Source organism: Enterococcus alishanensis (genome assembly GCF_019218635.1).
In the GTDB taxonomy this organism is placed as follows: Bacteria; Bacillota; Bacilli; order Lactobacillales; family Enterococcaceae; genus Enterococcus_A; species Enterococcus_A alishanensis.
The window spans coordinates 1-57,671 of sequence record NZ_JAHUZB010000004.1 but is presented as its reverse complement, the minus strand read 5'-3'; the positions used below and the strand labels follow the sequence as shown (position 1 = coordinate 57,671).

Genomic DNA, 57,671 nt, shown 5'->3' with positions numbered 1-57,671 from the left:
GAGAAGATTTCTCCTTGATTGGAACAAAAGAAGGCTGTGGTGTAGGTGAATGTGGTGCTTGCACGGTAGTTGTCGATAATGTTACGCTAGATTCATGTTTAGCAATGGCTGTTTGGGCGGATGGTAAAAATATTAAAACAATTGAAGGCGAAGCACAGATTGATGGGACATTATCTGATGTACAAGAAGATTTTGTCGAAGCTGGAGCAGTCCAATGTGGATTTTGTATTCCAGGGATGGTAATGTCGGCTTCAAATTATTTGGGGGAAGTAGATGAACCAACAAGACAAGAAATTAAACGAGCACTTTCTGGAAACATGTGTCGTTGTACTGGTTATTCTAAAATTGTTGATGCAGTTGAAAATACTGCTGCCAAAAGAGCTGCCGCAAAACTTGCCAATTAGTTAAGCCAAGTAGGAGGAAATCTCAAATGGAAAATGATAATATTTCGAAAGTAGATGAGAATGTAAAGTCAGATGTTGCAGCAGAGAAGCCTGAACATGAGTTAAAGCAAGAAGAAATTCCTGAAATTCAAGCCAGCGTAATTTCTGATGTCGATGAAAAACTTCCGTTAAGTAAAAGCATACCATTGGGGTTCCAACATACCGTAATCGCTGTGTTAGCAGCGATTCCGGTTCCATTAATTATTGGATCAAATGTTGGGTTGAGCCCAGAGCAATCACGTTATTTTGTTAGTGCAATTATTTTTACCGCCGGAATTTCTTCAATTCTAGCGGCTGTTGGTGTTATTCCTCGGACAAGTCCTAAAATTCCGATGATTATGGGTGCCAACTTCGCAGTTATTACCGTAGTAAGTAGTGCTTTGTCAAATGCGCCAACGATTAGCCAAGGTTTCCAAGTTGTCGCTGGATCTACGATGGTTGCCGGATTATTCTGTTTCTTGATTTCTGGTTTCTGGGCAAAACTACAACGCTTTTTCCCACCGATTGTTGTTGGGACTAACCTGATGGTATTAGGGACAGCTTTATTACCAAATACTTTCCACTGGATGATGGCAGATAATGCCTATAATCCCGGTGCAGCAATGGAACCAAGAGTTTTAGGCTTAGCCTTCGGTGTGTTCTTATTCCACGTAATTATCTCAAAATATTTAAAAGGTATCTTAGGAAATTTAACTTTGCTCATTGCTTTATTGGTGGGAACAATTGCCGCAGGATTTATGGGAATGGTGGATTTTTCAAGTGTTAGTTCAGCACCATGGTTTGGTTTGATTTTACCTTTCCATTACGGTGTGCCAAGAGTGGAATTGCAAACAACTCTAGCCTTCCTAATCGTTATGATTCTTGGGATGGTAGAGGTATCTGGAACATCGATGGGGATTCACGATATTGCCAATAAAGAAATGACTCATAAACAGTTCGGTCGTACATTAAAAACTTTAGGGATTAATACTTTTGCTTCTGGTTTGTTTAATGGTGTACAACCAACGGCCTTTGTTCAAAATGTTGGGGTATTGGATTTATCTAAAGTAACAAGTCGTTTTACTACCGCAATTGCTGGGGGAATGTTACTGCTAATTGGTTTAGTACCAAAATTCTCAGCGTTGATTTCGGCGATTCCAAAACCAGTTTTAGGTGGATTAGGATTTGCTATTTTCGGTATTATTATTGGTAGCGCAGTAAACTTATTAAAACAAGTTGATTTTAATGGCAATCAAAATATGTTAATTATCGGGATTGCTGTTGGAATTGGTATGTTACCAGAAGTTTATCCAAGTTTTTACGCAAACTTCCCCGAAATGGTCCAAATGATTTTAGGTAGTGGTATCTTATCTGGTGCCTTAGCGGCAATTTTATTGAATATGTTCTTTAACTTTAAGGATATTATTAAGCCGGAAAAAGTAGATAACTGATGAAATAAAAAAATAATTTTCAGGATTCGAGAAACTAATTTTTAGTTTCTCGAATCTTTTTTTGCTTAATGCAGCAATTTTACCAGCGTTAATTATAAATAAAAAAATAATTTTAATAGAAAGAACAGAAGGCAAGTTAATTTAAAATAATGTTATTTTTAGAAAAAGTGAAAACTGTAGTTCTGGCTAGTTCATTATTACTTTTTTTCTTTCAAATCAAAAATTAGTAATAGAAATGGTTTGTTGATAACGATATTATATCGTTAGCAGAGTTATGTTTATATGTATTCTTATTTAAGGAGGGGGAAATTACGAGAAAAAAGCGGTGTATTTTTTCGATAATTTTGTTATTTACAGGTTTGTTGTTAACGAGTGGAAAACCAAACTATGCTCAAGAAACGAGGAGTAGTGATGAAACACATGGAGTGGCTACTTTTTATGGTGAGTACAGTTATCCCAGTTCTTCAACAGATCAAAGTACTAATCAAAATCAAATAAATAAATCACTTGATGACCATCAATTGGCTTATGTCTCGAACAACGGACAAACACCCAGTTACTCTGCAAATGGCGCTGCCATTATTCCAAAAACTGGAGACAATAATTTTTTTATGTTGCAGTTAATTGGTATGGTGTTTTTATTATTTAGTTTAAGTTTATTCATTTATAAAAGGGAAAAGGGAGAAAACATATGAAAAAGACAACATTATTTTTATCAACAGCAATTTTATTAGGGATTGGAATAAATACAAGTCAAGCTTTTGCAGCGGATTATACGACCGATGGGACAATCAATTATAAGGCGGGGAGCGCTGTTATCCCTCCTGTTGATCCAACTAATCCTGACCCAACTAATCCAGTTGATCCTGTAGATCCTCCACAACCTGGTACTGGTGGTGCCTTATCAATTGATTATGCATCAAAAATCAATTTTGATACGCAAGAAATTACCAGTATTGATAAAACTTACAATGCCAAACTGGACCAAATGAAAGATGGTTCCGAAAAACCTTTGTATGTTCAAGTTACAGATCAAACTGGAACTTTAGCTGGTTGGAATTTAACTGCAAAACAAAATGCTCAATTTAAAACAACTGATGGAGATGAACTAACTGGAGCAGTTCTAAAATTATCAAAAGCTTCCGTAGCTTCAAATGTTGATAAAAAGTACACACCTGGAACCGTAGCTACGGATGTGACGTTAAAACCAGATGGTTCTCAATTACCTGGTATTACCGCAGCTAAAGGTCAAGGGGCAGGTACTTGGGTTTATCGTTTTGGAGATACTAATACGAATGCAGCCGATGCGGTCACTTTAGCAGTACCAGGTTCAACTGTTAAATTAGCCAAAGAATACAAAACTACGATTACTTGGACACTTCAAAGTACCCCAACTAACCCATAAAAGGTGATTAAGATGAGAAAAAGTAGCTGGCTTTTCACTTTTGTAATAGGAGTCATGAGTTTTTTTAGTTTAACATCGACTACTTATGGTGCAGAAAGCACAGCAAACACTGCTAAAGGTGTGGTTGAATTTGTACCTAATTCTGATCCAACGAATCCAGTCGATCCAGAAAATCCTGATCCGAATAAGCCGGTTCAACCAATTGATCCGACGAATCCTGGTGGAAAACCCAATGAAGGAACAGCTGGACCACTATCGATTGATTATGCTTCTTCGTTTGATTTTGGAAAAAATAAAATTTCCAATCAAGATCAAATTTATTATGCCAATGCGCAGCGTTATAGTGACGGACATTCAGATACGGCTAATTATGTTCAAGTAACTGACAACCGCGGAAATAATGCGGGATGGCAATTAACGGTTAAGCAGACCAATCAATTAACGGCTACTTCACCAACTCTAAATAAAATATTGACCGGTGCGCAAATCACTATTGAAGAGTCACATGTTGCATCAGTTGCAAAAAGTAAAGCACCGGTTGCAGCAGCTAAAATTACTTTGAATCCTAGTGGTTCCGAATCAATGGTAATGTCAGCGAAAGTTGAGAGTGGTAGTGGAACCTGGGTAGATTATTGGGGGAAAGTTGAAAAAACAACTGTATCAAATGAAAATAATCAAAAAGAGGCAGTAAACATTACAAAAGCTGTTTCTCTCAGTGTACCAGGTATAACGCCTAAAGATGCCGTCAAGTACCAGACCAATCTTATTTGGACTTTATCTGATACACCGGCAAACTAACAGAAAAGAGGTGAATGATGTTGTGGCGTAAAATATTGGTAATTATTTTTGTAATGAATTTCTTTCTTTCAAGTGCGCCCGTTTTGGCTGCTACAACTCAAGATTCAACTACTTCAACCTCTAGTGAAGTGTTTCCTTCTGAGAGTTCAGAAACAGTCAACCAAGCGGACTCTTTGCCAACTCAAAGCACTGATCCGATTGAACAAGCTAGCCAATCTGATGATTATTCAACAATGGCCGATCCACAGATATATACGGTCATATTTGAAACTGATACAGCCCATTTGTTTTCTAATCAGTCTTTTCAAGCAAGTATAAAATTGAATCAGGGAGATTTGTTAACGGATTCTCAAATTCCGATTTTTGAAGAAAGTGTGCAAGATGATTTTGAAGGTTGGAAAATCGGGGACAAGTTATATAGTAATGAACAGTTAAAACAAATGGAAATTGACCAAAATATTCAAGTAGTGGCACAATTTAAAGAAAAAGCGCAAATGACTAGACAAAGCTTGGCAGTCAATCAATCAATTAAAGATATTATTGCCTCTGCTAACCAAAGCAAAGTGATTGTGGTGCCTAGTCCAACAGGTGATGGTAATCCTTATCATGAGTATGATGCTAATGAGAATGGTGTAAAGCAAGGATTGTTTGATTTGTATACCAATGGTCATAATAACGACTTTGTCATGTATTTTGGTAGCAATGTGACATTAGGAGCAGCTACGATGGCAAAAGCTGTACCCACAGCTGTCAGTGCAGCAAATGTTACTTTTACAGCATTAACTGGTAAGGTGAACCAACTAACAATTACAGGAGTCAGCAATGATCCTATCTCAAATGATACAACTTCACCTACTGGCGCAAAAACTTTGTCACTACCAGCTGATAGTTTTTTTGGAAATAATATTATTTTGCGAAACATTCGCTATAGCGGTAGTAGATACTATATGAATGGTTACAATTTGAATTTAAATGGTGGCTCTTACGGAACAAGTACAAGCAGCATCTTCGGTGGAACTGATAACGGTGATGTAACAGGAAATCCAATTATAACGGTGAATAGTACTGGTAGTGGTTATTGGGATTTTTATGGTGGTAATGATTCTGGTGGTACATTAAATGGAAGCACAACTTTAAATTTTAATAATTCTAGTGGTAATCTACGAAATCTAGCCGGTGGTGCAAAAGTCGGCACAATTAACGGAAATACGGCTGTGACAATTAATAATTTAGGTGGAGAAATTACTGACAGCTATTATGGTGGTGGAGTCGGAAATACTGCTTCAGCAACAGCCAATGTAACAGGAAATGTTGTGACTAACATGGATGTCCAAGATCAAAATACTAAATTTAAGCTAAACAGTAATGTTATCTACGGCGGCGTTCAGTATGGAAATATTAACGGAACAATCACAACGACGATTGCTGGTTATGGTGCTATTGATGGTAGTAATACTGGGGGGCTAACTACCTATCCAGGTTTTATCGGTGGTTCTCGTGAAGGAAATATTGGATCTGATCGACAAAAAGTTGCGATAACCAATAATATTGATTTCAGTAAATATTCAGCAGGTGTCACACCGTTTTCTGGTGGAAATAATGTAAAAGGAACGATTACTGGGTCAATTAAAAATACAGTTCGCGCTGGCCAAAGAGATAAAGGTGCTCTGGCAGGCGTTTACGGTGGCGGTAGTCGAAATATTACTACATTAAGTGCAGCTAAGCTTGGAACTTCAAATGCAGTTATTAATAGTGCAAATGATAATTTTGATAGTTTAACTAAGGAACAACGTAAAGCAAAGGCAGAATCTGCTGCTGACTTCAAAGTATACGGGAATATTGACTTGAATATTCTAGGCGGTTGCGTCAGTTTAGACACTGATCCTAGTTATACTAGAGCAGCCGGTTATGGTGGATATATTGAAGGAGATACTTCTGTTACTTTAGGGACACTCACTGCTGATAAAAGTGTTGGGGGAGATGGTTTGGTTTATTCAAACTATACTGCAGCCTATAACTTAAATAATTTGTCATATGATAAAACAAAAAATACAAGAAGCTATTTTACTGGGTATGATGTAGTCGGTGGTGGTGGAACTCCTGGAGATAGCTGGTCTATCTACATCTACGGTCATACAAAAGTAACAATGAATAATGTAGTTGCTCGTTGGACATACGGTGGAAACTTTTCTGGTGTAGTCGATGCACCAACAAATAGTAGTAACTATGCTTCAGAATATGTGATGAATGCCGGAATTGCCGATACTACCGAAGGAACTGGCTATATCGCACAAAGAACTTACGGTTCTTCCCATACGCAAATTAATTATGGACAAGTCGACTGGTTTACCTCTGGTGGTGGTTGGGGTGACTGGAAGCAGTATGGTGATGCTTCTGTTGAATTTGTCAGTGGTATCCATAATGGGACAGTTGGGGGTACTTATGGCTATTCTGGCGTTGCCAACCATGTGATTGATGGAAATGTTTCAGTATCGATTTTAGGTGGCGATTTTTCGGGAAGCCCAAGTCATACCAGCGATAAAGCTTTCTCAGCAGGTCCATCTAATCAGGGGACAATTACTGGTGATGCCACGCTGACTTTAGATTTGCGAACAGTCAATGGAAAAACTTTTGTTCCACCACCTAAAGTCGAAATTACTGCTGGTCGTCACGCCAGTGCTATTAATAATTATATTAAGTTAGGAAAAACTGGCAGTAAGGTTAACTTAAATATCTATGCTAATAAAGATTCAGGCGATGTATTGAAAGGTGCAACAATTTTTGGTGATGGTGGAAATACAGCCAGCGATAGCCAAATGTCTGATGTGAATATCAATATTGATGCCCCTGATTCAACAATTGGAACTTTATACGCAACACAATATAGTAATGTTGCTAGCGATGCGTTATTACGCAACGTGAATGTCAAAATCCAAAGAATAAAATCAATCAGTGGTATTTCAGGTGGGAATCAAACTGATAACATCACCAACTTAGTCGCTAGCAACAGCGCAGCCAAAAATATTCATTCAAATTTTCAAATTGGTCAACAAGTTTCTGATACGAGTGAATTTCAAACAACGCCTATTTTGATAAGCGGTGTAGGTTTAATTAATTTTACTAGTTTGGATATTGATAATAAAACCACTTTAACTGCGACTACTGGAAATATAAAAAATGGTGCCAATGCAACTGTGGCAAGCCATAGTACTACGTATAACAACTTTGGTGATATTACTTTACATGATGGGTCTGGTTTAGGAATTTTGACAAATACAGCCTTCATTTCAGCGGGGAAATTATCCATTAACGGAGAAAATTCTTTGGAGTCACCGGAAGGTAAAGGGAAAGTTAATATTAGCGATATTAACTTTAGTGATCCTACTGATGCACGACTTACATGGATTAAGAATTCAACCACCAACACGATGACTACTCAAACAGGTAGTTGGTTTGGTAAACAAAGTTCCTATCAAGTATTAACAATTAATCCGACGGGAAAAAATGCTGAAAAAATTTCTCCATTGAATTTCAAAGGTATTGAAAAAACAACTGGTAAAACTTTTATTGGTGATAATGACATTACAAATTCTCAAGAAGGTTATGGATTGATGCTTCCTGGAGCAGTGTATGACTATCAAGTGAATACGCCAATTGCTGAGGGAAAAGGATTTATTGAGCACAATGTTGCACAAGTAACAGCTGATAATAAACCTATTTTACAAGTTTGGGGTTCTGAGGTGGCAAACACACCTGTAACTAAAGGAAGATTGGTAGTTCCAGCAGTAAATAAAATATTGCCGACGTTAACTTTTTCACCAGATAAGAGTTCGTTTTCTTGGCTGTATAGTGGCGAAGTTGTTTCCACAAAAGTTGGTAGCAGTAGTCAAATTTTTACTGAACAAAAAAATAGTGACCCTGTTACTTGGACATCAGCCGATGGTGAATATAGTTACTCAATTAATATAAAGTACTCAAATAAGGCTGAAGTGACTGCTAAAAATGCAATTATCACAGAAAAACAAGCAGCTGCAATTCAAACAAAAGAGGATGTTGTTAAATTAATGACAGCTAGTGGACGCCCTAATTTACAAAGTAATTTGGATGATCAACTTCTGGCATTGATCAAGCAGCCTCTTGCACAAGATCAATTGAGTCGTGTGCATGATATTCGTTTTTCAACTGGTACTTCAACAGTCAACCAAGCTACACAGGATGTGCAATTGACTGTGGTAAAAGATGATAGTTCGATTGCTCCAGATGGCTCTTTTGCAATTGTTGCTCAAGACATTCAGTTAAAACTAGTGGATGCGAATAATCTGGCTAATCTTGAGGCACTGAACCAATTAACTAAAGCAAGTGTAATTTTTGCTGATGGACGTAGCAGTCAGGTGCCTAGCCTTCCTCAAGCAACTTTTGACGAAGTGAAAGGCGCCAGTGATGCAAAAACCGTCATTGCTAATTATACTTTTAGTAATTCAGGTCAAAGTGCAACCAAAGATGTAAATATCAGCATTTTAGGTACATTATCTTTAAACGAGGTACCTTCTAAAGTTGATTTTGGTGCCCAAAAAGTAAGTAATACGGTTAAAACTTATACACCAACTGTTACAGGTGCATTAAAAGTTAAAGATACTCGCGGTGTGGACAAACAACCGTGGCGATTAACTTTAAGAGAGTCAGATAAATTAGCCGATGGTAGCAATGATTTAAGTGGATTATTTAACTACACGAACAGTCAAGGGACCGTTCAAATAACCGATCAAAATATACCGGTCGAAGAAAGATCAGCTCAATCAAATGATGTAATTGATATTACCCAACAGTGGGATGCTTCTTATGGTTTGCATTTGACTGTACCGGTAGAAAAACAATTAATAGGTGATTATCAAGGAACATTAACATGGAGTTTAGAAAATGTTCCTGGAAATAATCCATAATAAAGGAGATTTTAAAAATGAAAAGAACAGCAAAATTATTATTAGCATCTATGGCTTTAGGTGCAGTTGTAGTGGCACCGATTAGCACTTTCGCAGCAGATGGTGGAAATTATGATTCTAAAGGAACAATCACATTTCAACCTGGGACGGATCCAACAAATCCAGTAGATCCAACGAACCCAACAAATCCTGTGCAACCGACAGATCCAACTGATCCAACTGGTCCTAAACCAGGTACAAATGGACCTTTGTCTATTGATTTTGCTTCAAGTTTTGATTTTGGTACACAAAAAATTACTTCTCAAGACAAAACTTATAACGCTCAAGCCCAAAAATATTATGAAATAGACAGTGATGGGAAAACTTCTACTACAGTTAAAGAAGGTCCGAACTATGTTCAAGTTTCTGATAATCGTGGAACTGAAACTGGTTGGAGCTTGAACGTTACTCAAGACGCTCAATTTACTTCAAGTAACAGTCATGTTTTAGAAGGTGCAGTAATTACACTTAATAACGGAAATGTTGTGAGTGCTTCAAAATCAGCTAAACCAACTGGGACTACAAAAGTGAGTTTGACACCTGGAGCTGCTTCAACAATGATGTCAGCTAAATTAAACGAAGGTGCTGGAACTTATTTATTAGATTGGGGAACGGATGCGACTACTGGAGCAGAAAGTGTTCAATTGAAAGTTCCAGGATCAACAACCAAATATGCAGAAAAGTATAATACAACATTAAAATGGGCACTTTTAGACACACCAGGAAATTAAAAGTGTCAATGAACTAATTATTTTGAATATAGGTGGACGTAGGAATTAAATTTTTAATTTATTTCCCACGTCCCTTTGCTGTAAGGAAGGACAAATTCATGAAAAAGAAAAATATATTGTTGACTCTATTTTTATTTGTTTCGGTATTGATGTTAAATACTGTGAAATCGTATGCGAATGAATTCGGTTTTGCAGTTGAACCACAAATTCCTGAAAATCAAATAGATAAATCAAAAACATATTATGATTTGCAACTAGATCCAGGACAAACGCAACAATTAAGTGTACACCTAGTAAATGATACGGACAATCCAGTCAAAGTGGAGGCCACTATCAAAAGTGCGACAACTAACTCAAACGTAGTGGTTGAATATGGCCCAAACAAACTTAAAGCTGATAAAAGTTTAAAATATAATCTGGCTGACTATGCAAAAATGCCCAATACCATAGATATTCCAGCCAAAAGTACTTTAGACGTACCGATTGATGTGACAATGCCGAGTGAAAATTTTGATGGGGTCATGGCGGGTGGTATCACCTTTAAAGAAATTAAAAAGGATAATAAAACAGCCGATAGCAGTAATGATAAAGGGCTGGCTATTCAAAACGAATATTCTTATGTAGTAGCTTTATTGTTAAGAGAAAATACGAATGAAGTAGCTCCTAACTTAAAATTACATACAGTAAAAGCAAGTCAAGTCAATGCCAGAAATGTTATCTTGGCTAATGTTCAAAATGATCAGGCAACCTATATTAATCAAGTAGCGATTGATGCCCAAATAACTGAAAAAGGTAAATCAAAAGTTTTATATAAAAAAAGCGCAGAAAACCTACAAATTGCCCCAAATACTAATTTTGATTTTCCGGTACCTTTAAATGGAAAATCACTAAAAGCTGGTACTTATCATTTAAAAATGATTGTGAATGGCAATCAACTAGCAGAAGGCCAATTTGTTAGAACTGGCGAAGATAAAAAAGAAGTTCACTACAGTAATCAATGGATTCTTGAAAAGGACTTTACTATCAAAGCTGAAACTGCTAAAAAATTGAATGCTAAAGATGTCTCCATCAAGAAAGATTACACATGGCTTTATATTTTAATTGGTATTTTATTGCTGTTACTTGTAATTATCCTTATTTGGGTGATTCGGAGAAGGAAAAAAAAGAATGACGAAGAAGCAGAAAAAGTCGAATAATTTATATAAAATAATTATCCTGTTGTTGTTATATGTAGGTACTTTTATGTTGTTTTTTCCGCTGTTTAAAAAAAGTTTTATTGTATATGAAGCTACGACGGCTCAGTTTAAAGAGGTGACGCAGCTAACTAAAGTTGCTAAAATCCCTTTTGAACCAGTAGATGCAATTAGTTTTAAAGAAACTTTAGCTGCAGTGAATCAGCCGGACTTTTCTTCAATTGGTAGTCTGCAGATTGATTCATTGCAGTTAACTACACCTATTTTTGCAGGATTAGATCAGACGCAAATGATTTATGGAGCAGGGTCCATGTATCCGGCCCGCAACCCAGCAAAAGAAAATTTGGTTTTGCTGGGTCACCATTTAGGTGTTGGTGATATTTTATTCGGTCGATTGAATAACATTAAAAAAAATGCTGAGATTCGGCTGCGATATTTAGGTAAAAATTATACTTATCAAGTTTTCGAAAAAAAAGAAATTAATGAAACAGATTTAAATGTATTAAAAACGCAAAACAAAGCAATGCTGACACTGATTACTTGTGATCAGCCGACAGCAACGAATAAAAGAATAATTGTCCAGGCCAAACTTGTAAATAATAAGAAAAATACCATTAAAAAAATCGAAAAGAAAGCAAATAAATGGAAATTAATCAGAAAAAACGTTAAATTCAAATGGGTTTGGTTGCCGATGATTGTTTTTTTTGGAATCAATACAATTTTAAGCTGGTTCATTATAAAGAAGGTGTAAGGTTGATTGGCAAAAAAAAATTTTTATTAAGTGGTTCATTGCTACTTTTATCTTCACTAATATTAGGTTCACAAATTTCAAAGGCTGAAAATAATATTTATAGTCCAGATGATCCAAATCAAAAAGTGGTTCCTATAGAGCCGACACAACAATCAAATACAGCCGAAACTAGTGACACCTCAGAAGTGGTTCCTTATGTCGAAAAGGAAACTGCTGCAAAACAAAAGAAAAAAGTAAAAAAAACAAAAATTGCAAAGAAGCAGCGAAGAAAAACAGAAAATCAAAAAAAATTATTGTTAAATCAAGCTTTCTTCTCAGACAAATATCAAGCCACTTCGGCGCAACCTAGTTTTGGTGGTGGACAAGATGGTGTAGAGGAGCCGCAATTAATCAAAACAGTTCAACTATTAACTGGAATTGCATTTTATGGGAGAAAGAAGTGAACGAACGTTGAATTTTGAAGTTTTTTTAAGTAAAGACAATACAAGAAAATATCAATTTCTGAGATTTATTGAAGAATCCACTGATTTAGCGGCAAAAAGTTCTTTAATTCAAGAAAAGTTAGGTATATCTAATTTTTTATATGATAAAACATTAGGAGAATTGCAAAATGATTTTATTGAATTTAATTTAGATGGTTTTTTTGAATTGGTTACTGATAAAGAACAAGTACAATTGAATGAAAGTCAGGAAGCTGTTTCTGATTTAGTTTTACGGGAATATTTAAATGATTCTTTGGATATTGCGATTCTATTGGATTTACTTAAAGGAAATTTTCAATCGATTAATGACTTTGCTAACCAACATTTTATAAATTATCGGATTGCTTATGAAAAAGTTAAAGAAGTAAAGAAAATTTTGGCTTCTTTTGGAATTGGGATGAATAAAAATCATCAGCTAACGAGTAGTAATCAAAATATTTTTTTCTTTTTCACTAAAGTGACTTCTTTTCTTTTTCAAGAGGATTTTTCATTTTATGGTCAACAGATTGAGGAAAAAATTAATGTAATTAGCCAAAAATTGAAGGATCAGGAAATCTTTATACCGTTAACTAGGCAACGTCGATTAGAACATTTTTTAGGGGTATTTTTCTTATTAAAAGATCTTAAAATCGATCAAAATAAAAATAAAAAGACAGTTTTGCAAAGCCTGAGAAAAAGTTTTCCTGGAGAAGAAAACTGTCTGAAGGAACTTGAATTACCAATAGAATTAGAAGATGATATATTTTCATTTTTGTATTTAGAAGGTATATTGACAGAATCTACAATAGAAAAAAACATAATTGGAAAACGAATTACTCGATTGAACGATCGCTTTATTTCTGCATTTGAAAAAAATTTTTATCAACTAGATCCACAAAAAGAAATTGTATTATTCAATGAATTGAACCGTCTCCATTTTGAGATGTTATATTTCCCTTTTCGCTTGTTCGATGGTTACGATAATATTGATATCAGTTTTTTTGAAGAAACCTATACCGAGTATTTCTTATTTTGTCGCAAATATTTAATGGATCAAAGCTACATTAAAAAAGAGGGCATCATAGACTACCGAAATGTATTATTTTTGACTTATTTGCTGATTTTGGTTGAAAATATTTCTTTGTCTGAGGTAATCGAACAAATTAATGTGTACATTGATTTTAGTTTTGGCCAAAAGTACAATCGCTTTGTTGCGAATAATTTGTCGATATTCTCTCATCTAAATGTTGTGACGCAAGACAAGCTAAGTGAGGAAACCGATTTGGTTATTTCTAACATTAGTGAGTTATACCATTCCAATTTAATTGAAAATATTATTTGGCTTGACCCGCCCCGTCCAACTGACTGGGCAAATCTAGGGAAAACATTGCTACAAATTCGAGCAAAAAAATTTAATTAGTCGCTTTTATCAGACTCTTGCTAAGTTTGATAAAAGCTTTTTTGTCTTCATTTTTCATTTGATTTAAGCGATAATATAAAAAAAGATGAAGGAGCTATGCAAATGAATACTAGAACCGAACATGATTCATTAGGAGCAATTGAAGTACCAGAAGACGCACTATGGGGCGCACAAACTGAAAGAAGCCGTCAAAACTTTAAAATAGGTGGAGAAAAGATGCCACCAGAACTATTGGAAGCTTTAGTGACTATTAAAAAAATGGCTGCTATTGCAAATCATCAAGTTGGGAAATTATCCAGCCAAAAAGCGGAAGCCATTAAGAATGCCTGTGATCAATTACTAACTCAAAAAAATTGGTCCCAGTTTCCTTTAGTCATTTGGCAGACTGGTAGCGGTACTCAAACCAATATGAATGCCAACGAAGTAATAGCTCATCTAGCAAGTCAAGAAACGCCGATTCATCCTAATGATGATGTTAATATGTCTCAAAGTTCTAATGATGTTTTCCCCACAGCGATTCATTTAGCAGCAACTATGACCATTGAGAAAAATTTATTACCGGCGATTCACCAAACGATTGCAACTTTGGAGGATTTAGAAGAAGAAAATCAAGATGTGATCAAAATTGGCCGAACTCATTTACAAGATGCGACACCAATTACCTTTGGACAAGAAATTAGTGGCTGGAAAGCAGGTTTTGAACATAATGAGAATATGCTGATTGCTACATTGGCTGAATTAAAACAATTAGCAATTGGTGGAACGGCAGTCGGCACTGGCTTAAATGCATCAAAAATATATGAAGAAGCTTTCATTGTGGCATTAAATAAAGCGACAGGTATTCATTTTATGAGTGAAAGCAATAAATTTCACGCACTGGCCAATCGAGATGCTGTCGTTTTTGCTAGTGGTGCTTTAAAAGCAACAGCAGCTAATGCTATGAAGATGGCCAACGATATTCGCTGGTTGGCAAGCGGACCGCGAAGTGGAATTGGTGAAATTACCTTACCAACAAATGAGCCTGGTAGCTCGATCATGCCAGGAAAAATAAATCCAACGCAATCTGAAGCATTAACTATGGTGGCCTTGCAAGTAATGGGAAATGATGCAACGATTGGGATGGCAGCTTCTCAAGGGAATTTTGAATTGAATGTTTATTTGCCGTTGATTGCCTATGATTTATTACAGAGCATTCGTTTATTGACAGATAGTTTGCATTCTTTTAGAGAAAAATGTTTAGTCGGTATCACTGTTAATCAAGAGCGAATGACTGAATTATTAGATAATTCCTTAATGCTAGTGACCGCATTAAATAGCCATATTGGTTATGATAAAGGCGCTGAAATTGCTAAAAAAGCCCATCAAGAAGGAACGACTTTAAAAGCAGCAGCATTGTCTTTAGGTTATCTGACTGAAACAGAATATGATTTGTGGGTACGACCGGAAAAAATGATTGGTGAGATTGACAGATAGGACTTGTCTGGAACAAAGAAAGTCCAGTGAAATTGTGGTATACTAACAAAGAATATTTTTTTAAGGAGGAGTAAGATGTCAGAAAAAGAGACATTTTATATTACGACACCGATTTATTATCCAAGTGGCAAGCTCCATATTGGAAATTCTTATACAACAATTGCTTGTGACGCGGTGGCTCGTTATAAACGTTTAATGGGATTTGATGTGTTCTACTTAACTGGTACCGATGAGCACGGTCAAAAAATTGAGAAAAAAGCTGAAGAATTAGGTATTGAACCACAAGAATATGTGGACGAAATGGCGGCGGATATTAAAAAACTTTGGAAAACTTTAGATATCAGCTATGACAAATTTATTCGGACAACAGATGATTATCATGAAGCTGCTGTTCAAAAAATCTTTGACCAGTTATTAGCACAAGGGGACATTTATTTAGGTGAATACGAAGGCTGGTATTCAGTTTCTGATGAAGAATTTTTCACTGAAAATCAAATGGCGGAAGTTTATCGCGATGATGAAGGAAAGGTCATTGGCGGAAAAGCACCAAGTGGACATGAGGTGGAATTGGTCAGAGAAGAATCTTATTTCTTCCGGATGAGTAAATACGCGGATCGCTTGTTGCAATACTACGAAGACCATCCAGAATTTATCCAACCAGAATCTCGTAAAAATGAAATGATTAATAATTTTATCAAACCAGGTTTAGAAGATTTAGCTGTATCACGGACGACCTTTACTTGGGGGATTCCTGTGAATGCCAATCCTGAACATGTCGTTTACGTGTGGATTGACGCTTTAACTAACTATATTACAGCGTTAGGCTATGGTTCAGATGACGATAGTTTGTATCAAAAATACTGGCCAGCAAATGTTCATATGGTTGGCAAAGAAATTGTGCGTTTCCATACGATTTATTGGCCAATTATGTTAATGGCGTTAGACTTACCTTTACCGAAGAAAATCTTTGGCCATGGTTGGTTAATGATGAAAGACGGAAAAATGTCTAAATCTAAAGGGAATGTAGTTTATCCTGAAATGTTAGTTGAACGTTTTGGTTTAGACGCTTTGCGTTATTATTTATTGCGGGCTGTACCATTTGGTTCAGATGGTGTATTTACGCCGGAAGATTTTGTGGCTCGTGTAAATTATGATTTGGCTAATGATTTAGGGAATTTATTAAATCGGACAGTGGCCATGATTAACAAATATTGTGGCGGGATGGTTCCTAAATATCAATCAAAAGTGACACCATTTGATAGTGAATTATCGACTACTGCCGCAAACGTAGTTTCTCGTTACCGTGAAGCGATGGAAAAAATGGAATTTAATACTGCTTTAGCAGAAGTTTGGACTTTGGTTTCTCGAGCAAATAAATATATTGATGAAACTGAGCCTTGGATTTTAGCAAAAGATGAAGAAAAACAGGCTGAATTATATAGTGTAATGGTTCATTTAGCAGAAGTCTTGCGGATTGTAGCAATTTTATTACAACCAATTATGACTGAAACGCCAACGAAAATTTTTGAACAATTAGGCTTGAACACTGAAATGATGAATTTAGCAGATATTCATTTTGGCGAATTTCCAGAAAATACTAAAGTGATTGGTAAAGGTCAACCAATCTTCCCTCGATTAGATATGGAAGAGGAAGTAGCCTATATCAAAGAAAAAATGTCTGAAGGTGTAGCGCCAGAACCTGAAAAGGTTAAATGGCAACCGGAAGAAACAGAATTGGTTTCGGTGAAGGATAAAGAAATCAAATTTGATGTCTTTGATAAAGTTGAATTGAAAGTGGCAGAAGTCATCGATTGTAAAAAAGTCGAAGGCGCAGATAAATTGTTACAATTTAGACTAGATGCTGGCGACAAAGCAGACCGTCAAATTTTATCAGGAATCGCTGAATATTATAGTGATCCAACTAGTTTGATTGGTAAAAAAATAATCATTGTAGCTAATCTAAAACCTCGTAAAATGCGCGGAGAAATTAGCCAAGGGATGATTTTATCAGCCGAAGCCGCAGATGGTAGTCTGAAAGTAGTAGAAGCACCAAAAGGAATGCCGAATGGATCGGTAGTAGGTTAAAGCTAAAAGAGGTGTTTAAAATCTTAGGATTTTAAACACCTCTTTTTTATTTGACTAATAGTTTGTCTTGAATATCGAATAAAGCTTTTTTAAACCAAAAGCCTTCTCGAACCAATTGTCCAATTCTAATTACGTTTTGGTACATTTCTTGATAGTCTTCCTCAGTAAAAGAATCCAGTAACTTAGGAAGCTCTTCTAAATTAGAAATCGTCCGTCCTATATTATTTTTTACAATGAAATCAGCTTCAGCTGATTGATCCCATACAATTACTGGTTGATTAGCTGCTAAGTAAAGAGATAGTTTGTGGGGCATATTGTATTTTTCATAAAGACCATAGCTTCCTGTAACTTCAGGATAACTATCAGACGTCCAGCTTAAACCAAAGCTACCATTTAGTTGGAAAGGGATTGATTCAGGGTCATAACTGTCACCCAGAGTAATATTTGTAGGCAGTTCTAAAGTTGGTTCATTTAAGTTAGAAAAAACAGTCATGCTCACAGATTCAGGAATATGAGTTAAAAAATTAGATTTACTAAAAGATCCTGCAAAATCAATATTTCGACTAAATGAGCGAGATTTTCCATTTAAATAAGCAAGTTTATAACCAAATAAACCTTGAATAACCATTTGAGCCTCTTTTTTTACTTTATATTGCTGGATAATTTGTTCCTGCATTGCCGGTGAATGAAATATAAAACCATCTGCATTTTCGAATTGAAAATTTGATTTCGCTTGATGATCATTCGACTCTCTCCAGGCTGCAATATCATGAATAAAAAGGACTATTTTCGCACCCATCAACTTCGCCCGAGAAAAAAGCAATTTTCTATAGCGCTCACTACCTAAAAATGGGTACTGAATAATGATAATATCGTTTGTTTTAATTCCGCTTAAAATGCCATCAATTCTAGATGATTGTGCAGCATTTGTTTCATTTGTATCATTGTATTCATAGAAATCTAAATCTTTACCACCAATTTCTCTTGTAAATTCACTGATATCATAATGTGCTTTACCTGATGCGCCTAGATGCCAGTAAGCAAAGCTATATGGGATAGTGTTAGAATGAGTTTTTGAACAATATATAGTCATAAGTCCTCTCCTTTATTTATAACTTCAATATAAATAAATTATATCATTATAAATAGTAAAAATGTAAAAATAATAAACAAATTTTATATTTTATGTTCAGGTCTCATTTTAAACTTTCTGGTAATTTTCTTCGGTAAAGCCAATAACAATATTTCAAAAGGAGTAGCTAAAACAGTCCAGGCAACCTGACGAACATTTTGGTGAACCAAATAAGCTTTATTCAAAAGAAACATGAGAACGACAATTCCTAGTATCCAAAAAATAATTAATTGCCATTTTTGCTGCCAGTCTAAAAAACAAATCATTCCGCTAACGACAAAAGGATAAAGATAGAACCAAGAACTAACCATATTTACTCGCCAACTTTTCGTTAATAAATGTAAATTTAATAAAAAAAAGATGGTGGTTAAAACAACACCTAATGGTGGAAATAATGAAATCAAAAATGTATAAATCGCTCCCCAAACCAATAGACCAGGTCCTTTTATTAAAGCAACTATTAATAATAGTAAAGCAATCAGTAAAAGTTGTTGACTAAAGCTGGCCACCACGAATAAACTAAACAGGCAGATAAGTAACCAGTGCCAACGATTTTGTTTGTTTTCCATAGAATCACCTCGTGGCTCCATTATAAATAGTTTGTCAAAAAAAACATCAGACTAATGATGGAGATGTAAGCTGGTCTTAATATTTAGAAATATATTTATAATATAGCTGAATAAAGATATGTGTTAAGGTAGTAGTTGTCCTAAAAAGAAACAAATGACAGGAGGAGACAAAATGATTTTTGACTCTCATACGCATTTAAATGCGGAGCAATTTAACGACGATATACCTGAAACTGTCGCTCGGGCGAAAGAACTTGGCGTCACTGAAATGGCAGTTGTTGGTTTTGATACAGAAACGATTACTAAAAGTTTACAGTTAAATCAGACGTATGAAGGTATCTATTCGATTATTGGCTGGCATCCAACTGAGGCTGGCAGTTATACAAAAGAAATTGAAACGGATTTGATTGAAAAACTAACTTTACCAAAAGTTGTGGCTCTAGGGGAAATCGGCTTAGATTATTATTGGATGGAAGATTCCAAAGAAGTCCAAGCTAAAGTATTTCAACGACAAATTGCGATTGCAAAAGAAATGAATTTACCAATCAGTATTCATACTCGAGATGCGATTGAAGATACTTACAAAATTTTAAAAGAAGCAGATATTCGTGAGATTGGCGGTATTATGCACAGTTTTTCTGGTAGCGATGAATGGGCCAAACGCTTTTTAGATTTAGGGATGCATATTTCTTTTTCTGGCGTAGTGAGTTTTAAAAAAGCCACCGATGTTCAAGCGGCAGCAAAAATTGTCCCTTTAGATAAATTGTTAGTCGAAACCGATGCACCTTATTTAGCGCCGGTTCCTTATCGAGGCAAACGAAATGAACCAGGCTATACACGTTACGTAGTAGAAAAAATTGTGGAGCTACGAAATTTACCATGGGAAGAGGTCGCTGAAATAACGCGCAACAATGCCCATCAACTATTTAGGATTGATTAAATGAAAGAACGAATTGAAGAAATTATTGTTGTCGAAGGAAAAGATGATACAAAGCGGCTTAAAGAAGTTTTCCATGTGGATACGATTGAAACCCGAGGCTCGGCAATTGATGAAGAAATTTTGAGCCAGATTGAACATGCTGAAGAAACCCGTGGTGTGATTGTTTTTACTGATCCGGATTTTTCTGGAGAGAAGATTCGTAAGACGATTATGGAAAGTATTCCTAGTGCCAAACATGCTTTTTTAGCTCGTCGAAAAGCCGCACCACAAAAAAGAGGCAGCAGTTTAGGGGTAGAACATGCTAGCGATGAAGCAATTATTGAAGCCTTGGAAAAAGTTGTGACACCTTCTACGGTTGACGATCTATCTGAAATTCCTAGACAAACTTTGGTGGCCTATGGTTTAATAGCGGGAGCTTCTGCCAAAGAAAAACGAGAACTTTTAGGAGAAGAATTAAAAATAGGCTATACCAACGGCAAACAATTAGCCAAACGTTTGAAAATGTTTCGCATTAGCGAAGAAGAATTAAGTACCGCTATTAAGAAAGTCGAGGAAAGACTGTGAATAAAGATATTGCAACACCTTCCAGAACAAGAGAAATTTTAAAGGAACACGGATTTTCCTTCAAAAAAAGTCTGGGACAAAACTTTTTAACTGAACCCAATATTTTACAAAAAATTGTTGAGACTGCTGATATTACTTCAGCTGACAATGTGATTGAAATTGGTCCCGGCATCGGTGCATTGACTGAATATTTGGCTCGTAGTGCCGGAAAGGTTTTAGCTTTTGAAATTGATGACCGTTTGATTCCAGTTTTAGCAGATACTTTAAGTCCCTATGACAATGTAAAAGTGGTGCATGGCGATATTTTAAAAGCCAATGTACCAGAAGAGATTGCTTACTTTGATACAGCCGGTCCTTTAAAAGTCGTGGCAAATCTGCCCTATTATATTACGACACCGATTATGATGTCTTTATTGGAAAGCCAGTTGCAGATTGATCAGATGGTAGTGATGATGCAACGGGAAGTAGCTGACCGCATTAGCGCTCAACCAGGGACAAAAGCTTACGGCTCTTTATCGATTGCTGTTCAATATTATATGGAAGCTGAAACAGCTTTTATCGTACCGAAAACGGTTTTTATTCCCCAACCCAATGTTGATTCAGCGATTTTAAAATTGGTTCGCCGAGAAAAACCTGCGGTGACTATTACAAACGAAAAAGAATTCTTTAAATTAACCAAATCAGGCTTTAATCAGCGTCGTAAGACTTTATGGAATAATTTATTGAACACTTATGGGAAAGATGAAGAAACGCGCGCTTGGTTAGAAAAAAGCTTGATTCAAGCCGAAATTGATCCCAAACGACGAGGAGAAACCTTATCACTACAAGAATTTGCTAATTTATCCAATGCGCTGGAAGCCAATCGTTAAGTTGAAATAGTTGAACCAAAATAATTTCTCGTTTTACTTTTTGCTATCAGTAAAACGAATCAGTTGATATGAAACCAAAGATTTTAGTTTTAGGAGGATTTACGTGAAAAAAATAATTGCCGCTCTTTTAGTTGTTGCTGCTGCTGTAGCTCTTTATTTTGCTTTTTACTCTGGTGATGAGCAAAGAAATGATCAGACTGCAACAAGTACAACCGCTTCAGTTAATGAGCCCAAAAAAGCCGGAGACGATATTAAAGCTACGGATTATAGTAAAGCAACAAATTGGCTAGAACAAGGAGAAGACAACGGAAAAACAACCGATGTCTTTATGTTATATCCGACTGCTTACGCACAGAAAGAGAAAAAAGATTCACCAGTTTCTACTATTTCAAATGCCAGCATGCAAGCTGGTGCCCAAGTGTTTATGGCAACTCAAGGGTCTGCTTTTGAAGCTAGTGGAAATGTGTATGCTCCTTATTATCGTCAATTAGATGCGACATGGTGGTTAAGTAAAGACAAGAGTGAACAGCAAGATTACATTCAAGGCGTTCCCAAAGCCGATGTATTAGCTGCATTTGACTACTATATCAATAATCTAAATAATGGCCGACCATTTATTTTAGTTGGTCACTCTCAAGGTGCCGCGATGGTCAAAGAAATCTTATTTGACTATATGAAAGAACATCCTGAATTAAATGATCGATTGGTAGCCGCTTATGTTTTAGGACAATCGGTTACCCAAACTGAAATTGATCAAAATCCAGGTATTCATTTTGCTCAAGGTGCTGATGATAACCAATCGATTATTTCCTATAATACTGTTTCACCAAACTTTACCGGTGAATTAAGTACTTGGGAAGAAGGGTCTTTAGCCATTAATCCATTAAACTGGACAACTGATGGAACGCCAGCCGATGTTACTCAAAATTTAGGTTCGTATGTTAGAAATAGTGAGACTGGCGAGTACGAAAGAGTTGATAATTTGGCAGATGCAACCGTTGATACGACTCGTGGCTTATTAATTTGTTCAAGCGTCGATCAGGCAACTTATGAAATGCCAAAATCAGCACAAAAGATTTTCCCATCTGGGTCTTACCATAATAACGACATTAGTTTTTACTATTATAATTTACAAGCCAATGCTGAAAACCGGGTGGCTCAATACCTAGCGCTACATCCAGAAGCAGCAACGGTCGCCCCTGCAACAACGGATGCAGCAGCTGAATAAAAGTCTTTAAGCTATCGAAGTTCGATAGCTTTTTTTGTACAAAAATAGACAAGCATAAATTTCGCGCTAGTTATGAAATTTCTATATTATAGTAAGATAGGAATTTTTTAGGAGGAACAACAAATGGATTATCGCGTTTTGCTTTACTATAATTATACAGAAATTACTGATCCGGAAGCTTTTGCTGCTGAACATTTGGCTTTTTGTAAAAGTTTGGATTTAAAAGGTCGTATTTTGGTGGCCAACGAAGGAATTAACGGAACTCTTTCAGGAACGCTCGAAGCGACAGATGCGTATATGGAAATGATGTTAGCTGATGAACGTTTTAAAGATACATATTTCAAAATGGATGAAAGTGAAGGCCATGCCTTTAAGAAAATGTTTGTCCGACCTCGTCATGAATTAGTCGCATTAAACTTAGAAGATGACATTAACCCACTAGAATTAACTGGAAAATATTTAGAGCCTCAAGCTTTTAAAGCTGCTCTATTAGCTGAAGATACAGTTGTAATCGATGCTCGGAATGATTATGAATATGATTTAGGTCATTTTCGTGGAGCAGTTCGTCCGGATATTCGTAATTTCCGTGAATTACCTCAATGGATTCGCGATAACAAAGAAAAATTTATGGATAAAAAAGTTGTGACTTATTGTACTGGCGGTATTCGTTGTGAGAAATTTTCTGGCTGGATGGTAAGAGAAGGCTATCAAGATGTGGCACAATTGCATGGTGGTATCACCGCTTATGGAAAAGATCCTGAAGTTCAAGGGGAACTATGGGATGGTAAAATGTATGTCTTTGATGAGCGGATCAGTGTAGATATCAATCAGGTGGATAAAAAAGTAATCGGGAAAGAATGGTTTGATGGCACGCCCTGTGAACGATATATTAACTGTAGCAATCCCTTCTGCAATAAACAAATTTTAGTTTCTGAAAGCAATGAAGAAAAATATCTTGGTGCATGCTCATATGATTGTGCGACCAATGAAAAAAATCGTTATGTTGTAAAACATCAATTGACTGAAGTAGAACGAATTGAAAAATTGACAGCGTTAAGAGAAGAACTAGCGTTAGCAAAATAACTATTTAAAACTGTCTTGACACATCTCGGTGATTTCGATAAACTAGATTTCATTGAGTGTGTCAAGACAGGAGAATAAAATGAAAACCAATTTAAAACATTTAACTATTTCATCATTATTAATCGGATTAGGGGTATTGATTCCAATGGTGATGCCTAAAGTAATGATTCCTCCGGCATCTTTTACTTTAGCGAGTCATGTCCCCGTCTTTATTGCGATGTTCTTTGCGCCGTGGGTTGCGGTAGCTGTTTCATTAGGAACCGCTTTTGGCTTCTTTATTTCAACCTCACCAATCATTGCTTTGCGGGCATTGTCCCATGTTGTTTTTGCTTATCTTGGCGCAAAATATTTACAAAAACATCCCGAGATTGTTTTAAAAAATGGCAAATTTACTTTTGCTAATGGTCGTTTCCAATTGTTTAATTTGGTGATTGGTATCATTCATTCTGTTTGTGAGTTAGCGGTGGTCAGTGCTTTTTATTTCATGGGAAATATGCCGGATACTTATTACTCGCAAGGGTACATCTATACGATCTTTATTTTGATGGGTGTAGGTGGATTGATTCATAGTTTAGTAGATTTCAATATCGCTTACTTTGTTGCCGGTGCTTTATATAAGCAGTTTGATTTACCGATTTTCTCATCAGCAGTGAAACAAGCGAAAGAATTAAAAAAAATATTGGTTTAACAAAAATCTTCAAAGGTTGATGCAATCAGCTTTTGGAGGTTTTTTATTCTGCTTAAAAAAAAGATTCCATTTCTTTTGCACTTTTTGCCAGAAACTTTCGTTATTAATAGTGTAGGCAGTCGCGACACCTATAACAAATCAAGAGGAGGCAATACCATGATTCAAAAAGTGAGTACAAAATTACAAGTTCAACTAACCCAGGCAGGCAGCAAGGAACTAAAACGAGTTAATTTTAGTAATGTTGTTGATGAGCCCACAGAAGAAGAGATGTTAATTTTAGGCGATGTGATGAAAGCCTTAGGACAAAACGAATCAGCACTAGATGGCGTATTAATGACTGTTCAATCAAAAGTAACGAAATAAGGAGGAAGTTAAATGTTAAAATTAAGTGCCGTATTTAAAAATAGTGTAGGTAAAAATCATACTTGGTCATATAATGAACCAAATAAAGATTTAACTGCTGACGAGATCAAAAATGAGTTAGTTAAATTATCAACTTTGGGAATTTTTGAAAAAGACGATGTACGGCTTTTTAGTGAAGTTGTTGAAGCAAGTTTTGTTGAAACGATCGAAACACCTATTTTTTAAAGATATTAAGTCTGTAGCAAATTCGCTGCAGGCTTTTTTAATTGCTATCTTTTTAAGAACATGCTAACTTTGTACTAACAAAAAGTAAGTAACGGAGGGAATCAAATGAAATCACTTTACGATGCTGGACAAGCGGGCGGAAAAAATTTATTACTACTTCACGGAACTGGCGGAGATGAAACTTCTTTAGTGGATGTTGCCCGATTTTTAGATGGTAGTTGCCGCATTCTTTCTTTTAAAGGTGAAGTTAACGAAGATGGGATGAATCGATTCTTTAAAAGAAATGGCTTAAATCAATTTGATTATGAAAGTTTGGAAGAAGAAACCGATAAACTATATGAAGCAATTAAGCAAGAAAGTGAAGATAAAGGCGTTGATTTAGCTGATTGGGTTTTAGTTGGCTATTCGAATGGTGCCAATATTGCCGCTCATTTATTATTGGAAAGAGATACACCTTTGCGTTATGGTATTTTTTTCCACCCAATGTCATTAGAAGTCCATACCAAAACTTCTGATTTGTCTGACAAGCGTGTCTGGATGTCCTACGGCGGCGTGAATGATCCGATAGTCAGTGAACAAGCTTTTGATGGATTGGAACGGGCTTTTGTTGCTAGAAATGCCAATGTTGTGGTAGATCGGACTGAATTTGGTCATCAATTAAGTATGGATGAATTAAAATCGGCCCGCGCCTTTTTATATCAGCTTTAATCAAAAAAACTTCTATTTGTATTTAAAGGTATTTGTGATAAAATATTAAAAAAATATGAAGTGGAAGAGTGATATTGATGAGAAAAATCAACGTTGCCGTTGTGGGAGCAACTGGTGCTGTCGGGACCCAAATGATTAACATGTTAACAGAAACGAGTTTACCAATTAATCAAATTAAATTTTTAGCTTCGAAACGTTCTGCAGGAAAGACCATTGCTTTCAAAGGCCAAGAATTTACGATTGAAGAACTTGTACCGGAATCTTTTGAAGGCGTTGATTTAGCACTTTTTTCTGCTGGTGGTGGTATTTCAGAAAAATTTGCCCCCGAAGCTGTTAAACGTGGCGCTATTGTAGTGGATAATACTAGTCATTTTCGGATGCAAGAAGGGGTACCGTTAGTGGTTCCTGAAGTGAATCCAGAAGCATTAAAAACACATCAAGGGATTATTGCCAATCCAAATTGTTCAACGATTCAAATGATGGTGGCTTTGGAACCAATCCGCCAAGCTTATGGGTTGAAAAGAATCATCGTTTCAACTTATCAAGCTGTTTCTGGTGCAGGAAATTTAGCTATGGATGAATTAAAACAACAAACTCAAGCTTTTCTTGACGGTGTACCAAAAGATGAAATTCCAGCCAATATTTTACCAGCCGGCGGCGATAAGAAACATTATCCATTAGCATTCAATGCGTTGCCACAAATCGATGTCTTTGCTGAAGAAGGCTATACTTATGAAGAATGGAAAATGGTTAATGAAACAAAAAAAATCATGGAAGACAGCCAAATAAAGGTATCAGCTACTTGTGTACGAATTCCCGTTTTAACTGGTCATTCGGAATCGATTTATATTGAAACTGAAAAACCGGCTACTGTATCAGAAGTGCAAGAAATCTTAACAAATGCAGCTGGTGTCACTTTAGAAGACGATCCCAGTCAACAAATCTACCCACAAGCTTTAAATAGTGTCGGAAGTAAATCAACCTTTGTTGGTAGAATTAGAAAAGATTTAGATGAAGAGAAGGGCATCCATATGTGGGTCGTATCAGATAATTTATTAAAGGGTGCTGCATGGAACTCTGTCCAAATTGCAGAAAAAATGTTTGAGATGGATCTTTTAGGAAAATAAATCAAGTTAACAGGAAATCAGTTGATTTCCTGTTTTTTTTTTTGGAAATAAATAGCTAAAAAAACAAAATAGTCTTATGAATATTCAATTAAAAAAATCATAAAAAAGATAATTTTTATGCATTTAGTCCTGGTATTTCTACAAGGGCTTTTTCGTTTTTAAATAAAAAAAATCTATATTATAAAAAAATATGCAAGAAATAATCGCTATTATAACAAGATAAATATCTATTTTTTCTCAAATTAATTATTTTAAATAACGATGATATGAAAATGATTTTAAATAAATTAGATAAAACGATAATAACTAAATGAAGTTAAATTTATTTTAGGTTTATGTTTTTAAAAATACCAAAAAATATAATTTATATTGATTATAAATAAATTATATTGTAAAATTTTATTAGATAGTCATGACATAAATAAATAATAATTTTTATTTTAATTTTAATATTAATTTGAATTAGTTAATAAATACATTTGTAGATTTTTGATTTTATGTAAAAGGGTGAATGTTTTATGAAGAGTCCTAAGCTTAGAAAGTATCGTCGAATTGCGAGAAAAGTTCAGCAGTTGGCTGATAAATACGCAAATTATTCAGATGAAGAGTTAAAAAGTCAAACAGTCAAGTTTCGCCAGCAATTAGCAAAAGGTAAAAAATTAGAACATTTGTTGGTGGAGGCTTTTGCAGTAGTTGTTGAGGCAGATCGAAGAGTTGTTGGCTTGAAACCTTATTTTGTTCAGATTATAGGTGGAATCGCTTTATTTTATGGAAACGTTGCCGAGATGAAAACTGGAGAAGGAAAAACATTAGCGGCTACTATGCCGCTTTATTTACGCGGTTTAACTGGGAGTGGCAACTTTTTGATTACAGCAAACGATTATTTAGCATATCGTGATGGGCATGATGTCGGTCGTGTGTATGAATGGTTGGGTTTGACTGTAGGCGTGGGAGCAGAAGAACATGAAGGGGATGAAACGGTGGATAAAGAAGCGGTATATGCTTCTGATATTGTTTACACTACCCACAGTGCTCTTGGATTTGATTATCTGATTACGAACCTAGCAACAGTTCCCGAAAAACAATATGTAAAAAACTTTAATTACGCTGTTGTTGATGAAATAGACGCCGTTTTATTAGACTTGGCACAGACACCATTGGTAATTTCCGGCGCGCCTAAAGTTCAGTCAAATTTATTTGAGGTATCCGATTGGTTTGTAAAAAGCATTGAGGAAGATATAGATTATGAAATCAGCGAGGATCAGAGAAGTGTTTGGTTTACTGAAGATGGGATCAAGAAAGCAGAAAGATATTTTGATATCGAAAATATTTTAAGTGAAGAATGGTATCAAACGTATCGTCATTTGGTTTTGGCTTTAAGAGCAAATTTTATTATGAAGAATAATCGAGATTATGTAATCAGTAATGATGAGCTTTTTTTACTAGATGAAGCCAATGGTCGCAAACTGGTCGGAACAAAATTACAAGCTGGATTACATCAAGCAATTGAAGCAAAAGAGCAAGTAAAAATTACTATTGAGACAAAATCAATGGGTGTGATCACTTACCAGAATCTATTTAAAAAATTCAAAATTTTATCCGGTATGACTGGAACGGCGATGACCGATGCTGAAGAATTTCGTACAACTTATCATGTTGATGTGGTAGAAATTCCTACTAATGTTCCAATGATCAGAAAGGACCATGGAGATGAAATTTTTATTACGAATAAAGCCAAGATTATGACCTCTCTTAAAGCGGTCAAGGAAGCCATGAATCATGGCAGACCCGTTTTAATTGAAACAGGATCAGTTAGCATGTCGGATTTATATTCTATGTTGTTGTTAGATCAAAAAATTCCTCACAACTTGTTAAATGCGACTACTGCAGCAAGAGAATCTTGGATCATTCGTGATGCAGGTCGAGCCGGAACGGTAACTGTAGCGACCTCGATGGCAGGACGTGGAACAGATATTAAGTTGAATCCAGCAGCCAGAGACAATAATGGTTTGTTAGTTGTCGGAACTGAGCGGATGACTAGCGAAAGAATAGATAATCAATTAAGGGGTCGGGCTGGTCGACAAGGGGATCCCGGAGACAGCGTCTTTTTTGTCTCTCTGGAAGATAAGATTGTCATTGAAAGTGCACCAAAATGGGTAGCGAAATCAAGAAAGAAACTTCATGGAGAAGTTGATGAAGAGAAAATGATTGATCCCCAACTATTAGGAAAGAAATACAAAAGTGTCATAAAGAAAGCGCAAAATAGTCGGAAAAATCAAGAGTTTCAAACAAGAAAAAATACTGTTGATTATGATGAAATTGTCAGTATTCAACGAGAAAAAATTTACGATACCCGTAATCACATCATGGATGCGTCAATGGAAGAGTTAGATGAAATTATTGCTAAATGCACCATTCAAGCCATCCAAGTATTCGTTGAGGAAAAAGAAAATTTAGATTTCAAATATATTATCAATTTCATTTTTAATAATTTTAATTATAACTATGACGTAGATGCCTTAAATATGACGATGGAACTTAGCAAAAAAAATGTGACAGATTTATTGCTGGAAATAGCAGCAGAGCAAAAAGAGCGGATTAAACAAATTATCCCTGATTTTTTCCAAATGACCTATTACAAACGAGTAATTATCTTAAAAGCAATTGACATGATGTGGGTCGAACAATCAAATAATTTGCAACAGCTTAAAACAGTTGTCAGCAGTCGTAGCTGGGGACAACATCGACCGATTTACGAGTATCAAATCGAATCGAAACGATCATTTTTAGAGATGAAGGATCACATATGGGTGGAAATATTACGTAATTTCTTACTTTCTGACTTAATACCACAAGAGGATGGAACAATTGATATTGAATTTCCATAACCAAAAAAATGATTGAACTTTTGAATAAATTAGAAAGGCGATTTTATGAGAAATTATAATGAGCTAATTAGGCGCTGTTTATGGGCCTTTATCTTAATCCTTATTATGCAACTCGGACGAAATATTTACCTGCCAGGCTTTGTTTATGAATCGAATAATATAGATGGAAGTTTATTAGATCAGTTTTTGTCTAGTGTTACAGGAGGAAATTTTACTAGACCTAGTATCTTTACTTTAGGAATTGGACCATACATGACAGGATTAATTATTTGGACCATGGTTTCTATGATAGATATCGATGCAATTAACAATCTATCGCAACGCAAACGTAGTGCTATTCAAAAATCAATTATGTTCGTTTTTGCTATCGCACAGGGAATTGCTGTGATGTTGAGATTTAGAACGATGATTGACGAGGGCTTTTTCCCAGGCTTATCAAATTTTCAAATAATAGCCATGAATGTCTTTCTTTTGTCTGCGGGTGCCATGTTTGTTTCTTGGCTCGCTGATCAGAACTGTGAAAAAGGAATCGGGGCACAGATGGTGTTCATCATCCCAGGATTGATTGGTAACTTACCTAGAATGTTAGTTACTGGTCAAACGCAAGAAGTTAGTGTCAACGCAGGAATGATCACTGGATTAATTGTGATCACGTTGATCTTTATTTTTATGACTTTGTTTTTATACAAATCAGAAGTCCGTATTCGGATTGAACGAACAGGGATCGACAGTGAATTTAACAATTCCTACATCCCAATTCGATTATTAACTGGTGGCGCAATGCCGTTTATGTTTGCTATTACTATTTTTTCAATTCCGCCATTATTTCTATTGATTAAAAGCATTGATAATACAATTTTTTCTTATTTTTTAACCACTTATTTTACTTTTACCACAATTCAAGGAATTTTGATGTATGGCGTAATTGTTTTTGGTTTAGGAATAGGTTTTAGTTTCATGAATGTACGCCCCCATGATATCGCAAAAAATCTGAAAAAATCAGGTGATTACATATTTGGTATACCGCCGGGGGATCGAACAGAAGAATATATTAAAAAGAAGCTTTATCGAATCTGCTTTGTTGGGAACTGTTATATGGTTTTAGTTTCATGGATTCCATTGTTTATTGGATTAAAAGTACCATTGGTCACCAATTTGGCTTTTTATTTCGGGAGCTTACTAATGTTAGTTGTGATTTTGGATACATTAGTTCAAGAAGTGAAATTTATTTATTCTAAGAGTCAATATGATCTATTTTAGATAGAAATTAGAGGTGTTTTGATGAATTACTTTATACCTGATTGGAAACAAACAGGCGGTAAATGGAAAGATGAACGGACATTAAACATTATTAAATTATTTATGGAAAATGAGATAGATTACCAATTAGTTTTAATCCATTATTTACCCTTTTTAAGATATAAAGCCATGGAGCATAGTATTTATCCTAAAAATTATTGGCGTATTTATGATACTTTACAAAATATTCAGATCCAAGATGGCCATCCGATTGCCTTAAAAGAATTGGATTTACCAGAAGATGCACAACAAGTTTATACCCCACATGGCGTGTTGTTACTGAAAAATGAAGAGATTCGTGGAGAAATTGTTTTTAATGAATTTGCTTTTGTTAATCATGTTGTGGATCATTTTGGCGATATGCCGGGATACTATATCTACTTTTTTGACGACCGTGGTTTTATCTCATCGAGGCAATATATTACTGAGCAAAACTATATTGGGCGAATCGATTATTACAATGAATTTAGCGAAATTACTTTGACTGAATACTTTGGTAATGATGAACGAGTAGTTGTTAGTGATCAAGGCAATCCCGATTTTGACCATCGAGAGTATCCCAATATGTATGCGTTGATTGCAGAAGTTTTAAGAAAAAAATTTAAAGCGTTTCAATCTGAAAAAGATAGTTTAGTTACAGTTACTGAAAAAGAAATCATGACTTTGACAAATATGCTTCAAAAAGAACATAAAATTATTCGTATTTTCGATGATGATCAAAATATTAGCGACTTTGAGCAGCAATCCTTAGTAACAATGATGGAGAAAAGCTTATGTGTTGTGACGGATTCTGAGAAAAAGAAAAATGAATTAGAAGAGTTTTTAGAAAATAAAGCAAGTACACCAGTAAAAGTTGTCAACATTCCTTTATATACAACTGACTTAACTTTAGGAGTCAGTAACTCTGTTCCTCATTTGACTATTTATTGGAAAGCCAATCAATCATTTGAAGAAATGGCAGTGTCTCAAAAATTATTAATAAAAAAAATAATAAAAGATGACAAACTAGCTTTAATGATTGAAGTGGCCGATGAAGAGATGCAAGAAGAACTAGAGGAAGCCCAACGAGATATAGTAGACGCTTATTTTTCAATTGATAGTTTATCGGAAGATTTTAAAAATACCGCCACTTATCTCTACGCTAAAAGAATAAAAAAATTGTATAAGGAACAAGAAAAAGCTGTGGAGCAGCTTAAAGAAACAGAGCAATGGGCAGACTTAGTTGCTGCTTCAGAAGTATATGAACGCATTGGCTTTAGTGTGGCGCCAAACTTAACTCAGCTGAAGAAAAATCTTCATCGAGCAAGAATTTACCTTGATTTCAATGAAAATAGTGATATCCAAACTCATGCTTTGACTGTTAGTGCAGGCATACCGATGATTATTAAGACTGAAAGTGATTACTTAATAGATGGAAAAAACGGAACAGTATTAAAAAAAGTAAGTGACTTTAATGAAGTACTAGATTTTTATCTTTATGAATTGGACAACTGGAATAATGTTTTAGTTGAAAATGTTCAATTAATTGAAGAATTTGGTTCCGCTGCAACAATGGATAAATGGAGGCGAATTTTTTATGGATGAGGTAAAGCTTAAGATAACTAAAGTCTTTCACATTGGGAGAAGACCCTTTCATAGTGAAGTTTTAAACGATAACTTTCAATACAAGTGGGTACCCTCAGATTACGACTTTGTAGCGGATCAATTATTATTGAAGGTCTTAAAAGATGGAGAACTTAACCCTAAAATGTTGCGAGCTGTCTTTATTTTTTCTGAAGATGCCAAATTGTTACATGGACAGGATGACTTATTAATAAAATTCCCAGCGCATCAAATTATTTGTGAAAAAAATACAGATTTGACAACTGAAACACAAAGAATACTTGATCTGAAAGGGGCAACGATCTTCGATTTTAAAGAGGAAGCTGCACTTTTCCAATTTATCAATGAACAATTTACTAACCGGCAAGAAGGTTACAAATCCAGTCCTGATTACCTTGAAATCCATAAAAGTTTTCAAGGAGAAGTCGTAAAACAAGGGGAGGTTTTCACTGAACTGACCGGTGAATTTGGTGAAGATTTTAAACAATCGTTGACCTGGAAAATGACTTCGAATGTGATGAAAGGGGAACGCTTTGAGATTTATCCAGAATTTGAGATTGTCTCAGGCGATATTGAACTACTATTTAAATTGGTATTAATCGAAAGCGGCGGAAGAGAAATCTCCAAACAATATGAAGTGACCGGTGAAGAAATCAAAAAAAATAAAGGCATCGTTATTCAAGGAGATTCAAGACACTCAGTCTTAGGCACTACCTTATATGTCAAAGGAAATGGAAAACTTAGAATCGGACAGTTTCATATTCGCCGAGCATTAGCAAAAGGAAATGTAATGATTCCTGGTGGTAGACGGATCATTGATCACCAAGGAATGAATCAAGAATTGTTCTATTATTTCAATGCTGGTGATTTAAAACCACCGTTGAGCATTTATTTCTCTGGTTACCGTTCGGCTGAAGGATTTGAAGGACGCAATATGATGACTCGGATGAAAAGTCCATTTATGTTAATTGGTGACCCAAGATTATTAGGTGGTTGTTTTTATTTAGGGAACCCCGAATTGGAGCAACGACTAGTCGATGTCATTTTAGCAACATTAGACCGATTAGGATTTAAAAAATCAGATTTAATTTTATCAGGCTTATCCATGGGTACCTATAGCTCTCTGTACTATGCTTCTAGTCTAGAACCCCATGCTATCGTTGTTGGAAAACCTGTAACAAACATTGGAACCATCGTACTGAATGAACGAGTGATTCGACCAAATGTTTTTCCAGCGGGTTACGATATGCTCTATAACGTCATGGGTGAATTATCGGTTGCGGCAGCTGAGGAGATTGATCGAAAATTTTGGGAGAAATTTAAAAAGGGTAATTATAGCCATACAACTTTTGCGTTCGCTTATATGAAACACGATGATTATGATGTGAATGCTTTTCCAAGATTATTTGAAACAATCAAAGAGAAAGATCCGAAAACAAAAGTTTTATACAAAGGTTTAGTCGGACGACACAATGATAATTCAGATGGCATTATCAATTGGTTTTTAAAACAATATCTAAACATTTTGGTGAATGACTTTGGTCGGGAACCAATTGTTATGGATTTCTAAGGTGGGAGAATATGAGCAATGTCTTTTTAATAAGGTGGGGACATGATTTTAAGGATATCAATCCTTCCGGTGCAACCGTTAGATTTTTACCAGATGGTAAATATGAGTATTCGTCAAAATATATGTCGATAAGTGCAGTCCTGAAAACTTGGTATTCACGTTTTATTTATCAAACAAGACGTAAATCACCACTACTGCCACTTCTGATTCAAGAGAAAGCCTATGATATTTCAATTGTAGGAACTTTTGATCCAGATAAAGATATTCAGCTGACAATTGTTTTTTTTGATAACGAAGATGAAATTATTGACGAGATTTATTTTAAAAAGTTGCAGGGGCATTTTGTCTATCCTGCCGATGCCATTAGTTATGAGGTTCGCATTCAAAACAAAAGTCATCAGTCATTCATATTTAATTATTTGATGATTGCTGAAGCTGATATCAACGAACATTTTATTTTAGATATTAAAGATAACCTTCATGTAGTGAGCTTTTTGAATCAAGAATCAACCAAAAAAAACGAAATAACTATCTTAAACAGTGGGAAAAACACACTGACATTTCCAGTAAAGACTGATGAGCCTAAAAATTATTTTTTCATTTTATTAGATGAGGACAGTCAAGCATTGGATGAGGTGAGTTATACCTATAATTTAATAACAAACAACAGCTTAGAAGCAGAGGCAGAATTTTCAATTTTTCGCGGAAATCAATATCAAAAAGTTGCCCAAAAATTTCCTTATTTACCGCAACTATTCCAAGCGTTATTGCCTGATGTGGCAAGCGAGTATTGGTTTGTTGAGGCAGAAACGGAAACGGAAAAATTAATTCAAAAGCTACAAATCAATGAGTATGCCAGTGAAATATTAGCGAATGATCGTGTGGGAGGAAATGAACGATGAATTTTTTTGTAAACAAGGCGATGGGGATTGGAAATTCAGGTGTAGAGCATGCACAATTTTATCGAGCAAAGTGTTTTGACATTGCAGGAATACCGTACAAATTTGTCTTTACTGAATTGGTTAGAAATTTACATGAGGCTATGGAAAAGTGGCATTTAGCCGATGATCAAGTAATCAATTTATGGGAAACATTTGTCCTTGGAGAAGATTACGTTTACAACGGAGCCGCAAAAAAATATGAGCATAAGACAACCATTGATATTGATTTTACTAAGACACATCGCTTGAAAAGAACGGTAACATCTTCAGGTTTATTAATTGTAGAGCACATGGAAAAATCCCTTAGCAAAAAAAATAAAGAGATGTTGTTGGTGTCTGAATATCAAGTCGAGATTTATAACTATCAAACAATGGAAAGAAAAATAATCTTTGAATGGATCGATCATCCTAATCGTGAGAAATTAATGCAAAATATTCATATTTACGATTTTGAAGGAGAAAATCTTTTCTTTAGAAATGAAGTCTTATTACAGCGCTTCTTTTTCCATTATTTAGATGCAAAATTCGAAGGAAGCTCAAACTTTTTCATTGATCGTGGACAAGAAACTGAGTCAGCATTAATTCATAATCGACCTGAGCATAGTCATTTAATCGAGATTATTCATGCTGATCATTTGTCTGATCGAGATGAACCTAGCGCGCCCCTTTGGAATAATTTCTATGAGTACTCGCTAAATCGGGCACGAATGCTAAATAAATGGATCATTTCGACTGAGCTACAAAGACAAGATTTACTGGTGGATTTTCCTGGCGAAGAAAATCGGTTTGTAACGATTCCAGTAGGGGGCATTCGTGATTATGATGAGACGGAGATTGAGAAACTTCCTGCAGACAAAAAACCAACGAAGTTCATTACTGCTTCAAGGTTAGCAGGAGAAAAACATATTGATGTTTTAGTCAGAGCGATGCACCAGCTTCACGAAGAATATCCAGAAAATATTTTAGATATTTATGGTCAGGGCGGTGAAGATATAAAAATCAGAAAAGTGATTGAAGAATTAGACGCTGGAGACTACGTAAAATTAAAAGGCCATTCTGACAATTTAGAAGCGGTTTATCAAGAATACGATGTCTTTTTATCAGCTTCATACTCAGAAGGGTTTGGCTTAACCTACATTGAGGCACTAAATGCGGGGTTACCAATTGTTACTTTCAATGCTCGTTTTGGTGCACTTGAATTAGTGAAAGAGGGAATCAATGGTTTCCTAAAAGATTATTCACGGACTGACGAGACTTTCAGTGTAAACAAAATGGCTGAGGGCATTCAGCAAATGATGAAGGCTGATTTTTCAGAATTACAAGCCAACACGCGGAAGTCCGTCAGTCAGTATCAAGATTCAGTCATAGCTAATGAATGGAGGGAATTAGTCGATGCACTATGAGATTGTGGGAACGATTCTACCAGATCATCCCGTTTGGAAAAAGCAAAAAGAGCGCTTGCTAGAAACTGATGGAAAAATAATTAGTGTCTTACCAAGTTTAGAATTTAAGAAGAATCTCTTAAAAGAAGAAGTCAACGGCATCAATATTTTAGATGAAGTGACTAAACGAAGCCATGATCCAGAAAGCTTTTTATTCTTCAGTAAAATTCCGACAGCTTCCAATGCAGAAGTATTTGTTAATGGAAACTGGACGATCTCTATTATTTGTGATGGTGATGAAATCGGTACGGTAAGCTTATATCCGAATACTCGGCGCCATGTTAAAGAAGTGAGATATACCAACACAGATGGCTCCCTTGATTATATTGAGGAATATGCCTCTGACGGCAAACTTTTTAGTATGATTTTTTATCATAAGGGTGAAATCCAAGAAATCGCTTATATGAATGATCAAAAAATTCCGATTGTTAATAACTATTTTTATGATAAACAAATGAACTTTGTGACTGTGACGAACCCTCAGACATTTGAAGTAACTGAAAAATATAATAATTCTCTTGATTTTACAGCTCAGCAGGTCGCAAACATTGTCACAGAAGAAGATGTTGTCAATTTTTCTTTTATGGGGGTGGAATTGCTGTCTCTATCAAAAACTAATTCCCACAATATTTTGCATTTGGAAGAATCACCATTTGATGAAAACGGAAATGTAAGAGGAAATCTGCTAGGTATTTTAGAAGACCGAATCAATTATGTCCAAGAAGTTCGAATGAAAAAAGAATATTATGATGCACTAAAGGCGCAAAACTTCCCAATAAACAAGGTTGAAATGTATGAAGAACCTTATGTAGAAGAAATTCCAGATTCATTAGCCACTCGCGAATAAGACAAGTTTATTGACTAGACAAACAATAATGAGGTGGTCTTATGGAAAAGAATCAACTATCAAAAGAAATCGATAAACGGTTTGAAACAGAAGAAAATAAAGTTGTGGATAATACAGAAGAGGATTCTAAAAAAGAAAAGTTTTTTAGAGTGATACTAACGTGTATCATGTCGGCTGTAGTGATTGGCTCATTAGCGTATTCGTTAATCACTGCAATACTCCAATAAGTAAAAAGGAGGGAACAGCTATGCAAAAAGATCTATTAAGTATTAACCGAATGATTAACAAAAAAAACCCCGGACTAAAAGAACCACAAATGTCGGTTGTAGCTGTCAATCTCAGACGTGAAGAATTAGAAAACATTCGTAAGAAAAAAGGGATTCCAGTCAGGGTTTTTGAAAAAAAGATTAATTTATCGAAATCTCGCTACTATCGCTGGCTACAATATCAGGTTGATTTGCCGATGGAGATGATTATCGGACTAAAGAAAGTCTTGAATATCTCAGACATTGAACTGCTGCAACTAGTTGTCTCATCAACGGATGAACAGCTCCAGCTACTGACATTGTTAATTTATACTTCATTGTCAGACGAGCAAGCTGAATTCGCACAATTTATTCAAATCAAAAATAAATTAGAGAAATATCGGAAAATCGGTGATGATAATACCCCTTATTTTCTGATGCTGACCTATGCCGATTTAGTAATAAATTCTTTGCAAGAAGAGAGTGCAGCCGTCTCACTAGAAAAAATTGAGAGCTATTTTTTAAGTATTGATTTCTTAACTATCTTTGATATTTTACTCTATTTAGGAACTTTAAAAATCAAACAAAAATTTGATTTACCAGAAAGCTCGATGGAAAAAGAGATGCTGTTGCTGGAACACGAAACCTTACGGAAGCTGGCTTGTGAATACAATGACGAAAGTATCTCAATTTTGATTGGCTGCGTCGTAGATATCACCATGTTTTATTCAGTTATCTCGCCAGAAAATGCAAAGCCGCTAATTATAAAAGCGATTGAAATTTTAGCGGATAATTATCGATTAGATTCATATACCGAAAATATTTTAGTATTCTTAGACAATCTTTTAAACGAAGAGCATCGAGATGAAGCCTTCATCGCTACTTTTAGGAAAAATTTTGAGGAAAGTCGCTGGTGTCTACCAAAATGTGAAACTGATTTTTTTGGCGATTTAATTAAAGAGGAGGAGTATTTTTTTGAAAAAATGGTTAACCCACATCATTGAGGGAGCGTCAGTGGATGCTGTCTCAAAATCAAGAGGAGATATCGGTGAGATTGGTAGATCGGTTGGTTATGATCCGCTGTATATTTACCGCTACCAAGATCCCAATGAAACGCTGGATGCACTAAAGTCAAGAATTGACGGTATTACTGCGGCAGCCAAACCGGGTGATTTACTGATTTATCAATACCCTAATTACAACGGTGGTCTTTTTGAAGAAACTTTTATTAACCGGATGAAGATGAGAAGAATGCATGTCGCTATTTTAGTTCACGATTCAGAACTCATCCGCGGATCTAGCTACAACGATGAGAAAAAACTTTTCAATATGGCGGATGTTTTAATTGTTCATAACCAACGAATGGAAGATGAATTAAGAGCATTTGGTGTGACCACTAAAATGATTCACAAAGAATTGTTTGATTACTTAGTCCCAGATTTAGTAGGAAAACCTGTAAATACCTTAAATAAAAAAATTGTTTTTGCTGGAAATGTACAAAAATCTTTATTCTTAAGAGAATGGGATGCTAAGACAAAAATGATTGTTTATGGACGCAAAGGAAAAGTTGAACTAAGTGAGCAGATCGATTACCAAGGTGAATTTTTGCAAGACGAATTGTTACGCATGTTGCCAAATGATGGTTTTGGTTTGGCTTGGGATGAAGACATTCCAGATGGTGGTTTTTACGGTCGCTATACTAAATACAACGCGCCTCACAAAATTTCACTATATTTGTCTTTAGGTATGCCAGTGATTGTTTGGGAAGAATCTGCTGCAGCAATCATGGTAAAAAAATACGGGCTAGGCTACACGATATCTGCTTTAGATGAAATCGATGACTTGATGGTTTCGATCGATGCACAAGAGCTAATCTCTGTAAAAAATAGAGTGATTAAATTCAGTAAAGTTTTGAGAGAAGGCATGTTCACAAAAAATGCCATCAATCAATTTGAAAATTATATTCTATTTCCTGAACCAAAAGAAGTGATCGAAGATAATGAAAAATAGAATAGCTAAAAAAAAACGTAAAAAAGAAAAAATGATTGCCCAAGATCAAATAGATCAGAAAGAAAAAAGAGACAATCCGTCACTATCCATCCGCCCATTAACACTGCGACTAGAAAAAATTGAGCAACGCTTGGAGGCTTTAAAAAAAGGCGCACCGGTTTTAATCGACACAGAAGAAACTGCAGCTAATACCGAGTTATTAATGATTGTTAAAAAAATGAGTAAAACAGAATTAGCTGAAACAGAGGAACGTTTGTCGAATCAAAGACATGATATCCAAGCTATCTCAAAAAATTATTTTCAATTGGCTCGTGATAAAAAAGTTGAAGCTGCGAAATTGGCAGAAGAAGCACGACAAGCTAAAATTCTGGAGGAACAAACAGCGCTACAAGAATTAAGAGCAATTATAAAAGAACGTGCTGAAAAATCACCAAAATCCTTTAAATTAAAAAGATCAAAATCAGGTTCAGAAGATCATTTGGAAGATGAGGAAAAAGATAATGAATTTGAATAAGCATGATTATGATTATCTCATCGTTGGTTCAGGCTTTTTTGGTAGCATCTGGGCAAGAGAAGCTGCTGAAACAGGAAAAAAAGTCCTGTTAATCGAACGACGAGACCACATTGCTGGAAATATGTATACTTATTCTGAAGAAGGAATCACAATTCATCAGTACGGGCCGCACATTTTCCATACTGATAATCAAAAAGTATGGGATTATGTTAATCGTTTTACGACTTTTAAAAACTATATCAATCAAGTAGTGGCAAACTATCGGGGCGAGCTGTACAACTTGCCCTTCAATATGAATACCTTTTACCAAATGTGGGGCGTCAAAACACCAGCAGAAGCCAAACTAAAAATTCAGCAACAACAAAAAGCTGGTCAATTGAAGCAAGAACCGCAAAATTTAGAAGAACAGGCGATTCATTTAATCGGTCAAGATATCTATCAAAAGCTCATCAAAGGCTATACCGAAAAGCAATGGGGCCGAAAAACAACTGAACTTCCACCATCGATTATTAAAAGATTGCCGGTGCGTTTCACTTTTGATAATAATTATTTTAATCATCAGTATCAAGGAATACCGGCAAATGGATATACGGAATTATTTGAGAATTTGCTGGATCATCCAAATATTGATGTACAAATCAACACAGACTTTTTCGATCAACGAAAAGAATATATCAAGGAATTTCCTAAGATTATCTTTACTGGCATGATTGATCAATTTTTTGATTATCAATTTGGACATCTAGAATATCGCTCTGTTCGCTTTGAAAATGAACTGGTGGAAAGTGACAATGTTCAAGGAAATGCGGTGATTAATTACACCGACTTTGAAACACCTTTTACACGCAGTATCGAATGGCGTCATTTTGATAAAAAAGGGAATCAAAATAAATCGATTCTATCAAAAGAATATCCAACCGAGTGGACACCAGAAAAAGAAGCCTATTATCCAGTCAATGATGAAAAAAATACTCAGATGGTAAATCGCTATCGCTCACTAGCAGAAGAATTCCCACAATTTATTTTTGGTGGACGACTAGGAGAATACAAGTATTATGATATGGATCAGGTGATTGCCAGTGCGCTGGCATCAGTTGAGAAGCATTTGAAGGAGTAAAATATAAAAAATTATTCATTAAGATGAATGTGAAGGACTGTAAAATAGTCTTTTGTGTTTGTCTTTTTTTTGATGATTTTAGTAATCGGCTAACCACCAAGATAGCAGAAAACTCAGCTCAATCACCAAAATAAAAGAAAAAATGTATGTTTAGAATAGCATTCAGACTTTTTTGTCTTTTTTATTAATTATTTTGAATAACGATGCAGCTATTAAAATAGTAAATATATCTCTTATTAATTTTACTACTTCGAAAGGAGAGATTAAAACGAAAGTCATAATAGAAATTGCTAACCAGAACATAATAAATTTTTTACTCATAAGTTTAATTTTAAGATGCTTTTTATTTGCATAAAACCAAACGAAAAATGTCATATAAGCAACATAAACAATTATAAAACTAATTATCATTATAAATCCAAATAAGATTACAAATGGTAAAAACTCTATAATAATTTGATAGAACCTTAATGAATCAAAGCTTGAAAAATCAAGATTTGGAAAGGGAAAACTTATGAATACTTTGATAATTGAACCAACTGATGAACTTATAGAAATTAAGTAAACTATTGTGAAAATTCGAAGCAGCCAAAGTTCACTGTTATTAATTTTGATGAAGTGATTTTCATCTGCTCTTTCAGAATATAAGTGAGCTAAAATGAAAAAACAAGAAATAAAGAGTATGTCTACTAGAAAAAGCATTTCAATTCTCCTTTTTTATAAATTATATCATAAGAAAATTTAAGTAACTCAGCCTTTTATGGAAAATAAAATCCCTCACCTTGATTAGTGAGGGGAAGTATTAATTATTCAACTGTAACTGTTGACGTTGCAGAAAGACCATCTTCAGTTGTAGCAGTGATTGTTGCAGTACCAGCGGAAACCCCTTGAACTTTACCATTACTGAACACTCTGGCTATTGATTCATCAGAGCTAGACCAAGTAATTTTTGGAGTTTCTGATGGCTCAGGTGTAATTGTAGTTTTTAGGATTTTTGTTTTACCAATTTGTAAATTAAAAGTTTCTGGAGATATTGACAATTGAATATCATTGGATTTTTCAACTATTACTGGAACCTCTATTACATGAGTAATAGGCCATGCATCACTAGGAGGTTCACCAGGTGTTCTATTTCTATCGCTCATAAGGTAAAGTTCTGCTTTATATATGCCAGGATTTGTTACATCGAAAGAATAATAATTGAAACTAGATACTCTATATGGGAAACCATAATTATCAGTTCCATAAATGTGATCAGTTCCGAATACTGTGTCCATAAGTTCTGAATATTCAGGGGTTTCTTTGAATGCGCTAAATTTTATTGGTTTTATAGGAATTGAATTATCCATTATTATTATTGGAAATTCTGTTTCAATGTTAGTTTCAGGGTCTAAATAACCATCCTCTTGTTTTTGAGCAAGTGTGAATTTGGTGATATATGTTCCTTGCGTTTCCCAATCAACGTTACCGTAACTACCGTCCCAACCATTTATATATAAAGGTTCATTATCTAAAGTGTATGCGAAGACGTTATCTCCATCTGGTTGAGTATACGCATAATCAAAATAGTGAGGGTAAGTTGGTCCTTTATGACTTGCAGGATAGTAGGCAGGTTTAACATTCTTAATTCTAGGGTCAGTGCTTACCGATTGATTAATATCTAAGGTTGATTCTGTAGCTTGCACAGTTTCATTATCAGCAAATGAAGAACTTCCAATTAACAGCACAGTAGACAGGAGAGACAGAACGACAAACAACTTAGTAAATTTTTTCATAGTGAAACCCCTTTCTTAGTTATGAGAAAAGGATATCATGAGAATCAAATTTATAAATAAAAGGTCTCATTTTTGGGACGTAATTGTCTGCTAACGTCAGCTATTGCAAACTAAAAAGATATCTAATCCATTTAACATATCAATTTCGATAAATTTTGACAGTCAGAAAACATTTTTTAATAAAAAATGAAATAATTTCATTTGTTTTTTATATTTTTAAAAATAAAAATTGGATTATTGTTAATAATTCCGATGAAATTAAAATAAAAAACCCTGTAAGTTGAAAAAAATTATCAATATAACTAATAAAATAAATGTAAAACAGTGTTTATCGACATATTAAAGTCTGTAAACACTGTTTTTTAGCGTTTTTATCATTTTTATTATTTAAAATAATTGTTTATAAATAATTTGTCCCATTTTCGGCACAAATATAACAAAATATAAAATTTTATGAGAAAATTATAAATGACGATGACTGCTATTTCTTAATTTAGTAAAGAAATAGTAAAAAAACGTTAATCAAAAGAAAGGGGATAATAAGAGATATATGAGCCGTAAAAATAATTTAAAAAAGCTGTTAGAATCTAACAAAAAAGAGCACTACAAGATGTACAAAAGTGGCAAACATTGGATGTATGCCATGATTACGGCTGTTGGTGGTGTATTAGGGATTAATGCCTTTGCTTCGCAATCGTATGGTGTTCCTGATAACACACAAGCCGATGCTGGTAAAGAAGCGGATACCAGTGACCTCTTAGCCAATCAAGAGAGGACTACCATACCCGCAGCTGAAAATAATACAACAGCGGAAGATTCTTCAGCAACAAAACCGGCAATATCTGATGCATTAGGCACTGACCAGAAATTAAATGAAGCGGCAGCTAGCCAAGATGCACAAGTCGATCATAATTCAGACACCAATGAATTAAACATCGGATTAAAAGATGGATTGACACCAAGTACCGATCTAATCGAAGCCGCAGCGGAATACTCCGCAAAGAACAATTTAGTCACGAACTTTACGTCACGTTCAGCTTATGCTCTAGCTGAATTTGGAACTGTTGCAAGTGATGCAGATGGAGGAGTTGAAAACGGGAGAACAGATTTTGATAATGAAATTGCTGATCCTACACCTGTTCCTAAACCAACATCTATAACAGTAGATGTTCCGGATACAATTGCTAATATTGATACTTATCATGCTGATGCGGAAGCTGCAGGAACCTTAAGGACAGTTACAACGTGGCAAGAACTTCAGTCTGCGTGGCAAGATACTACTGTTAAATTTATTGATATTACACAAGATTTTGATGCACCTACTTCAGCAGTCAGTACTAGTATGTTGAGGAATGTTAGTACAGCAGGAACGGATGTTATTGTTAATGGGAACGGTCATAATGTTAATTTATGGCAATCTAAATTTGCAATGACTAAGACTGCTCAAATGGCAAGAAATACTGTTCAGGTCACCATTACGGATTTGAACGTACAACAGGGGGATAGTGCGGACTCTAGAATTTCAAGTTATGCAGGATATAATAGAGCATTAATAGATGTAAATGACTATAGGACTGGTGTTACAGTTAATGTTAATAATGTTAATTTAACACCGAGAACGGATCCTAACACTAACGGTGTATATGCTCAAACTGCAGTATCTCCACGTCTTGTTAATAACGTTGGAGGTGACGTATATCTATCTGGTAATATTTATGCAGAGACTGATCATGAATTTGTACAGGTTGGTAGTCTATCGATTGCCAATAATACTAACATAAAAACAGCAAGGCCTAATACACCCGCCTATAGTCAATATTCAGCTGTTTACTTTTATGATATAAGCATTCCAGGTTGGTCCCATGCTGATCGCTATTTTACGGTTGGAGATGGTGCAACGCTAGACTTTAATGAAAATCCTAATGTAACAGCTAATGATTATCCTGCAGTATTCTCCGATTACGGTAGATGGGACGTGGGGGATGATGTAACTTGGAATCAAGACGGATTTAGACGATTGATTGATGATACTTATTGGTATACAGGAAGAAGAACTATTACTTTTGGTCAAAATCTTAACATGACAGCCTCAAGAACTACTGGTATTTACGCTTTTTACCTTACAAAAGGAAGTACGGTTGTTTTCAATGCAAATACAACTTTAAATCTCGAACAATGGAATTCTAATAACGTTGTCCGACTTGAAGGTGGTTCACTATTAAACTTTATTTCTCCGAAATCTCTTCATATTGCTAGGTTAAACGGTTCAGGAGCTCCTGCAGAGGGGCAAGCTTTTTATGTTGGAGGGTCAGGTAACGGTAGAAGCAGTGAGTTTAGGATGAATAATTCTTCCATAAACTCATGGGAGAGTAATTATTCAGGAAATCTTCCAGAAGGTACAGCTAGAGATAAATTCGTTACTTTGTCGTATTATGGTGGACAATATTCAACGCTGACGTATGCTGATGGGAATTCTATAAACTATTCGAATGTAATTACTAATAAGACCAGAGAAATTTTAACTAATGCAATTGACCCAGGTGCAATAAAAGTCAACTATATTTTATCAGATGGCTCAACAGCTCAAACAGTCGATGTACCGATTACACCAGAAAATAATTATATTGGTCAGTTTATTCAACTAAGAACTGAAGAGTATGTGAACCAAATTCCTGAAAACTACATGTGGGCACTTGGAAGTCAAATACCAACCGGTGCTAACCAAGATGGTGGCGACCCAACAAGTACGGAAGATGATGGTGATAATGGACAAGCTGGTGTAGCAATTGTTCCAATGGAGAATGAAGAATACACTTACAATATTTATCTGTATGGTAAACCAAATCCAAATATTCATTATGAATATGTTGATGTTGAATCTGGTGCTGTTATACAAAGTGATTATGTTACACCTTCATTAGAAGCTTCATGTACAAACTTGCTTCCAGCCAATTACGGAAATACGATTGATTGGACAAATGATTATTATACGAAATCACCATTTGAATCAGGTGGTCAAACCAACTTACCAAACGGTACTCACTATGCAACTGGTGATGAGTTAATAAATTCAAGTAGACAAACATTTACCCAACCAACTAGTACGGTTGTACCCGAAGATACAGTGACTCCTGATACAGTTCAAATTTATGTCGTTGCAGATATGCAACAAGTAAACGTCACTTTTACAAAATCTGACGGTCTTGGTATGGATAATCCGGAACAGGCAACTAGTAAAACGTATACGGGTAAAACAGGTCAACAAATCAGTCTTGAAGATCTAGTTGGTGCAGATATCATTGAACCAGGCTACCATATAGATCCAGCAGCTGAAGCATTCGTATATGATAATACGCCAAATGGTGCAAGTGCAACGCAAGATGGTACTCCGCAAAATATAACAGTGGAATTAATCCCTGATTATCAAATTGCAGGAATCACCTCAACAAACGAACCACTGCACAATCCTGGTGATGATACTGAATTATATGGACCAATTCCAAATAATATTGGTGAAGATGCAGGATTTAGTGTGGCAGGAAGATCTAATGAAAATATTGTACTTCCGAAAACCGATGCAGATTTAGAAAGATACGGATTCATTTATACTGTTAAAGGGCCAAATGATACGGATTACAACACATTAGCTGAAGCTTTAGCAGCCAATTCAACATTTGATACAACCAGTAATGGTGTTCAACAACAAGATGCTACACCACAGATCTTTGAAGTTACCTATGCTGAAGAACCTATTTCAGCTTCAGAATCAGCATCAATTAGTGAATCAGAAAGTGTTTCGGAATCTATTTCTTTATCCGACTCTGAATTAGTTTCAGAATCTAAGTCATTATCTGATTCAGAAGTAGAATCAATCAGTAAATCTATCTGGGAATCAGAAAGTGCTGAAGTTTCTGATAGTGAATTACAAGAATCAATGAGCTTGTCCATGTCAGAAGAGATATCAGATAGCATTTCAGATTCAATTTCAGACAGCGAAGAGATTAGTGATTCATTTTCTTTATCAGAAAGTATCTCTTCCAGTTTTGAAAACAGTGAATCGATATCAGCAAGTAAATCCTTAGAAGAAAGTATTTCTGATTCAGAATCTGAATATGAGGAATCTATCTCAATTTCCGAATCTCTTATTATTAGTAACTCTATCTCGGATTCGTTGATAGATGATTCAGTATCGATTTCAGCATCAACTTCAGATTCATTGATAGACGATTCGTTATCATTTTCAGCGTCAAGTTCAGATTCATTAATAGATGATTCGTTATCAATTTCGGCATCAAGTTCAGATTCGTTGATAGATGATTCATTATCAATTTCAACCTCAGTTAGTATGTCTAATTCTGATTCAGAACTAGAAGAATCTCTCTCAGCTTCCGAATCAATCAGTACATCCTACTCTGATTCAGAAGTAAGTGAATCTTATTCGACATCAAGAAGTGTCAGTACGTCGGAAAGTATCGAAGAATCAGAATCCTTATCTATTGTAGTAAGTGAATCAGAATCAAGAAGTCGCTCAGTCAGTGCTTCAGTAAGTCAATCGATCTCCATTTCTCGAAGTGATAGTAATGAAATTTCTGAAAGTAAGAGTGTAGAAGAAAGTCTAAGTTACAGCACAAGTAACTCGATTAGTGCAAGTAATTCCGAAAGTGATTTTAATAGTCGCTCAGTGAGTGCAAGTATTTCTGATGTTGTTTCAGATAGTTTATCAGACGAACAATCACTTAGCCGTTCAATCAGTGCAAGTCTATCGGATAGCACATCGGATAGCGTATCAGATGAAGAATCATTAAGCCGCTCGATTAGCGCAAGTTTATCGGACAGCACATCAGATAGCTTGTCAGATGAAGAATCACTAAGTCGTTCAATCAGTGCGAGCCTATCAGATAGTAATTCGGATAGCGTATCGGATGAAGAATCGTTAAGCCGCTCGATTAGTGCAAGTTTATCGGATAGCACATCAGATAGCGTGTCAGATGAAGAATCATTGAGCCGTTCAATCAGTGCGAGCCTATCAGATAGTAATTCGGATAGCGTGTCGGATGAAGAATCGTTAAGTCGCTCAGTTAGCGATAGTAATTCAGACAGTGTGTCAGATGAAGAATCGCTAAGTCGTTCGATTAGTGCGAGCCTATCGGATAGTAATTCGGATAGTGTGTCAGATGAGACATCGTTAAGCCGTTCGATCAGCGCAAGTTTATCGGACAGCACATCAGATAGTTTGTCGGATGAAGAATCACTAAGCCGTTCGATCAGTGCAAGTCTATCGGATAGTAATTCAGATAGCTTGTCGGATGAAGAATCGTTAAGCCGTTCAATCAGCGCGAGTCTGTCAGATAGTAATTCAGACAGCTTGTCAGTTGAGGAATCGCTAAGTCGCTCAATCAGTGACAGTAATTCGGATAGTTTATCGGATGAAATATCGTTAAGCCGTTCAATCAGCGCGAGTCTATCGGATAGTAATTCAGATAGTTTGTCGGATGAAGAATCGTTGAGTCGTTCAATAAGTGCGAGCCTATCAGATAGTAATTCGGATAGTTTGTCAGTTGAGGAATCGCTAAGTCGCTCGATCAGTGATAGTAATTCGGATAGTTTGTCGGATGAAATATCGTTAAGCCGCTCAATCAGCGCAAGTTTATCGGACAGCACATCAGATAGTTTGTCAGACGAAGAATCATTGAGTCGCTCAATCAGTACAAGTGTTTCAGACAGTAATTCAGATAGCTTGTCGGATGAAGAATCGCTAAGTCGTTCGATCAGCGCGAGTCTATCAGATAGTAATTCAGATAGCTTGTCAGTTGAGGAATCGCTAAGTCGCTCAATCAGTGACAGTAATTCGGATAGTTTATCGGATGAAATATCGTTAAGCCGTTCAATCAGCGCGAGTCTATCGGATAGTAATTCAGACAGCCTGTCGGATGAAGAATCATTGAGTCGCTCGATAAGTGCAAGTTTATCGGATAGCACATCGGATAGCGTATCAGACGAAGAATCATTGAGCCGCTCAATCAGTGATAGTAATTCAGACAGCTTGTCAGTTGAGGAATCGCTAAGTCGCTCAATCAGTGATAGTAATTCGGATAGTTTGTCGGATGAAATATCGTTAAGCCGCTCAATCAGCGCAAGTTTATCGGACAGCACATCAGATAGTTTGTCAGACGAAGAATCATTGAGTCGCTCAATCAGTACAAGTGTTTCAGACAGTAATTCAGATAGCTTGTCGGACGAAGAATCGCTAAGTCGTTCAATCAGCGATAGTAATTCAGACAGCATATCGGATGAAGAATCATTAAGCCGCTCAATCAGCGCGAGTCTATCGGATAGTAATTCAGATAGTTTGTCAGATGAAGAATCGTTGAGTCGTTCAATAAGTGCGAGCCTATCAGACAGTAATTCAGATAGTGTATCGGATGAAGAATCGTTGAGTCGTTCAATAAGTACGAGCCTATCAGATAGTAATTCGGATAGTTTGTCAGATGAAGAATCGTTGAGTCGCTCAATAAGTGCGAGCCTATCGGATAGTAATTCAGATAGCGTATCTGATGAAGAATCGCTAAGCCGCTCAATCAGCGATAGTAACTCAGACAGCTTATCAGACGAAGAATCGCTAAGTCGTTCGATCAGCGCGAGTCTATCAGATAGTAATTCAGATAGCGTGTCAGATGAAGAATCATTAAGCCGTTCGATCAGTACAAGTATTTCAGACAGTAATTCAGATAGCATATCAGCTGAGGAATCGCTAAGTCGCTCAATCAGTGATAGTAACTCAGACAGCTTGTCAGACGAAGAATCATTAAGTCGTTCGATTAGTGCAAGTCTATCGGACAGCACATCAGACAGTTTGTCGGATGAAGAATCATTGAGTCGTTCAATCAGTGCGAGCCTATCAGATAGTAATTCGGACAGCGTATCAGATGAAGAATCATTAAGTCGTTCAATCAGTGCAAGCTTATCGGATAGTAATTCAGATAGCGTGTCGGATGAAGAGTCGTTGAGTCGTTCGATTAGCGCGAGTCTATCGGATAGTAATTCGGATAGTTTGTCAGACGAAGAATCATTGAGCCGCTCGATAAGTTCGAGTCTGTCAGATAGTAATTCAGATAGCATATCAGCTGAGGAATCATTAAGTCGTTCAATCAGTGACAGTAATTCGGATAGCTTGTCTGATGAAGAATCGCTAAGTCGTTCAATCAGCGCGAGTCTATCAGATAGTAATTCAGATAGCGTGTCAGATGAAGAATCGCTAAGTCGTTCGATCAGCGCGAGTCTATCAGATAGTAATTCAGATAGCGTGTCAGATGAAGAATCATTGAGTCGTTCAATAAGTGCGAGTCTGTCAGATAGTAATTCAGATAGCGTATCAGACGAAGAATCATTGAGTCGTTCAATAAGTTCGAGTCTATCAGATAGTAATTCAGATAGCGTATCAGACGAAGAATCATTAAGTCGTTCGATCAGCGCGAGTCTATCAGATAGTAATTCAGATAGCGTGTCAGTCGAGGAATCACTAAGTCGTTCGATCAGTGACAGTAATTCAGATAGTTTGTCAGATGAAATATCATTGAGTCGTTCGATCAGCGCGAGTCTATCGGATAGTAATTCGGATAGCGTGTCAGATGAAGAATCATTGAGTCGCTCGATAAGTGCGAGTCTATCAGATAGTAATTCAGATAGTGTGTCTGATGAAGAATCGCTAAGTCGTTCAATCAGCGATAGTAATTCAGACAGCTTGTCAGTTGAGGAATCGCTAAGTCGCTCGATCAGTGACAGTAATTCGGATAGTTTGTCAGATGAAATATCGTTAAGTCGTTCAATCAGCGCGAGTCTATCAGATAGTAATTCAGATAGTGTGTCAGATGAAGAATCGCTAAGTCGTTCAATCAGCGATAGTAATTCAGACAGCTTGTCAGTTGAGGAATCGCTAAGTCGCTCGATCAGTGACAGTAATTCGGATAGTTTGTCAGATGAAATATCGTTAAGTCGTTCAATCAGCGCGAGTCTATCAGATAGTAATTCAGATAGTGTGTCAGATGAAGAATCGCTAAGTCGTTCAATCAGCGATAGTAATTCAGACAGCTTGTCAGTTGAGGAATCGCTAAGTCGCTCGATCAGTGACAGTAATTCGGATAGTTTGTCAGATGAAATATCGTTAAGTCGTTCGATCAGCGCGAGTCTATCAGATAGTAATTCAGATAGCGTGTCAGATGAAGAATCGCTAAGTCGTTCGATCAGCACGAGTCTATCAGATAGTAATTCAGATAGCGTGTCAGATGAAGAATCGTTGAGTCGTTCGGTCAGCGCGAGTCTATCGGACAGCACATCAGATAGTTTGTCGGATGAAGAATCATTGAGTCGCTCAATCAGTGACAGTAATTCAGATAGTTTGTCAGATGAAGTATCACTAAGTCGTTCGATAAGTGCGAGTCTATCAGATAGTAATTCGGATAGCGTATCAGACGAAGAATCATTGAGTCGCTCAATTAGTACAAGTATTTCTGATAGTAATTCAATCAGTCTATCAGCTGAAGAATCATTAAGCCGTTCAGTTAGCGACAGTATCTCTAACAGCATCTCGGATTATGAATCGTTGAGTCGCTCAATCAGCGCAAGTATCTCAGACAGTAATTCCGATAGTGTTTCAGATTATGAATCGTTAAGTCGTTCTATTAGCGCAAGCATTTCTGATAGCAATTCCGATAGCCTGTCAGATCAAGAATCATTAAGTCGCTCAATTAGTGCAAGTATTTCTAATAGTAATTCAACAAGTGTTTCCGATTACGAATCACTAAGCCGTTCAGTTAGCGATAGTATCTCCAACAGCATTTCGGATTATGAATCGTTGAGCCGCTCGATTAGCGCAAGTATTTCAGATAGTAACTCAGATAGTACTTCGGATTATGAATCGTTAAGTCGTTCTATTAGCGCAAGTATCTCAGACAGTAATTCCGATAGTCTTTCGGATCGTGAATCACTAAGTCGCTCAATTAGCGCAAGTGTTTCTGAAAGTAATTCAGATAGTCTTTCAGATCAAGAATCATTGAGTCGTTCGATCAGTGCTAGCATTTCAGATAGTAATTCAACAAGTGTTTCCGATTACGAATCACTAAGCCGTTCAGTTAGCGATAGTATCTCCAACAGCATTTCGGATTATGAATCGTTGAGCCGCTCGATTAGCGCAAGTATTTCAGATAGTAACTCAGATAGTACTTCGGATTATGAATCGTTAAGTCGTTCTATTAGCGCAAGTATCTCAGACAGTAATTCCGATAGTCTTTCGGATCGTGAATCACTAAGTCGCTCAATTAGCGCAAGTGTTTCTGAAAGTAATTCAGATAGTCTTTCAGATCAAGAATCATTGAGTCGTTCGATCAGTGCTAGCATTTCAGATAGTAATTCAACAAGTGTTTCCGATTACGAATCACTAAGCCGTTCAGTTAGCGATAGTATCTCCAACAGCATTTCGGATTATGAATCGTTGAGCCGCTCGATTAGCACAAGTATTTCAGATAGTAACTCAGATAGTACTTCGGATTACGAATCACTAAGTCGTTCGATTAGCGCAAGTGTTTCCGATAGTAATTCCGATAGTCTTTCGGATCGTGAATCACTAAGTCGCTCAATTAGCGCAAGTGTTTCTGAAAGTAATTCCGATAGTCTTTCAGATCAAGAATCATTGAGTCGTTCGATCAGTGCTAGCATTTCAGATAGTAATTCGACAAGTGTTTCTGATTACGAATCACTAAGCCGTTCAGTTAGCGATAGTATCTCTAACAGCATTTCGGATTATGAATCGTTGAGCCGCTCGATTAGCACAAGTATTTCAGATAGTAACTCAGATAGTACTTCGGATTACGAATCACTAAGTCGTTCGATTAGCGCAAGTGTTTCCGATAGTAATTCCGATAGTCTTTCGGATCGTGAATCACTAAGTCGCTCAATTAGCGCAAGTGTTTCTGAAAGTAATTCCGATAGTCTTTCAGATCAAGAATCATTGAGTCGTTCGATCAGTGCTAGCATTTCAGATAGTAATTCGACAAGTGTTTCTGATTACGAATCACTAAGCCGTTCAGTTAGCGATAGTATCTCTAACAGCATTTCGGATTATGAATCGTTGAGCCGCTCGATTAGCACAAGTATTTCAGATAGTAACTCAGATAGTACTTCGGATTACGAATCACTAAGTCGTTCGATTAGCGCAAGTGTTTCCGATAGTAATTCCGATAGTCTTTCTGATCGTGAATCACTAAGTCGCTCAGTTAGTGCAAGTGTTTCAGATAGTATGGATTCCTTAAGTCGTTCAGTTAGCGCGAGTGTATCGGATAGTATTTCGAATTACGAGTCATTAAGTCGTTCAATTAGTACCAGCATTTCCGATAGTAATTCCGATAGTCTTTCAGATCAAGAATCATTAAGTCGTTCGATTAGTATGAGTATTTCGGATAGCTTGTCAGATCAAACTTCATTAAGTCGCTCGATCAGTGCAAGTATTTCCGACAGTAACTCCGATAGTTTATCTGATTATCAGTCATTAAGTCGTTCGATCAGTGCTAGCGTTTCTGATAGTAATTCCAATAGTGTTTCGGATTACGAATCATTAAGCCGTTCAGTTAGTGCGAGTGTATCGGATAGTATGGATTCCTTGAGTCGTTCAATCAGTGACAGCATATCTGATAGTATTTCAGACTATGAATCATTAAGTCGCTCGATCAGTGCAAGTATTTCTGATAGTAATTCCGATAGTGTTTCGGATTACCAGTCACTAAGTCGTTCGATTAGTATGAGCATCTCTGATAGCTTGTCGGATCAATCGTCATTAAGTCGTTCAATCAGTGCAAGTATTTCTGATAGCAACTCAGATAGTCTTTCAGACTACGAATCTCTGAGCCGCTCAATCAGCGCCAGCATCTCTGACAGTAATTCAGATAGTATCTCGGATCATGAATCACTAAGTCGCTCAGTTAGTGCGAGTGTATCGGATAGTATGGATTCCTTGAGTCGTTCGATTAGCGCCAGCGTATCTGATAGTATTTCGAACTACGAGTCACTCAGTCGTTCAATCAGTGCAAGTATCTCTGATAGTAACTCAGATAGTCTTTCGGACTACGAATCGTTAAGTCGCTCAATTAGCACAAGTATTTCTGACAGTAATTCAGATAGTATCTCAGATCAAGAATCACTGAGTCGCTCAGTTAGTGCGAGTGTGTCAGATAGTATGGATTCCTTAAGTCGTTCAATCAGTGCCAGTGTCTCTGATAGTATTTCGAATTATGAATCACTAAGTCGTTCGATCAGCACGAGTGTTTCTGATAGTTTGTCAGATCAATCATCCTTAAGCCGTTCGATTAGTACGAGCATATCTGATAGTCATTCAGATAGTGTTTCAGATTACGAATCACTGAGCCGCTCAATCAGTGCAAGTATCTCAAACAGTAACTCTGATAGTATTTCGAACTACGAATCGTTAAGTCGCTCGATTAGCGCAAGTGTGTCTGATAGCGTCTCAGACCAGTTGTCCTTAAGTCGTTCTATCAGTACAAGTATTTCCGATAGTAACTCAGATAGCATTTCGGATTACGAATCACTCAGCCGTTCGATTAGTGCAAGTATTTCTAATAGTAATTCAAATAGCTTGTCAGACCTCGAATCGTTAAGTCGTTCGATCAGTGGAAGTATCTCGAATAGTCTTTCAGAAACGGAATCGTTAAGTCGCTCGATCAGTGCCAGCATTTCTAATAGCCTTTCAAATGCTGAATCACTTAGCCAATCAGATAGCACAAGCGTGTCGGAAAGTCGGTTCATCAATGAATCGCTTAGCAATTCGACTAGTGCATCGATTAGCGAATCAATCAGTGCCAGCAATAGTGATAGTGCATTAGCGGCCAGCATCAGTAATTCGCTTTCTGAAAGTATCAGTAATTCAGGATCTACTACCCAATCGCAAAGTACTTCTGGTTCAAGAAGTTCATTATTACCAACCACTGGTAATAGATCGAATGGGACTGGCGGATCAGGTGGTACAACGGCAGCAGGGAATACCAGTACTGCAGCATCAAGTAAAGGTACCCTGCCACAAACTGGTGAAGCACAAAATGCACAATTAGCTATGTTAGGTGGATTCATTGCTGTAGGATCTGTGTTACTAGCATTAGCCAAAAAGAAAAAAGAAGATGACAGTGTGACAGATTAATGGATGCTCACTCTTCAAGCTTCTGAGAATCAAATAAGAAACCGTGTGAAGTATAAAACTTCACACGGTTTCTTTATTTTTAAAATAAAGAATTTTCTGATTGAGAATGACTAAAAATAATCATTATAAAATCCAAAAATAACAATAGTATTATTATTAGGGAAAGTGTATATGGCGAAAAAGCCTTATGAATCGGTGTATCAACCTCCTCTTAATAAAAAATTAACGATTGTCTCTTTTTATTAAATAACGATTGGAATCAGCTAATATAATCACGTTTTTTTGTGTTAAGAAATAAGAAATTCACACAATATTTTGTTCAAAACGAATTATTTTAGACTTTTTATTTGAAAATAATGATTAAAGATTATACTATTTCGGGACTGGTTAAGAACCAAATTTGTTGTGGAGGGGTTGAACTTTGAAGAAACTTATTAACTTATTTTTATTATTTGTAATCTTGATGTCTTTATCGCCGGTTCAATCACTTGCTGCAGATACGTCAACGGTAGAAAGTTCCGAGACAACAGATACTTTACCAGAATCTAATGATGCGATAACGAGTGACACAACAGAAAGTACGGCATCTTCATCTGATGTAGCTTCATCTAATACGGCTTCATCAGAAAATGAAGAAGTAGTGGCAGAAACTTCTGACGAACCTCAAGTAACAGTTGCGGATGTGACCCAAACAGGAAGCAGTACAGCACCTTTTCTAGTTTCCAATGCCAGTGAGCTATCCAGTGCTTTGGCTAATGCTATTCCAAGTGGATCTGATGCATTGTACATAAAGTTTTTAAACAATATCGACTATAACTTTACTGGGCAAGTGATTAATAAGAATACAGTGATTGATGGTGGAAATTATAATCTGACCTATACTGGGACAGCTTATACAGCTATTCATTTTGTTGTCCGACTAAATAATTTGAACATAACCTTAAAAAATATCAATTACAAAAATGCTAGTAGTTATTACGGGATCCTTACTGTTGCCAGCAATGCCACAGGAAATCAGGTAAATATTGAAAATGTCACCTACAATGTCAGTCGTGGGGGTCAGCCCTTTTATTCAGATGTGGGGAATAATACTTTGAATTTCAGTGGAACGAATGATTTTTATGTTGATAGTTCAGGTGGTGATAACCAAGAATTTTCCGAAGGCTTTAGCAATATTAATTTTAAAAAGGACAGTGTCACTAAGATCCATCAGAATACCTCTAGTAGCGAGGGCGTGTTCTGGATGAAAAGTAATGGCACGATGAATCTGGAAGAGAATGCTCAAGTCAATATTGAATCTGGAAAATATGGATTGTTTTATGTCAATGGTTCGATGAATTTGAATGTCGGGAAAAGTGCCCAGTTTAATTTTAATCGCATCAATGGATTTCAACCTACCTATAACGATCTGATTCGAGTGCAATCAACGATGAATATTTCGACTGGTGAAGATGCGGAAGTGAATTTTTCCACTGAGGCGATGGGCATGAATGTTAAAACAGTAAATATCTATGCCAATAAAACGAGTCAAGTTGCATTTCGTTCTACTGGTTCCCAAGCCGCGATTGCACAAGGGACAGCAAATTTTTTGAGGCAAGATGATTCTAATAGCTTGTACCAAATTAACTCAGAAGCAAATGGTGTGACGACGACTTTAGTGGATAAGGTTCCTTACAATCAATGGCAGACAGTTAATTCCACTAGTTACAGCGGAAAGTCAGCGATTATTTATGAAAGAATGCTGTCTTTAGAAGGAATTACTGCTGCAGAAACGGTAGGTCGTGGCGTCAGTCGAATCGATGCCAATACTTCCGGCTATAAAACAATGAAGAGTCGGAATAATTCGATGCGCTATTTATTAAGTAGCCAACAATTGACGACCCAGGCTGATATAAAAACAGCTTATGATCAAATGTTGACAACCAATCCGAATGCTGCTAAGGAAATCACTAGTTCAGCTGTGCCAGATGCGCCACTGAGCTTTAGTAATTTGCCGGCGGGAAATTACTATGTCTATGGTCAAGCAGTCGCAAGTACGACTGGTGCAACTGCGACAACGGATTGGGTACAGGCGACCGTCACTGTTCCAGAGTATAAGGATTTATCTATTGTTTCTACGATTGATTTTTGGGCCTTCAGACCGAAGATTACCAAAGAAGACAATCTGGACTTTGCCAATTATCAAGTGATTAATTACGGGAATACTACCCGCAGTTTGTCATTGAATAATTTAACCGTGAATAGCGGCTCTGCTAGTGACGTTACTTTGGTGGATCAATTAACTGAAGGAAAAGACAGCCAGCTGGCACTTTCATTAGTTGCCCAAAAAAATGATTCCCAAGATGAAGTCAAGTGGGGACCGTTGTTAGCAAATAAAGGCAGTACCGCAAGTTTGAGCCTGACTCCTTATTGGCAGACAGATCATGGTGCAGATCTTTATGTGACTGGGAATTTTTCTGGTCCTTATGATGTGATAAAAAATGTCAGTTACACGTTGCATTTTGATATAGCGACCGTGACTAGCTAGAAAGGAGAACAAGATGGAAGAAACAAAACC

Annotated in this window: 41 protein-coding genes (1 of these 41 running past the window's edge); 37 read left to right on the top strand and 4 right to left on the bottom strand. The window is 36.1% G+C overall.

Going from position 1 to position 57,671, the window contains the following annotated elements; translation table 11 throughout:
• The 13 genes from xdhC to metG form a co-directional block, all read left to right on the top strand.
• Positions 1–404: the 3' portion of a xanthine dehydrogenase subunit XdhC gene (gene xdhC / locus KUA55_RS10655; protein ID WP_218326236.1), read on the top strand. Its footprint begins 85 nt before the window's first position; 404 of the gene's 489 nt are visible here — the last part of the coding sequence; its start codon lies off the left edge, out of view; its stop codon occupies positions 402–404.
• Between the two features lie 26 nt (positions 405–430).
• Entirely contained in the window at positions 431–1,873 is a 1,443-nt protein-coding gene (locus tag KUA55_RS10650; RefSeq protein ID WP_218326235.1) for a uracil-xanthine permease family protein, read from the top strand.
• 254 nt (positions 1,874–2,127) lie between these two features.
• On the top strand, positions 2,128–2,568 hold the full coding sequence (locus KUA55_RS10645; RefSeq protein WP_484840039.1) for an LPXTG cell wall anchor domain-containing protein: 441 nt from the start codon (positions 2,128–2,130) through the stop codon (positions 2,566–2,568).
• Positions 2,565–3,278, top strand: a complete 714-nt coding sequence (locus tag KUA55_RS10640; RefSeq protein WP_218326232.1) for a WxL domain-containing protein — start codon at positions 2,565–2,567, stop codon at positions 3,276–3,278. Before KUA55_RS10645 ends, KUA55_RS10640 begins: the two co-directional genes overlap by 4 nt.
• Before the next feature lie 54 nt (positions 3,279–3,332).
• Positions 3,333–4,076, top strand: coding sequence for a WxL domain-containing protein (locus KUA55_RS10635; protein ID WP_425514612.1), 744 nt, complete (start codon positions 3,333–3,335; stop codon positions 4,074–4,076).
• Positions 4,077–4,093: 17 nt separating this feature from the next.
• A complete protein-coding gene (locus KUA55_RS10630; protein ID WP_218326230.1) occupies positions 4,094–9,016 on the top strand; it encodes a beta strand repeat-containing protein in 4,923 nt (1,640 codons plus the stop codon).
• Positions 9,017–9,033: 17 nt separating this feature from the next.
• Entirely contained in the window at positions 9,034–9,786 is a 753-nt protein-coding gene (locus KUA55_RS10625; protein ID WP_218326229.1) for a WxL domain-containing protein, read from the top strand.
• A gap of 98 nt (positions 9,787–9,884) precedes the next feature.
• A complete protein-coding gene (locus KUA55_RS10620) occupies positions 9,885–10,982 on the top strand; it encodes a WxLIP family cell surface protein (RefSeq protein ID WP_218326228.1) in 1,098 nt (365 codons plus the stop codon).
• Complete coding sequence (locus KUA55_RS10615; protein WP_218326227.1) at positions 10,954–11,730, top strand: class A sortase; 777 nt, start codon at positions 10,954–10,956, stop codon at positions 11,728–11,730. Before KUA55_RS10620 ends, KUA55_RS10615 begins: the two co-directional genes overlap by 29 nt.
• A 2-nt stretch (positions 11,731–11,732) precedes the next feature.
• Entirely contained in the window at positions 11,733–12,173 is a 441-nt protein-coding gene (locus tag KUA55_RS10610) for a hypothetical protein (protein ID WP_218326226.1), read from the top strand.
• Complete coding sequence (locus KUA55_RS10605) at positions 12,157–13,611, top strand: helix-turn-helix domain-containing protein (protein WP_218326225.1); 1,455 nt, start codon at positions 12,157–12,159, stop codon at positions 13,609–13,611. The genes KUA55_RS10610 and KUA55_RS10605 overlap by 17 nt, the downstream gene beginning before the upstream one ends.
• 102 nt (positions 13,612–13,713) lie before the next feature.
• The gene (gene fumC, locus KUA55_RS10600; protein ID WP_218326224.1) at positions 13,714–15,084 is read left to right on the top strand and encodes a class II fumarate hydratase; all 1,371 of its coding nucleotides are present in this window, start codon (positions 13,714–13,716) and stop codon (positions 15,082–15,084) included.
• Between the two features lie 54 nt (positions 15,085–15,138).
• Positions 15,139–17,169, top strand: a complete 2,031-nt coding sequence (gene metG, locus KUA55_RS10595) for a methionine--tRNA ligase (protein WP_343214721.1) — start codon at positions 15,139–15,141, stop codon at positions 17,167–17,169.
• A gap of 46 nt (positions 17,170–17,215) precedes the next feature.
• Here the strand turns inward: metG and KUA55_RS10590 are convergent, their stop codons facing one another.
• Entirely contained in the window at positions 17,216–18,262 is a 1,047-nt protein-coding gene (locus KUA55_RS10590; protein WP_218326220.1) for a glycosyltransferase, read from the bottom strand.
• Between the two features lie 83 nt (positions 18,263–18,345).
• Positions 18,346–18,870 (bottom strand): hypothetical protein, encoded by a 525-nt coding sequence (locus KUA55_RS10585; RefSeq protein WP_218326219.1) that lies wholly within the window; start codon positions 18,868–18,870, stop codon positions 18,346–18,348.
• A 172-nt stretch (positions 18,871–19,042) separates the two neighbouring features.
• On the opposite strand from KUA55_RS10585, the gene KUA55_RS10580 reads away from it, so the two are divergent.
• From KUA55_RS10580 to glf, 22 genes are all read left to right on the top strand, one after another.
• Complete coding sequence (locus KUA55_RS10580; RefSeq protein WP_218326217.1) at positions 19,043–19,810, top strand: TatD family hydrolase; 768 nt, start codon at positions 19,043–19,045, stop codon at positions 19,808–19,810.
• Positions 19,811–20,374: a ribonuclease M5 gene (gene rnmV, locus KUA55_RS10575; RefSeq protein WP_218326216.1), complete on the top strand. Its 564-nt coding sequence runs from the start codon at positions 19,811–19,813 to the stop codon at positions 20,372–20,374.
• Positions 20,371–21,243: a 16S rRNA (adenine(1518)-N(6)/adenine(1519)-N(6))-dimethyltransferase RsmA gene (gene rsmA, locus KUA55_RS10570; RefSeq protein WP_218326215.1), complete on the top strand. Its 873-nt coding sequence runs from the start codon at positions 20,371–20,373 to the stop codon at positions 21,241–21,243. Before rnmV ends, rsmA begins: the two co-directional genes overlap by 4 nt.
• Positions 21,244–21,346: 103 nt before the next feature.
• Positions 21,347–22,471: a DUF3089 domain-containing protein gene (locus KUA55_RS10565; RefSeq protein WP_218326213.1), complete on the top strand. Its 1,125-nt coding sequence runs from the start codon at positions 21,347–21,349 to the stop codon at positions 22,469–22,471.
• A gap of 123 nt (positions 22,472–22,594) precedes the next feature.
• A complete protein-coding gene (trhO, locus tag KUA55_RS10560) occupies positions 22,595–23,554 on the top strand; it encodes an oxygen-dependent tRNA uridine(34) hydroxylase TrhO (protein WP_218326212.1) in 960 nt (319 codons plus the stop codon).
• A 79-nt stretch (positions 23,555–23,633) separates the two neighbouring features.
• Positions 23,634–24,242, top strand: a complete 609-nt coding sequence (locus tag KUA55_RS10555) for a hypothetical protein (protein ID WP_218326211.1) — start codon at positions 23,634–23,636, stop codon at positions 24,240–24,242.
• Positions 24,243–24,398: 156 nt separating this feature from the next.
• Positions 24,399–24,605 (top strand): DUF1659 domain-containing protein, encoded by a 207-nt coding sequence (locus KUA55_RS10550; RefSeq protein WP_218326210.1) that lies wholly within the window; start codon positions 24,399–24,401, stop codon positions 24,603–24,605.
• A 12-nt stretch (positions 24,606–24,617) separates the two neighbouring features.
• Complete coding sequence (locus KUA55_RS10545; protein ID WP_218326209.1) at positions 24,618–24,830, top strand: DUF2922 domain-containing protein; 213 nt, start codon at positions 24,618–24,620, stop codon at positions 24,828–24,830.
• Positions 24,831–24,935: 105 nt separating this feature from the next.
• Complete coding sequence (locus KUA55_RS10540; protein WP_218326208.1) at positions 24,936–25,538, top strand: alpha/beta hydrolase; 603 nt, start codon at positions 24,936–24,938, stop codon at positions 25,536–25,538.
• Positions 25,539–25,615: 77 nt separating this feature from the next.
• A complete protein-coding gene (locus KUA55_RS10535) occupies positions 25,616–26,665 on the top strand; it encodes an aspartate-semialdehyde dehydrogenase (protein WP_218326207.1) in 1,050 nt (349 codons plus the stop codon).
• Between the two features lie 518 nt (positions 26,666–27,183).
• Positions 27,184–29,553 carry an accessory Sec system translocase SecA2 gene (secA2, locus tag KUA55_RS10530; RefSeq protein ID WP_218326206.1) on the top strand — a complete coding sequence of 790 codons (2,370 nt, stop codon included), beginning with the start codon at positions 27,184–27,186 and terminating at the stop codon, positions 29,551–29,553.
• Between the two features lie 45 nt (positions 29,554–29,598).
• The gene (secY2, locus tag KUA55_RS10525) at positions 29,599–30,813 is read left to right on the top strand and encodes an accessory Sec system protein translocase subunit SecY2 (RefSeq protein ID WP_218326205.1); all 1,215 of its coding nucleotides are present in this window, start codon (positions 29,599–29,601) and stop codon (positions 30,811–30,813) included.
• Between the two features lie 21 nt (positions 30,814–30,834).
• Positions 30,835–32,436: an accessory Sec system protein Asp1 gene (gene asp1, locus KUA55_RS10520; protein ID WP_218326203.1), complete on the top strand. Its 1,602-nt coding sequence runs from the start codon at positions 30,835–30,837 to the stop codon at positions 32,434–32,436.
• A complete protein-coding gene (gene asp2, locus KUA55_RS10515) occupies positions 32,429–34,024 on the top strand; it encodes an accessory Sec system protein Asp2 (RefSeq protein ID WP_218326202.1) in 1,596 nt (531 codons plus the stop codon). Before asp1 ends, asp2 begins: the two co-directional genes overlap by 8 nt.
• An 11-nt stretch (positions 34,025–34,035) precedes the next feature.
• Complete coding sequence (asp3, locus tag KUA55_RS10510; protein WP_218326201.1) at positions 34,036–34,926, top strand: accessory Sec system protein Asp3; 891 nt, start codon at positions 34,036–34,038, stop codon at positions 34,924–34,926.
• Positions 34,923–36,368, top strand: a complete 1,446-nt coding sequence (locus KUA55_RS10505; RefSeq protein ID WP_218326200.1) for a glycosyltransferase — start codon at positions 34,923–34,925, stop codon at positions 36,366–36,368. The genes asp3 and KUA55_RS10505 overlap by 4 nt, the downstream gene beginning before the upstream one ends.
• Positions 36,358–37,254: a hypothetical protein gene (locus tag KUA55_RS10500; protein ID WP_218326199.1), complete on the top strand. Its 897-nt coding sequence runs from the start codon at positions 36,358–36,360 to the stop codon at positions 37,252–37,254. Before KUA55_RS10505 ends, KUA55_RS10500 begins: the two co-directional genes overlap by 11 nt.
• A 41-nt stretch (positions 37,255–37,295) precedes the next feature.
• Positions 37,296–37,481, top strand: a complete 186-nt coding sequence (locus KUA55_RS10495; protein WP_218326198.1) for a hypothetical protein — start codon at positions 37,296–37,298, stop codon at positions 37,479–37,481.
• A 20-nt stretch (positions 37,482–37,501) separates the two neighbouring features.
• Positions 37,502–38,503, top strand: coding sequence for a helix-turn-helix domain-containing protein (locus KUA55_RS10490; protein WP_218326197.1), 1,002 nt, complete (start codon positions 37,502–37,504; stop codon positions 38,501–38,503).
• Positions 38,475–39,509, top strand: a complete 1,035-nt coding sequence (locus tag KUA55_RS10485) for a glycosyltransferase (protein ID WP_218326196.1) — start codon at positions 38,475–38,477, stop codon at positions 39,507–39,509. The genes KUA55_RS10490 and KUA55_RS10485 overlap by 29 nt, the downstream gene beginning before the upstream one ends.
• Entirely contained in the window at positions 39,499–40,023 is a 525-nt protein-coding gene (locus KUA55_RS10480) for a hypothetical protein (RefSeq protein WP_218326195.1), read from the top strand. Before KUA55_RS10485 ends, KUA55_RS10480 begins: the two co-directional genes overlap by 11 nt.
• Positions 40,010–41,140 carry a UDP-galactopyranose mutase gene (glf, locus tag KUA55_RS10475; RefSeq protein ID WP_218326194.1) on the top strand — a complete coding sequence of 377 codons (1,131 nt, stop codon included), beginning with the start codon at positions 40,010–40,012 and terminating at the stop codon, positions 41,138–41,140. Before KUA55_RS10480 ends, glf begins: the two co-directional genes overlap by 14 nt.
• A gap of 162 nt (positions 41,141–41,302) precedes the next feature.
• Here the strand turns inward: glf and KUA55_RS10470 are convergent, their stop codons facing one another.
• Complete coding sequence (locus tag KUA55_RS10470) at positions 41,303–41,842, bottom strand: hypothetical protein (RefSeq protein WP_218326193.1); 540 nt, start codon at positions 41,840–41,842, stop codon at positions 41,303–41,305.
• A gap of 104 nt (positions 41,843–41,946) precedes the next feature.
• Entirely contained in the window at positions 41,947–42,915 is a 969-nt protein-coding gene (locus KUA55_RS18325; protein ID WP_246601485.1) for an Ig-like domain-containing protein, read from the bottom strand.
• A gap of 550 nt (positions 42,916–43,465) precedes the next feature.
• Between KUA55_RS18325 and KUA55_RS10460 the strand changes: the two genes are divergently transcribed.
• Both KUA55_RS10460 and KUA55_RS10455 read left to right on the top strand, forming a co-directional pair.
• Positions 43,466–55,114 carry a pectate lyase-like adhesive domain-containing protein gene (locus KUA55_RS10460; RefSeq protein WP_281419027.1) on the top strand — a complete coding sequence of 3,883 codons (11,649 nt, stop codon included), beginning with the start codon at positions 43,466–43,468 and terminating at the stop codon, positions 55,112–55,114.
• A 421-nt stretch (positions 55,115–55,535) separates the two neighbouring features.
• Positions 55,536–57,641, top strand: a complete 2,106-nt coding sequence (locus tag KUA55_RS10455; protein WP_218326190.1) for a hypothetical protein — start codon at positions 55,536–55,538, stop codon at positions 57,639–57,641.
• The last annotated feature ends 30 nt before the right edge of the window (positions 57,642–57,671 follow it).

Coding starts and splice junctions, on each gene's coding strand:
- asp2 (WP_218326202.1), top strand. CDS start 32,429: ATGGATGAGGTAAAGCTTAAGATAACTAAAGTCTTTCACATTGGGAGA.
- KUA55_RS10605 (WP_218326225.1), top strand. CDS start 12,157: ATGGGAGAAAGAAGTGAACGAACGTTGAATTTTGAAGTTTTTTTAAGT.
- KUA55_RS10480 (WP_218326195.1), top strand. CDS start 39,499: ATGAAAAATAGAATAGCTAAAAAAAAACGTAAAAAAGAAAAAATGATT.
- KUA55_RS10550 (WP_218326210.1), top strand. CDS start 24,399: ATGATTCAAAAAGTGAGTACAAAATTACAAGTTCAACTAACCCAGGCA.
- rnmV (WP_218326216.1), top strand. CDS start 19,811: ATGAAAGAACGAATTGAAGAAATTATTGTTGTCGAAGGAAAAGATGAT.
- KUA55_RS10535 (WP_218326207.1), top strand. CDS start 25,616: ATGAGAAAAATCAACGTTGCCGTTGTGGGAGCAACTGGTGCTGTCGGG.
- asp3 (WP_218326201.1), top strand. CDS start 34,036: ATGAGCAATGTCTTTTTAATAAGGTGGGGACATGATTTTAAGGATATC.
- asp1 (WP_218326203.1), top strand. CDS start 30,835: ATGAATTACTTTATACCTGATTGGAAACAAACAGGCGGTAAATGGAAA.
- KUA55_RS10490 (WP_218326197.1), top strand. CDS start 37,502: ATGCAAAAAGATCTATTAAGTATTAACCGAATGATTAACAAAAAAAAC.
- KUA55_RS10590 (WP_218326220.1), bottom strand. CDS start 18,262: ATGACTATATATTGTTCAAAAACTCATTCTAACACTATCCCATATAGC.
- KUA55_RS10620 (WP_218326228.1), top strand. CDS start 9,885: ATGAAAAAGAAAAATATATTGTTGACTCTATTTTTATTTGTTTCGGTA.
- KUA55_RS10640 (WP_218326232.1), top strand. CDS start 2,565: ATGAAAAAGACAACATTATTTTTATCAACAGCAATTTTATTAGGGATT.
- KUA55_RS10460 (WP_281419027.1), top strand. CDS start 43,466: ATGAGCCGTAAAAATAATTTAAAAAAGCTGTTAGAATCTAACAAAAAA.
- KUA55_RS10635 (WP_425514612.1), top strand. CDS start 3,333: ATGAGTTTTTTTAGTTTAACATCGACTACTTATGGTGCAGAAAGCACA.
- KUA55_RS10650 (WP_218326235.1), top strand. CDS start 431: ATGGAAAATGATAATATTTCGAAAGTAGATGAGAATGTAAAGTCAGAT.
- KUA55_RS10470 (WP_218326193.1), bottom strand. CDS start 41,842: ATGCTTTTTCTAGTAGACATACTCTTTATTTCTTGTTTTTTCATTTTA.
- secY2 (WP_218326205.1), top strand. CDS start 29,599: ATGAGAAATTATAATGAGCTAATTAGGCGCTGTTTATGGGCCTTTATC.
- KUA55_RS10630 (WP_218326230.1), top strand. CDS start 4,094: ATGTTGTGGCGTAAAATATTGGTAATTATTTTTGTAATGAATTTCTTT.
- KUA55_RS10625 (WP_218326229.1), top strand. CDS start 9,034: ATGAAAAGAACAGCAAAATTATTATTAGCATCTATGGCTTTAGGTGCA.
- glf (WP_218326194.1), top strand. CDS start 40,010: ATGAATTTGAATAAGCATGATTATGATTATCTCATCGTTGGTTCAGGC.
- KUA55_RS10615 (WP_218326227.1), top strand. CDS start 10,954: ATGACGAAGAAGCAGAAAAAGTCGAATAATTTATATAAAATAATTATC.
- KUA55_RS10505 (WP_218326200.1), top strand. CDS start 34,923: ATGAATTTTTTTGTAAACAAGGCGATGGGGATTGGAAATTCAGGTGTA.
- fumC (WP_218326224.1), top strand. CDS start 13,714: ATGAATACTAGAACCGAACATGATTCATTAGGAGCAATTGAAGTACCA.
- secA2 (WP_218326206.1), top strand. CDS start 27,184: ATGAAGAGTCCTAAGCTTAGAAAGTATCGTCGAATTGCGAGAAAAGTT.
- trhO (WP_218326212.1), top strand. CDS start 22,595: ATGGATTATCGCGTTTTGCTTTACTATAATTATACAGAAATTACTGAT.
- KUA55_RS10580 (WP_218326217.1), top strand. CDS start 19,043: ATGATTTTTGACTCTCATACGCATTTAAATGCGGAGCAATTTAACGAC.
- KUA55_RS10495 (WP_218326198.1), top strand. CDS start 37,296: ATGGAAAAGAATCAACTATCAAAAGAAATCGATAAACGGTTTGAAACA.
- KUA55_RS10555 (WP_218326211.1), top strand. CDS start 23,634: ATGAAAACCAATTTAAAACATTTAACTATTTCATCATTATTAATCGGA.
- KUA55_RS10500 (WP_218326199.1), top strand. CDS start 36,358: ATGCACTATGAGATTGTGGGAACGATTCTACCAGATCATCCCGTTTGG.
- KUA55_RS10545 (WP_218326209.1), top strand. CDS start 24,618: ATGTTAAAATTAAGTGCCGTATTTAAAAATAGTGTAGGTAAAAATCAT.
- KUA55_RS18325 (WP_246601485.1), bottom strand. CDS start 42,915: ATGAAAAAATTTACTAAGTTGTTTGTCGTTCTGTCTCTCCTGTCTACT.
- KUA55_RS10585 (WP_218326219.1), bottom strand. CDS start 18,870: ATGGAAAACAAACAAAATCGTTGGCACTGGTTACTTATCTGCCTGTTT.
- KUA55_RS10540 (WP_218326208.1), top strand. CDS start 24,936: ATGAAATCACTTTACGATGCTGGACAAGCGGGCGGAAAAAATTTATTA.